The sequence below is a fragment of the Trichormus sp. NMC-1 genome, assembly GCF_001858025.1.
Taxonomy (GTDB): Bacteria; Cyanobacteriota; Cyanobacteriia; order Cyanobacteriales; family Nostocaceae; genus Anabaena.
This window is the reverse complement of record NZ_LZQD01000003.1, coordinates 95,931-153,601: the sequence shown is the minus strand read 5'-3', so window position 1 is coordinate 153,601 and position 57,671 is coordinate 95,931. Positions and strand designations below refer to the sequence as shown.

Genomic DNA, 57,671 nt, shown 5'->3' with positions numbered 1-57,671 from the left:
TAATCTTGACTCAATACTTTTTCGGAACGATTGATCAAAATGCCTTGACGACAAACAGCACCAATTGTCCATTCGGGATGCTGCAAAAGAATGTGATCAATTGTTGCTTGCAGTTCAGTAAGGTCGATTTGATTAAAAGTAATAATTGGTATTCTGGCATCAATGCTAGATTGAAAAAAGGTTGCCAAAATATGAGCAGGGACATCAACACTACTACCCAATGCTGGGTTAAGGTGCATCAAAATTCCTGGTGCAGAATTAATTTCTAGAATAGCAAAGTTGCCAGATTTCCAAGATTCGGAAAGATTTTTAGCAATGATATCAATACCCAGACAAGTGAGCCGAAAATGTTGGGCGATATCTTGCGCCAAGATAATATTGTCATGGTGAATTGGGTTTGTAGCATTAATGCTCATTCCCCCAGCAGAGAGATTCGCCACTTTACGCAGATAAACAGTGCGATCGCTCTTAACAATACTATCTAATTCCAATCCCTGTTCCTGTAAATACAATTCCATCGCTTCATCAAGCTGGATCTTACTCATGGGAGAGGTTGGTGTATCCCTCCTTTCCTGTTTACGATTTTCTCGTCTGATTAATTCTTTAATGGTTGAGTGTCCATCACCCACAACCGATGCTGGCCGACGTTCTATAGCGGCGACAAATTTACCATCAACGCACAGTAACCGAAAATCCGTTCCTGATATGCTTTTCTCGACAATAATCCTAGTTGGCTGTTCATCTGGAATCGCTAACAACGCTCTATTATAAGCAGATTCCAACTCTCTAACATTCTGCACCTCAGCAGTAACACCAATTCCTTTGTGACCTACCACAGGCTTAACTGCAACGGGATAGCCAATATCTTTCGCTACCGCTACAGCTTCTTTTTCGGAGTTGACTATATCACCTTTGGGAACAGGGAAACCCAAGTTTTGTAAAAAGTCTTTACAGTCATCTTTGCGGGTACTGAATTCTGAATCAAGATGGCTATCACAGTCAAAAGTCGTTGCAACTCCCCGCACCTGTTTTTTACCAAAGCCATATTGCATTAGTCCTTCTTCCCACAAATAGAAAGTAGGAATACCCTGTTGGTATGCAGTTCGCAATAAAGCATAAACTGTGGGACCCCCATAGACAGATGCACGAAATGTATTTTGCAAGCTTACTAATCTTTCATCGATTGAGAATTCCTCACCTTGAGTAATAGTTTCCAACCAATCCCAAACTAAGTAAACTACTGATTTAGTTGTCCGTTCATGCAGTGATTGAATGCTAATTCTGTCAAAATTTGGATATTGCTTGATGCTCCAAAGATGGAAGTGCAAACCCATGTCTAATTTACCCACTTCCGAGACGACATGAGCAAATAAATCAGCGTAGGAATTATAGGTTTGCTCTGCTAAGTGGGGATAGCGTGGGCGAAGATCACTGGAGGTATCGCTAATAATTGAAACATACTCCTCAATTGCTAGGGGCTGTCGATATTCAGTCAAAGAAAAATCAAAAACTAGCGCCCCTGTATCTAAATAAGGATTTGGTCCAATATAATACCTTAAATTGAAAATATCGAAAACATCACTTCTTCTAGCATTGATGCGAATGACATCGGTGCTTTGCTGTTGAACCATTGATTATTAACCTTTGGCTAAATACCCTGAATCTGATTTCTGATATCAATTCACTTCATTAAAGCTACAAATAAATCTCCGCCTCAGAGCGTCTGTCTATTTGTATAAAACTTAAAGTGAAACGGTAAATAATTTGGACTAACTGACTTGAAAATAAGACCCCACCCCTAACCCCTCCCCGCAAGCGATGAGGGGAATAAGAAGTTTTTCATGTGTCCTGGTGTACGCAGTTCATGATGGCTACTTATGTTTAGCCAAACTGATTAAGTATTAAGTCCGAATTGCAATAACTCAGCATATCCCAATGATCTAAAAATTGCTCCTATCTCAGGACATAACTTTGACTGAATTACTAATTCGCCTTCAACGTCTTTTGTTTTGGATAAAATGAATAAAAAATCTAACCTAGGAAAGGTGCAATATGTTCGCCAAATATATATAACTCTAAAAGGGTGTTCAGGGTAAAGTCAAGCATGAATAACACACAAGCTAGTCTGAGAGATGAAGTTCGGCAACTTGCAGAGGAAGCATTTCACAACAAGTTGATTTCAGGATATGGAGATGGACCGGATCTGGACGAGTACCAAATTGTCTACCAAGGCAAACCCAGGCATATCTCACTTGCACAAGCACGTCTTTTCTTAATTGACTTACTGTATAGGAGTCGAGGTTGAATAAGCTGTTGTGATTATAGTTTGCACATTGATGGAGCAAGGAAGGAGATTTGCAGGTTTTGCCTAAAATGATGATGCAATTTGCAGGCGTGACAAATGAAAACTTGCCAGTCAAATTGTCAAAGCTAAGTAGTAAGACTGAAAAAAAGTTAGTAGTAAGGGCTTTAGCCCTATCAAACCTAGCAATAGAGAGATAAATCACTCACTACGACAAAAATTTTATCTGACATTTAATTCTGTCTACTTACTTACAATTTTAATTAAATTGAATTAAAAATTGAGAACTCATCTGGCATAGAAATAATAGAATCCACCAACCATTTTGCAGAACGGAAAATTGCTATTGATTTATTAACGGTTCTGACTAACAACTAAATACATTCTTACGGCTTTGCAATCTATCAAATGGATGATTTCTTACTTGTAATGTCATGTTTTAGTGAAAATAAATAACAAAAACTAGGAGCCATCATGACTGACATTCATAGCAAAAGGCAGCTAGTAATTATTGGCGGAGCCGAAGAAAAAGATGGAGATACCCCAATCTTGCGTGAGTTTGTGCGCCGTTCTGGTGGGACAAAGGCACACATAGTAATTATGACGGCAGCAACAGAACTACCACGAGAAGCCGGAGAAAATTATATTAGAGTTTTTGAGCGTCTCGGAGCCGAACAGGTTCGCATTATTGATACAGAAACTCGTGAGGATGCATCTTCATCTACAGCATTAGAAGCGATTAATAAGGCCACAGGTGTATTTTTTACAGGCGGAGATCAAGCTCGCATCACCAGTATTCTCAAAGACACAGAAATTGATGCAGCGATTCACAAACGTTACTCTGAAGGCATAGTCATAGGCGGAACCAGTGCAGGTGCTGCTGTCATGCCAGATCAAATGATAGTCGAAGGTGATTCCCAGACTAATGCCCGGATTGAAGTGGTGGAAATGGGGCCTGGTCTTGGTTTTTTACCTGGCGTAGTGATTGATCAGCATTTTTCTCAGCGCGGACGCTTAGGACGCTTAATTTCTGCTTTAGTGCAACAGCCTGTGGCCTTGGGATTTGGCATTGATGAAAATACAGCTATGGTAGTAACTGATAGCCAGATTGAAGTTATTGGCGCAGGTGCAGTCACGATTGTAGATGAATCAGAGGCTACATATAATAATCTGGATCAAATTTTGAAGGATGAGCCTTTGGCAATTGTCGGCGCGAAGCTACATATTTTGCCACATGGATACAAATTTGACCTAAAAACACGTCAACCTATCATAGATAATCCCTCGGCGGCAAATTTGCCTGTACCAGTGGCTACAACCGGCAGCTAACTTTTCAGGAAATTATAGTTTTCGTAGATCACAAATTATCTGTTTAGGGAACTCCAAAAAATAAATTATCCAAGTTCTGCAATCAAAACGACCCTCCTGCCTCTTCGTTGACAAGGCGACAATGCTAATTCGCCGCACAGCTTAGAGGTTGTGATATCATGGGAGACTGCTGAAGACATTAGAAAAAATAGAAATTGAATTAATCATGGCTCTGACGCAACAGCGCAAACAAGAACTAATTTCTGGCTTCCAAGTTCACGAAACCGATACTGGTTCAGCCGATGTCCAAATCGCTATGTTAACTGACCGCATTAACCGCCTCAGTGAACACCTCCAAGCTAATAAAAAAGACCATTCTTCCCGTCGGGGTTTATTAAAGATGATTGGTCAGCGTAAGCGCCTTCTATCTTATATCCAGAAGGACAGCCGCGAAAAGTATCAAGCATTGATTGGTCGCCTCGGTATTCGTGGTTAGGAACTACCGCTTATGCCTGGTGAAGAATCGGAACGCAGTCGTTTACCCTTTGAGCCAAACAAAAAGCGCCAAAAACCCGCTAAAACTACCGCTAAAACTACTCCAAAAACTGCCCCTAAAACTAACAGTCAACCCATAGTCAAGTCACAGGAATCTAGTAAACAGCTGCAAAAGCCCCAAACCTTCACTAAAGAAGAAATGGCGATTCCTGAAGTCGTTAGCCAAAGGATGATTCGCCGAGTGGCCGCTTTTTGCGGTATACCCACGGCATTGGGGATTATCACCTTGGTTGCCAGCTATCTGCTGATCACATTTGCTGATATCCAACTTCCTCCTATTGCCGTGTTATTGGTGAACATGGGATTATTTGGTTTAGGGGTGCTGGGAATAACCTATGGTGTTCTTTCCGCTTCTTGGGATGAAGAAAGACCTGGAACTTTACTAGGATTGGGTGAGTTGGGTATTAATTGGGGACGGATGACCGAAGTTTGGCGCGAAACTCGAAACAAGAACGTCTGATCATTAGCGCTCAGGTATTTACATAACTGTAATATTGGGTAGATTTTTAAGCTTGAATGTTGAAGTTGAAATTTTATCTCTTCAACATCAATTTTCAAAAAATTATAATTTTTTATTTATACCCAATATTCAGAAAAAGTACTGGGCGCTACATTTTTTTTGATATTTGATCTGTTAATTAATAAGTATTAAATCCTAGGTAAGGTGATAGCTTTTTTCAGATGAAGCTGTATAGAATCAGATTTCCTGGACGCTAACCGCAGAGGTAGACACCTGTAAGGTGGCTTCTTAAATAGAATAATTCTTTGCAACCTCACGTTAAATCGCTATTACACCACGATCTGTTTAAGATCAGAAACAATAAAAGTTACTCACATAAACAGGAATTTTAACATGATTGTTGTGATGAAAGTGGGTTCCCCACAGGAAGAGATAGACCGTCTAAGCGAGGAACTCAGTAGCTGGGGATTAACACCAGAAAAAATCATTGGACAACATAAAGTAGTAATTGGTCTAGTCGGTGAAACAGCTAACTTAGACCCCTTACAAATTCAGGAAGCCAGTCCCTGGATTGAGCAAGTGTTGCGGGTGGAAGTACCATACAAACGAGTTAGCCGCCAATTCCGTCACGGACAAGCTTCTGAGGTAGTGGTTAATACTCCTGATGGATCTGTTGTGTTTAGCGAACATCATCCATTGGTAGTTGTCGCTGGGCCTTGTTCGGTGGAAAATGAGGAAATGATTGTCGAGACAGCGCGGCGTGTAAAAGCTGCTGGGGCTAAGTTTCTCCGTGGTGGTGCATACAAACCCCGGACTTCACCTTACGCTTTTCAAGGTCATGGTGAAAGTGCTTTGGAATTGTTGGCGAAAGCGCGGGAAGTGAGTGGACTCGGCATTATTACCGAAGTCATGGATACAGAAGACTTGGAGAAAATAGGGGAAGTTGCGGATGTGATTCAAGTCGGGGCGAGAAATATGCAAAATTTCTCCATGCTGAAAAAAGTGGGAGCGCAACCGAAACCAGTTCTTTTAAAACGAGGTATGGCGGCGACGATTGAAGATTGGTTAATGGCGGCTGAGTATATTTTGGCTGCGGGTAATCCTAATGTGATTTTGTGTGAACGGGGAATTAGAACTTTTGACCGTCAGTATACGCGCAATACTTTGGATTTGTCAGTTGTGCCTGTGTTGCGAAAACTGACCCATTTACCGATTATGATTGATCCTAGTCATGGTGTCGGTTGGTCTGAGTTTGTACCTTCTATGGCGATGGCTGCGATCGCAGCTGGTACCGATTCGCTGATGATAGAAGTTCATCCCAACCCCGCCAAAGCTTTATCAGATGGACCCCAATCTTTAACACCAGACCGTTTTGATAAGTTGATGCCAGAATTAGCAGTTCTAGCTAAAGTAATGGGGCGCTGGCAACAACCGGCAGTAGTAGCAGGTGACAGGTGACAGGTGACAGGTGACAGGTGACAGGGAAGAAGAAAAAGATAAATATTCTTCCCCATCTCCGCGTCCCCGTGTCTCACCATCTCCGCGTCAGTCCTAATTATAAGTCTTTAACCGGACACGATATTACCTTCTTCTGTTACCAAATCCTGAAGAACGGCGACTTGAAGAACGTCCACCACTACCAAAGCCACTACCAGAATTGCGTCGAGTAGAGCTAGAGTTACCAGAAGGACGGAGGGTACTGCCACCAAAACCAGAACCAGTAGCTCTACCTGTATTTGTGCGGGGTGTCGAGCGAACTTGACTAGATGGTCTTCTAATGTTTCCTGTAGTGCGGAAAGCGGTGCGATTTCTCACGGCTGCGGGTGGCTCATTGTAGCGAGTACGGTAGCTGGAAACTGCTTGGTCATAGCTAGAACCATATCCACCATAGCCCCTCATAATTCCACCTGACTGATAAACAGGGGGTACATAGTACTGAGGTCTAAATAATAGACTACCAATGGCTTGACCTGCCACGTTACCAGCCAAAGAAGCGGCAAAAGGTGTCCAGAAGTTAGATTCTTGACGAACAACAACTGTTTCTTTTTGTCCTGTTTGGGGATTAGTTTGTGTTTCAGTAACGTTATGAACGTACTCAATTTTAAAATCTTCTGTTAGGTATAAAGCTGGCTGTCCATTTTCTACCTTCAAGTAAGTTTTTTTACCCTCTTTGATTTCTTCATCTGTCAATCGTGCCATTTGTAACTTTTCGGTAGCAAATGTGGGCGGCTGACTATTGAGTAAAAACAGCGTATACTCCCCATTTCCATCGTTGTAGGTGGCTTGCTGTACTGGATACTGTCCATCATTTATCTTTGTGGGGGTAGCAGTTTGGCTCACATTTTTAGTGGAAGATGTAGTTTCGTTTCCACCACAGGCGACAGTTGTCAAGCACAAACTCAAGGCTAGAAAAATGACTGTAAATTTACGTGCTATGGTCATGATCATTGTGTGATTTTCCTAAAGTGATCGATGCGGGTAGTGATTATAGACTAACCAATAAATTACAAAGGAATCAATTCCGGAAAATACTGCAATAACTGATCATTAGTCAGTTCGTCACCTAACTGGGCTGGTGAAAAATGCACTTGGATAGCTCGGAGTTTATGTTTGTAGTGCAAATTAATTAAAGCTTTAAAGCCTTCCTTCAGCGCCTGGATATTAGAAAGATCTGCTTCTAATTCTGGTACTTCTCCTTCATAGGCGGCTGTCAGCATGACTACTACGTTGTCGGTGACAGGGATAGATAAAGGTTCATCGAAACGGGAAGCTGTACTAAAATCTGGTTCACTGAGATATCTTTGGGCGGAGTCGGTAAATAATTCATTGACATAATCTCCCGCTTCGCCTTCACTCCAAAATACATCGCCTTCATTAGCGGCTGAAGTCCAATAGTCATCATATTGAAGTAGGCTTTGGCAGATTGAGACTAATTCTTCTCCCAAAACTTCCAAATCGCCATCAGCATCAATAGCTTCCCGTGCGGCACGATTTAATATTCCCAAAATTGGTGCTACTTCGCCCCCGCCTAAATGTAGGAATAGACGACAGACGACATAGCGTGTTTTACCCATCATCCGATTAAAGCCATCGCGCATTGTTTGACTCCCAAAATGTATGTATTATTGATACTAAATTCATAAATCCATCCTACACATCAATCATTGGGTCTGTGCGTCTCTATCTCTCCCTGTTTGCTTATTTGTTCCATTCTTTTTCCAAATACAGCAGATTGCAGAAATTATAAAGTTTCCCCCAAAAATTAGGTATCAAGGGGGTTTTACTCCTGTAGAGACGTTCCGGTAGAACGTCTCTACTAGCCAATAAAATAAAATCCTTGCACAAAATCTAAGGTCATCTTGAGTGAAGGCTTAATATATTCTGATTCAAGGGATATATCATCAACAGAACTACTACTCATAGGACGATTCATCAATCGTTTACCAAAGTTAGGATGATCATAAATAGTTAAAGATTGAGCGTTAGAATTTGTTAATATTGTTTGGGTTGGTGCTTTAAAAAATCTTAATTTCGCCGCTACTTCTAGATTTTTTTTCGTCTGTTTAATTGTTTTCGATTTATTCAGAGCTTCTTCAACTAAAAAGATTATTTTTTTGACAAGTTGTGGTGATTTGAAACTTTGGTTAGTCATCGTTTCTTTACGAATCATCTCTACCATTGTGTAAATATTTTTTTGGGTAGCGGCGGCATCTTTAAAGGGAAGAATAGCCATAAAAGCTGTTGGTAATAAAGCTTCATCGCTATTGACTCGAAAGGTAAAAATAGTTCTACGGCTTCCGTTTTCTACACTGGGGATTTGTATCAGTCCTGCATATTCTTGAGCAATTTGGTAATAAGTCCCAGCGAGAACAAAGTTGGCTTCGTGTTCTAAAGGTAAGTCAACAATAATGCGAATTGTTGGCGGAGTAGCATTAAAAAAGTCTCGGACTTCTTCCTCATTAAAATTTTGGATAATGGTGCGATCGCCTGTAGGAGAAAGATCAACCCAGTCGCATTTGACACCTTCTATTTTTAAACCAAAACGAGGAGTGGCGTAAAGTTTTGTTCCCGTTAATGTGGCTCCAGTTAAGTCAGCACCCATCCATTCAACTTTAATTAATTTTGTCTGAGTTAAGTTAGCGTGGACTAAACTGGCATTGGTTAAATTGGCATTGCTCAAATCTGCCCCAGTTAAGTTGGCTCCACTCAATTTTGCTCCACTTAAATCAGCCCAAATCAGATTTGCTCCTCTTAAATCAGCCCAACGAAGGTTTGCCCCGCTTAAGTCTGCTCCACTAAGATTTGCCATGCAAAGTTGGGATTGTCTCAACTCGCTGTCACGCAAATTTGCCCCACTGAGATCGGAAGAAGTCAAATCAGTACCGTTTAAATTAGCCATTTCTAAGTTGGCTTCCCGCAAACAAGAGCCTCTTAAATTGGCTTCGCTCAAGTTAGCGTGACGGAGATTGGCCTGACGCAGTGTAGCTTCTCGTAAATCGGCACTGTTGAGGTTCGCTTCACTCATGTCAGCGCGAGTGAAATCAGTGCGAATTAACTCAGCACGAACTAAGGAAGCGTGACGCAGTTGAGTGCGACTAAAATCTGCTCTAATCAAATTAGCGACATTGAGACTGGAGTTGTTAAGAATAGCTCCAGCCAGATTTGCGCCACTGAGCCTAGCTACATTCAGCTTGGCATAACTCAAATTAGCTTCGGAGAGGTTTATTCCACTGAGATTAGCTACGCTCAGATTAGCTTGGCTGAGATTGACACCATTAAGTTTAGTGCCGCTCAAGTTGACTTCCGCTAGTTCAGCGCCACTAAAATCTAAGACTCCCGTTGCATATTTTTCTAGTAATTCCTCTATAGTCATGAACCTACCTCTCAAATGCCAACTTTAATAAGTTGGTAAAGTTATGCAGAGAATATGTAAAAGTTTAGTTGTCAATTGCAAAAATGAAAATTGGTATTTTAGGACTGGGACTCATAGGCGGCTCTCTGGGTTTTGATTTACAGTCACAAGGACATCATCTTTTAGGAGTTAGCCGTCGTGAATCAACCTGTCAAAAAGCTGTTGACTTGGGCAGTGTCAATGAAGCCTCAGTTGACTTGAGCTTGTTGGCATCAGCCGATGTTGTATTTATTTGCACCCCTATAGGACTTATTGTGCCTCAAGTTGAACAGTTAATTTCTCATCTGCCTGTGACTACTATTGTGACTGATGTCGGTTCAGTAAAAACACCAATTGTAGAAGCTATTGCCCCCATGTGGAAAAATTTTATTGGTGGTCATCCAATGGCGGGAAATACAGATGCAGGTATAGAAGCTGCACAGCGAAATTTGTTTGTTAATCGTCCCTATGTACTGACACCAATAGAGACAACACCAAGTAGTGCCATTACAGTGTTAGAGGAAATTGTGCGATCGCTTGGTTCTATTATCTACCATTGTCAGCCTGAAAAACACGACCGTGCCGTTAGTTGGATTTCTCATTTACCTGTGATGGTTAGTGCCTCCTTGATAGCTGCTTGTTTGAGTGAAACAGACCTAGAAATTGCCCACCTTGCCCAAAATCTTGCTAGTTCAGGTTTTCGAGATACCAGCCGCGTTGGTGGTGGAAATCCAGAATTAGGGGTGATGATGGCACAATATAATCGTCAAGCCTTGCTACATTCATTACATCAGTATCGTCAAAACCTCGACGAATTTATTTACCTGATTGAACAAGAAAAGTGGGAACAGCTAAACGAACAAATGAAGTTAAATCAGCAGACTCGACCTAAGTTTGTTAAAGATTAATAATATAGCGTTTTTTCGTCAGTTGAGGTACAAAAAAACGTATACCCAGATCTCCGACTTCTTTGAGAAGTCGGGGATCTATCTCGTTTGCGTTTTATGTTTAATTATGTTGACTTACTTATCATGTTCGCTTAATTACTTTATTAAAAAACTCCCCGCGTCCCCCCTGCACCGCGCGGTTCCCTAACTATCAGTCTTTAACCGAACACGATATCAGTGGGGATTAAAACAGCTAATCTCGCCACAAAGCAATACCACCTAATAACCCGGTGATATTGGGAATGAGTTTCACGTTTAAGGGCAAATTCATATTCACTCGCACCGCTTCACCACCGCCCATGTAAAGACAATCATAGTTAAACAGACTTTGCAAAGATGCGATCGCTTTTTGTAAGCGCCGATTCCATTTTTTCTCGCCAATTTTTTCTAACGCTGCACGTCCTAACTGTTCTTCATAAGTCTTCCCTTGACGAAAGGGATGATGTCCCATTTCCATATTTGGCACTAACTTACCATCAACAAATAAAGCGGAACCAAAACCAGTCCCCAGGGTAATCACCAATTCCACGCCTTTACCTGCAATTGCACCTAGTCCTTGCATATCTGCATCATTAATTACTTTCACGGGTTTATTTAGTCGTCCAGATAATGCTGTTGCTAAATCAAACCCAATCCAATTGTTATCTAGGTTAGCGGCTGTTTCCGTGACTCCACAACGCACAACACCGGGAAAACCAACGGAAACTCGATGATACTCACCTTGAGATGAGGCTAACATAGCAATGGCATTAATTACTACTTCTGGTGTCGCGGGTTGGGGTGTTTCTAACCTTCCCCTTTCTGTTAATGGTTTACCTGTAATATCCAAAACCATGACTTTGACACCACTACCACCAATATCCACCGACAGGGTGCGAATTGATCCGTTATCTTCAAGCATAATTTTTTTATCTCCTGCTGCAACTTCTTTGGTTATTATGCGCTGCTAAATTCTCGTCAGCAGCAGATTTTTTGAGAGTCTTCAGCTTTGCTTGCAGTTATAAATCTCTATCGCCACCCTAATCTAGATTTGCTAGTGTAGGATTAGGGCGAAGATTGCTAATACTGGCTCCCTATTATTAAGATTCCTTTCAGAGAAAGCATTATGACGGCGTTTGAATCTAACAGCCTGCGTTCTTATAGCCAAGAAGAGGTGCAGCAAATTCTGCAATTAGCGATCGCTCGTCAAACTGACGATCTTGATCAAGAATTTTCATATCAGCAAATTATAGAAATTGCTGCTGAGTTACAAATATCACCTGATTTAGTAAAAATTGCCGAGCAGGACTGGTTAGGAAAAAAAAGTGAAGTCCAGCAGCGCCAAGCTTTTGAGATTTACCGCTGGGGTAAATTCAAAAAACGTCTTGGTAATTATACCATTGTTAATTGTTTTTTGCTGCTGATGGACTTGATTGGGGGGAATACTCTTTCCTGGTCACTTTATATTTTACTATTTTGCGGTTTAGCCATAGGTCTGGATATCTGGAATACTTTTCAAACTAAAGGTGAAGAATACGAAGTTGCTTTCCAAAAGTGGAATCGTAAGCATCAAATCAAACAGACTATCAATACAGTCTTGAATAAGTGGTTTAAAGCATGGCAAGCTTAAAATAATTCGTAATTCGTAATTCGTAATTCCTAATTAAGTTTTGTGAGGGGATTTAAACCCACGGTACTCGGTTAATTTAATACATAAATTTAGTAACCTATTTGACAAATAAACAGAGATAATCTGTGATTAGATAAAGATATATAGGACTCCTATTTTATTTTTGATAGCTTGCGTGGCGTAGCCATACAAAACTCCGTACACCTAAATTCCCTATTCCCTATTCCCTGCCTACACAAGTAAATTCCGAAACCAAACCGGATTTCTATATTTACCGAATAGGTAATTGCCGATTTGATAGCAAAATATACATCAAATCATAGTGGCATTTTGACCAGTTTTTAATTTTTGAATATTATATAATCAGAAAATAATCAGAAAATAAATAATTAATTATATAGCTCTAGTAATTTTCCCATATTCAGGAAAACAGAGTAGAAGTACAGATTATTTATCATGCATTCACGCATCTCAGATCATGATTTGCTGCTTAAATCCAGATTGTTCAAATCCCCAAAATCCAGAGGGAAATCAGCTTTGTCAAACTTGTAAAACTCCCCTAGTACCACTTTTGAGAAATCGCTTCCGTGTGATGCGAGTGCTTTCAGATGAAGGGGGATTTGGTAGAACCTATCTATCAGAAGATACAGATAAATTAAATGACTACTGTGTAATTAAGCAATTAGCACCAAAATTCCAAGGAACTTGGTCACAAAAGAAAGCAATGGAGTTGTTTAGTGAAGAAGCAAAGCGACTTCGTGAACTAGGGGAACATCCACAAATTCCTACTTTATTAGCTTACTTTGAGCAAGATAACTGTTTGTATTTGGTACAGCAATTTATTGATGGACATAATTTATTAAAAGAGTTGGAGTTAAGAAAAACTTATAGAGATTGGGATATTCAATCTATTTTGCTGGATTTATTACCGATTATCCAGTTTATTCACGAGCGAGGAGTGATTCATCGAGATATCAAGCCAGAAAATATTATTCGCAGGAAAAGTGATGGCAGATTAATTTTAATTGATTTTGGTTCTTCTAAACAATTAACAGCCAAAGTTCAAAAAAAACATGGGACTTCAATTGGTTCACATGGTTATTCTTCCATTGAACAAATTAGAGATGGGAAAGCTTATCCCGCTAGTGATTTATATAGTTTAGGTGCTACTTGCTTTCATTTATTAACGGGAATTTCGCCTTTTCAATTGTGGATGGAACATGGATACAGTTGGGTAAAAACTTGGCAGAATTATTTGCGAACTCCGGTGAGTAATGAACTAGCTCAAGTTATAGATAAACTTTTACAAATAGAACTTAAGCATCGCTACCAATCAGCTAATGAAGTGATCAAAGACTTTAGTAAACAGTATACACATCTATTACCACCAGCTAGTAATTCATTTGTCAACTTACCAAAAAATCATTCCACTACTTATCCCAAAAAATATATTTTGATCAGAAATGTACTTTTGATAACTGGGGTAATTTTATCTTTGGGGTTAGGTGAATCTGGTTATAGACATTTTCGCCAGTTAAAAACTGGTCTTTCCTCTAGTTTCAGTCCACCACCAATTAGTACAGTTAAGAGTGATGCTATTGTCCATCAGTCTCAAGAGGAATCTTTGGGGAAAATGTCTTTGGTGAAAACTCTCCCAGGTGAGAAAGATTTGGTTTTGTCTGTGGCGATTAGTCTAGATGGTAAGATTATTGCTAGTAGTGGTGATTGCACAAAGCCCTGCGCCGAAAAAAATAGTATAATTAATTTATGGGATATTACCACAGATCAGGAAATTACAGCCCTGAAAGGACATACAAAAAAGGTAAATGTGGTAGCTATTAGCCCAGATGGTAAAAGTCTAATTAGTGGTAGTGATGATTCCACAATTAAAGTTTGGAATTTAAGCAGTAAAAAACTAATTCATACGTTAATAAGTCATGCTGACGCAGTTCATGCTTTGGCGATTAGCGCTGATGGAAAAACTTTAGTGAGTGCTAGTGATGACAAAACAATTAAAGTTTGGAATTTAGCAGAGGGAAAGCTAATTCATACTTTTAAAGGTCATTCTTACTGGGTGCGAACTGTGGCTATGAGTCCTAATGGTGTCACTTTAGCTAGTGGTAGTTTTGACAAGACTATTAAACTCTGGAATATTGCTAAAGAAAAGCCAATTCGTACAATTACACCAAATTTACAAACGGTGACTACTGTCGCTTTTAGTCCTAATGGTAAAATTCTAGCAAGTGTTAGCCGCGATAGCTACGCTCACCCCAAGTATCGTAAAATTAAATTGTGGAATATCGAAACTGGGAAGGAAATTCCCACTTTGATTGGACAAGAGAATAATGTGACTACTATTGCTTTTAGCCCAGATGGTAAGATTTTAGCCGGTGCTAACCGCGATAGTACAATTAAATTATGGGATGTGTCCACAGGTATGGAAATTAGCACCTTACAGGGAGATACTAGTACAGTCACATCTCTGGCTTTTAGTGGTGATGGTAAGACTTTGGTTAGTGGTGGGGAAGATAGGAAAATTAAAATTTGGCGGTTGTCTCAATAGACTGATATTCCTGATTTTTTAGAGAATTCAGAGATATTTTTGGAGTTTAAGGGCGATCGCTTTCCCAATCATTAATCACTTTTTGTAAATACCACTCTTCCGACATCCCCGGATACACATTTTTCTTTTGCTGAATCAGTCTTTGGGCGATTTCCCAATATCCCCCCACTAGACGTAACAGTTTTTGACGTAGTAGATTATAGGTGGTTTTGTTTATTCCTTGGACAGATGACTGGATTTTTTGCAGGCTATCTAATACTTGTTGATAATTTTCCCAGTCTTCTTGTTCACAAAATATACTGGCTGCTTTTTGATAATCTGCGATCGCTTTTGACATTTCTTCTAAAAAGGTGTAAACAAGTCCACGATTGTAGTAAGCTTGTGGATTATGGGGATTAATTTGTAAGGCTTGGGCGTAGTTTTGAATAGCAGCCAGATAGTTACCCATTGACCGATAGACATTACCTCTAGCAACATAGACTAAACCATTTTCTGGTTCTATCTTGATTGCTTGGTTAAAATCCAATAACGCCCCTTGATGATCTCCTAACTGCGAACGAGCCTTTCCCCGGTTGCGATAGACAATAGCATCTTGAAAATTTAGTTGTAGTGCTTGATTAAAATCTGCGATCGCTTCTCGATAATTTCCCATTTTACAACGCACTACCCCACGACAGCAATAAGCTTGTGCATCTTGGGAATCAGCTTTTAAAATCCAATTTAAATCAGCAATTGCTTCTCCTGTGTCTCCTTTTTCCGCCTTATCTAATAATTGCGTGAAATAATCTTGAGTAGATATGACAGGAGTCGGTTTAGAACTGGGTGGATTTACGGTAGTTTCTTTTTTAGGTTGTATTTGTTTAATCTTCTCCAAACAGAGACGACAATTTTCTGCATCCTTTTGTTCTAAATATAATTCTGCGGCTTTTTTAAAATTAGCGATTCCTACGGAGCGCTTCGCTATCGCATCTTGAATATATCCTTGTTTGCGTCGCACTATTCCCCGCAAATCATAACCAGCAGCAAAATTAAGATTCAGCTGAATCACTTTTTCTGCATCTTCTAAACAACCAGGTAAATTTTTCAGCGCCAACCTAGCTAAAGCACGACAATAATAAGCTTGGACACTTTTGTTATCCAGTTTAATAGCTTCGGTATAATCAGAAACAGCTTGGAGAATTGCACCTGAATCATAATATGCTAAACCCCGTTTTACGTAAGCGGCGCTAAAATAAGGATCAGCCTGTATAGCTTGGTTAAATTCTGCAATCGCACCAGCATAATCTTTTTGTTGAGCTTTTTCTAATCCCCGATTGTAAAATTCCTCATTCATAATCTTTTATTCTTAATAAGACTTTTATAGCATTTCCTAATCACATGAGATACATCATAGCCCCCTCATCGCTTGCGGGGAGGGGGTTGGGGGTGGGGTGATAAACGCTATATAACCATCCTCTATATAATAACGTTAATCAATTTTGGATTTTCAGAGGTTGTTTGAAAAGTCGTCAAGTTTACCAGAGTAATTTAATAGCATATAGCAATCCTTACGGAGGTTGTGAACATCGTGTAGATTGGGTTAGACGCAGTAAATACATGATATCAAAGCCTCTCCTCCCAAGGGGGGAGAGGTTTGGAGAGGGGTTATTCTATCAATTTTACAACTTTTTCAACATCCTCCAGAAAAATACTCAATCTACAATTAAACTAGGAGAAGTCAGCACAAAAACATCCCTAGTTCCTGTAGTTGGATGTTGAGGTTTAATGGGAGTAGTAAAGTGAAAAAATTCATGATCATTAACTAACAGCAGTTCTCCTGGTTGGAGAATTTTGTTAAAAACTGGTTTCTCTTTTTTAGCATTATACAAATGCGTTTCTCCACCTTGAATATTGTCTCTACCTACAGCAAATATGCCAATAAAATCAGTACCATCTTGATGGATACCTTCCGGGGCTGGATTTCCTAAATGTCCAGGAGAACAAGTAGTTCTAATTTGATGAACACCAATTTCTGCTTCCGGGTGGAGTTGACAAGAATCACAAAATGCTAAAACAACCTTCTTAAAAATATCCAGTTCTACCAACCCATCATCTAATTCTGCAAACTCTCTTTTGATATCACCCAATAAAGGATTATATTCTCCACTTTGGAATAAATGTCCATGAGGAAGTTTAATCAACTTATCCCCTGAAACTATCAGTCTTGATAACCTTCTGAAGCGATATTCTCCCTTAATGTAAGGATCAATTGGTAAATTATGAAAAAATGGCTGTAAATCTTCAGTATTAATTGAATTTACTTTTCTGAGAGTGAACAGAAAAGCATATTCTAATTCCGTCGCACGTGAGACTTCTTGCATAGGATATTTCTCCTTGCATTTTTTAACCCTCCCAGTTTTTTTACATAGGAGGTATGTGATCTCTATTATATGCCACTATAATTTAAATATCGTAAATTTAACTACAAAAGTTACCATTTTGTGATATTAATAAGACAATTTACTTCGCGTCTACTTCTTAGATATCCTCTAAGAGGATGTTTTAAAAGTATTTTTGGTAACATCAAAAGTCTCAGAACCTAACCCCCAACCCCTTCCCTACCAGGGAAGGGGAGTAAGAATCAAAGCCTCTCTCCCTGTGGGGGAGAGGTTTGGAGAGGGGTTTAGAGTATAATTTGCAACTTTTCAAACATCCTCTAAGAATAAATATTTACTTATTACAATGACTGATTGGCTTTATCGCTATCCAACACTATATTCTGGTATTTTGCTCAAACGCTACAAGCGTTTTTTTGCTGATGTTCAACTAGCTTCAGGGGAATTAGTAACAGCACACTGTCCTAATACAGGGCCAATGACTGGAGTCTCAACTATTGGTAGTGCAGTACAGCTTTCTAAAAGTGATAATCCTAATCGCAAATTAGCTTATACATTAGAGTTGATTCAAGTACAAGATATAGAACCGACTTGGGTAGGTGTGAATACAGCTTTACCAAATCGAGTCGTAAAATTAGCTTTAGAAAAACATCTTTTCCCAGAATTAGGTGACTATAGCCAAGTTAAAGGTGAAGTGGTTTATGGCCAAGATAAAAAAAGCCGTATAGATTTTTTCTTAACAGGAAGTGATGAACAAGTTCCGATTTATTTAGAAGTGAAAAATACAACTTGGACACAAGGTAATTTAGCACTGTTTCCCGACACAGAAACCACAAGAGGACAAAAGCATTTACGGGAATTAATGGCACTTTTACCTCAAAACAGGGGAGTGATGCTGTATTTTATCAATCGGGGTGATTGTCCAGAATTTGCCCCTGGTGATAGTACAGATCCTATATATGGTAAGTTGTTACGGGAAGCTATCAACCTAGGTTTAGAAGTCTTACCCTGTCGTTTTGACGTTTCTCCAGAAGGTATTCGTTATTTGGGTTTAGCAAAACTAAAAATTTAATCTCACTTCAATGCAGGGGAAACGCATCTAATTTAATTTGACAAAATGCAACTTATATGAATACAAAAAAAGGGTAACACTAGTAAGTTGGTATCAATTCAATAAACACATATGAAAAAATTTGATGGTAAATTTCGTTTATAGGAGAATCAATAAAATGGGGTGAAGTGGTATTCTCTTTTTAATTCAAAGAGAAAAAACCCGAAAATGAAGCTATCACCAAAAATCACAATAGTAGATCACTTTAAAGATTTAGAAGATAAAAGAGTTGAACGGACAAAAAGGCATAAATTAATTGATATAGGTAATTTATATAAAAATGTAGAAGAAATCTTCAAAGAGGCTATAGCTAAAGAAATGAATTAATAGGTTGCTAAATAGGGTTTAAATGTTGATATCCAGTATAAGTATATCGTTTGAATTCAAAAGATATAATCAAATATATAGTAATCCTTTCTGATTTGTGAACACTAAAAGATTCAGATCCCCGACTTCTGAGAGAAGTCGGGGATCTTGTTTACAACTAATTTAGGACGGCTATATAAGCTGTAGCGACAAAAAATAAAGCCCACATTCTTGACATTGACATTAATGTCAAGGTTTAAGGTGAGATTAGTTATCTCAAGACAAATCTCATGCTCTACCCCCAACGGTTTCAACAATTCACGACAGAACACGCTGACGCTGTTGCCGCAATGCTTTGTGGTTTCCTGCTATTTCTCGGCTGGTTTGCTTTACATCTCAACTGGTTGGGTTTGGCATTGCTACTGTTACCTGCGGCTTATGTCATTGGTGGCTATGAAAGCGCCCGTGAGGGGCTAACTACTCTTTTGAAAGAAAAAGAACTAGATGTAGATTTGCTGATGATAGTGGCGGCTCTAGGGGCTGCTAGTTTGGGATTATGGAAACAGGAGTATCATCTAATTATTGATGGCGCGATTTTAATTCTCATTTTTGCTATTAGTGGCGCGTTGGAAGGTTACGCTATGCGTCGCACAGAACGCAGTATCCGCAGTTTGATGAGTTTAACAGCAGATACAGCGCGGGTTCTGCGTCAAGGAACTGAAGAAATGGTTTCTATCTCGGAGTTACGGGTAGGAGATGAAATAGTTGTGAAACCGGGGGAAATAATTCCTACTGATGGGGTGATTTTATCTGGTTACAGTACTTTAAATCAAGCGGCTATTACGGGGGAATCTTTACCTGTAGAAAAGACGGTGGGAGAGGAAGTTTTTGCAGGTAGTCTCAACGGTTATGGGGCGTTACAGTTGCAAGTACACAAACCTGCGGAAAGTAGTTTAATTCAACGGGTAATTAAGTTAGTTGAACAAGCGCAAACAGAAGCACCTCCTTCTCAAGAGTTTATCGAAAAATTTGAACGGGGCTATGCGCGGTTTATTGTGATTGCGGGGATATTATTAGCAATTTTACCGCCGTTTATTTGGGGTTGGGATTGGGAAACTACGATTTATCGGGCTTTAACTTTTTTGGTGGTAGCTTCTCCCTGTGCTTTAATGGCGGCGATAATGCCTACTTTACTATCTGGAATTGCTAATGGTGCAAGAAGGGGGATTTTGTTTAAAAATGGCTCTCAATTGGAGATGATGGGGAAAGTTAGAGCGATCGCATTTGATAAAACTGGTACTCTAACTACAGGATTGGTAAAAGTCTCTCAGGTAATTGCATCTGAGGAATTTACTCACAATGATGTATTAACAGCAGCAGCATCTGTAGAATCGGCTTCTGAACATCCCATTGCTAAGGCAATTATTCAAGCTGCGGCTGAGTTAAAATGGGAACGGGCAATTGAGGCGCAAGCTATCCCAGGACAGGGTATTATTGGTATAGTAGATGAACAGAAGATCATTGTCGGAAATGGGGCTTTTATTAAAAAGTATGTGACTTATTTGCCCGCAGGTTTGCAAAAAACGGCGCAAGGTTGGGAAGATGAAGGTAAAACTGTGGTTTGGGTAGCTAGGGAAAATTCCCAATCAGGAATCACCAATTGTTTGGGTATAATTGCGATCGCAGATGAAGTCAGAGAAGAAGCAGCTGCAACTATTCACCAGTTGCGGAAGTTGGGAATTGAAGAAATTGTCATGTTAACTGGAGATAATCACAGAACCGCCCAAACTGTGGCTAAGTTGGTGGGAATTGATCGAGTGTATGCAGCGCTTTTGCCAGAAGATAAACTAGATGTAATTCGTAGTCTCCAGAAACATTACCAGACTGTGGCTATGGTGGGGGATGGTATTAATGATGCACCTGCGTTAGCGCAAGCTTCTGTCGGTATTGCAATGGGTGTGGCTGGTAGTGATGTGGCTTTGGAAACCGCAGATATAGTATTGATGGCGGATAATTTAGAAAAGATTGCGGTGGCGATGAAATTGGGCAAGCGATCGCACTCTATAATCAAACAAAATATCACTGTAGCTTTGGGTTTTATTGTTTTACTCTTGATTGGTAACTTTTTCGGGAATATTAACCTCCCTATGGGTGTTATCGGCCATGAAGGTTCGACGGTATTAGTGACTTTGAGTGGTTTAAGATTGTTGAAAAAGTGAATACATGAATAGCTATTGCATTAAGATTATTAGGGGTTTATTCACTTAAAAAGGCGGTTAGAAACCGCAACTAAACAGGCTAAACCCACGATTTTGAAAAAGTTAATTTTTAAACCTTTTCGAGTATAGTATTACATCCGCTTAATTACTTGTCAAGAACCGGCATTGCTGAATTTAAATATGAAACTTTGCGTCTAACGCACTTTTGTGCTTCGCTGCGCTGGGGCGCGAAACCCATTGGACATCTCCGGTAAATATTGTAGAGACGTTCCATGGAACGTCTCTACAATATTTACCGGAGATGTCCAATGGGTTTCGCGCCCCAGCGCAGCGAAGCACAAAAGTGCGTTAGACGCAAAGTTTCATATTTAAATTCAGCAATGCCGGTTCTTGACAAGTAATTAAGCGGATGTAATACTATACTCGAAAAGGTTTAAAAATTAACTTTTTCAAAATCGTGGGTTTAGCCTGTTTAGTTGCGGTTTCTAACCGCCTTTTTAAGTGAATAAACCCCTAATAATCTTAATGCAATAGAAAACTACACTTTGTTATCAGGTGCAAAAATCATAAATATGTTTAATAACTCTTTACTCTATAAAACAACCACAGTTGTCTTTATTGATTCCTCCGTTTCCGACTACCAAACCCTACAGACAGGAGTTGTTGAGGGAGTAAAAACAATCATTATTTCCCCAAATAAAGACGCAATCGAGGAAATTACAGAATTTTTACAACAACATCCCCAAATTACCAATATTCACATCGTTTCTCACGGTTCTCCTGGATGTTTGTATTTAGGAAATGGTCAACTGAATTTAGACAACATCAATAAATATGCTGAATTATTGCAGTGTTGGCAAAGCAAAAGTATCTTACTTTATGGTTGTAACGTCGCTGCGGGGGATGCTGGAGAAGAATTTGTTAGAAAATTACATGAGATTACCAACGCAACCATTAGCGCGTCAGCAACAAAAACAGGAAATGCAGCATTAGGGGGAAATTGGGAGTTAGAAGTTAATATTCCCACAGATGTAGAGACGTTCCATGGAACGTCTCTACCTTATTTGTCGGATATTGTTTTTGATGCAGACACCCTCAACACCTATCAGGGAGTATTTGCACCCACATTAGTCGGTAGTTATGATACGAATGGCTATGCTTTAGATGTGGAAATAGTCGGCAACTACGCTTATGTTGCTGATGCTAATTCAGGACTCTCTATCATCAACATCAGCAACCCATCTGCACCCACCCTCGTCGGCAATTATGATACTTCCTATGCTATGGATGTGGAAATAGTAGGCAACTACGCTTATGTTGCAGATGGTGATTCAGGACTTTCTATCATCAATATCAGTAACCCAGCCGCACCCACCCTCGTCGGCAATTATGATACGAATGACTATGCTTATGATGTGCAAGTAGTAGGCAAATACGCTTATGTTGCAGATGGTGATTCAGGACTTTCTATCATCAATATCAGTAACCCAGCCGCACCCACCCTCGTCGGCAATTATGATACGAATGGCTATGCTGAGGATGCGGTAATAGTAGGCAAATACGCTTATGTGGCTGATTATTATTCAGGACTGCAAATCATCAATATCAGCAATCCAGCCGCACCCACCCTCGTCGGCAATTATGATACGAATGGCTATGCTGAGGATGTGCAAGTAGTAGGCAACTACGCTTATGTTGCAGATGGTGATTCAGGACTCTCTATCATCAACATCAGCAACCCAGCCGCACCCACTCTCGTCGGCAATTATGATACGAATGGCTATGCTTATGATGTGGTAATAGTAGGCAACTACGCTTATGTGGCTGATTTCGATAAAGGACTCTCTATCATCAACATCAGCAACCCAGCCACACCCACTCTCGTCGGCAATTATGATACGAATCACTATGCTAATGATGTGCAAGTAGTAGGCAACTACGCTTATCTGGCTGATGCTGGAGGTGGCTTAAAGATTATTGATGTGAGTGAATTTACTAACCCAATCACAAACCAAGCACCAACTAATCTCACCCTATCTAACAGCAGCATTGCCGAAAATCAACCTATTAGTACAGTAGTTGGCAACTTCACCACCACTGACCCAAATACTGGTAATACTTTCACCTATAGCTTAGTTAGTGGTACAGGTGCAACTAATAACAGTTTATTTACCATCAGTGGTACTCAAATCAAAACCAAAGCTAGTTTTAACTTTGAAAGCAAAAATAGTTATAGCATTCGAGTTCGTACCACAGACCAAGGTGGATTATTTTACGACAAACAACTCACTATCATTATTAACAACATTGCAGAAAACCCCATTACAGGGACAGCAGCTAACAATATTCTCAATGGTACAGCCAATGCAGATCGGATTGACGGCTTAGATGGAAGTGATACACTCTACGGTTTAGCCGGCAATGATGATTTATATGGTGGTAATGGTAATGATACCCTCAACGGTGGTACAGGTGCAGATGCCTTAATTGGTGGTTTGGGTAATGATTCTTACTATGTTGATAACGTAGGAGATATCGTCACCGAAGCTGCTAATGCAGGAACTGATACTGTTTTCAGCACTGTAACTTACACATTAGCTAATAATGTAGAAAGACTGACTTTACAAGGTACTTCTGCAATTAATGGTACTGGTAACACCTTAAATAATGTCCTTAAAAATTACCGTCAACTTAGGACATTCCCCAAACCTCGATACTAATCACTTACCTCAATTAATAGTTGTCAGCCCTGGAGTACCTTGGGATATTCCTATTTTAGCCAAAGCGCGATCGCTAGGAATTGAAACTATTGGCGAAATGGAACTGGCTTGGCGACATTTGCAAAATATTCCTTGGGTAGGAATTACCGGTACAAACGGTAAAACCACCACCACAGCCTTAACTGCTGCCATTTTTCAAGCCGCAGGATTCAACGCCCCAGCCTGTGGTAACATCGCTGGTAATGATTCTTACTATGTTGATAATATAGGAGATATCATCACTGAAGCTGCTAATGCAGGAACTGATACTGTTTTCAGCACTGTAACTTACACATTAGCTAATAATGTAGAAAGACTGACTTTAAAAGGTACTTCTGCAATTAAGGGTACAGGGAATACCTTAAATAATGTCCTCACAGGTAACACAGCAGCTAACATTCTTGATGGTAAAACAGGTGCAGATACCATGATTGGTGGTGCTGGTAATGATTCTTACTATGTTGATAATATAGGAGATATCATCACTGAAGCGGCTAATGCAGGAACTGATACTGTTTTCAGCACTGTAACTTACACATTAGCCAACAATTTAGAAAACCTGACTTTACAAGGAACTGCTGCAATTAATGGTACAGGTAACACCTTAAATAATGTCCTTACAGGAAACGCAGCAGCTAATACTTTGACTGGTGGTGCAGGTGTCGATACTCTGAATGGTAATGCTGGTGCAGATACTTTAATTGGTGGTCTTGGTAACGATATCCTGTCTTTAGGTTTAAACGATAATGCTGTGGATATCGTTAAGTATGCTTTGAATGATGGTGCAGATACCATTACTCAGTTTGTGCGTGGTGTCGGTGGTGATAAATTCCAGTTCACAGGAATTGCTAATATTGATGTGGTGACATCAGGTAGTAATACTCTCCTACGCATTGGTGATGGCACAATTGGTAATTCTGGCTTTGGAACTGGTCAGTTATTAGCTACTTTATCCGGTACATCTGGGTTTAATAGTGCTAATTTCAATGTTAATCTGTTTGGTGCTAATTTCTTGTTTAGTTAATTAGTGGTTGATGATTTTGGTGGGTTAGCGAAAGCGTAACCCACCCTACAATCCTGATTCTGACAGATGATGTAAATGTCAACCGTCTGGATTATACAGAAATTCACATCATTTCGATTTTTAGGTTTTAGTACAAATAAAATTCCGCCACATCTGTTCTACAACCCATACTTCAGCCTAATGACAAGGTAAACTGGTGGAATTGACTGACGAAATTAAGTGACTTATGCCTGCATTTTTATTAGAAGTTGGTACAGAAGAACTACCTGCAAGTTTTCTGCGTAATGCCATCATACAATGGCGATCGCGCATTCCCCAAAGTCTGGAAGCAAATAGTCTGACTCCAGAAGCGGTTGAGGTTTATGGTACTCCCCGACGTTTAGCAGTTTTAATCACCGGTTTACCGTCTCAACAACCCGACAAGGAAGAAGAAATCAAGGGACCACCCGCACAAGCAGCTTTTAAAGATGGTAAACCCACACCAGCAGCAATTGGTTTCGCTAAAAAACAAGGTGTGGAAATCACAGCTTTAGAAATTCGTCCCACAGAGAAAGGGGATTTTGTCTTTGTTCAGAAAAAGACTGCTGGCCGTCCTGTTGCGGAAATTTTAACAGAATTGGTTCCCCAGTGGGTTTGGAATTTGGAAGGAAAGCGGTTAATGCGTTGGGGAAGCGGAGATGAAAGATTTTCTCGCCCCATTCGTTGGTTAGTAGCTTTGTTAGATGGGGATGTTTTGCCGTTAGAATTAAAGAATGGCGAAAAGACTGTGAAGAGTAATAGAATCTCTCAAGCACACCGCGTTTTACATCCCGAACCTGTCAGCATTTCCCACCCTACAGAATATGTAAATACTCTCCGTTCTGCTTTTGTGACTGTCATTCCTGAAGAACGGGAAAAAATCATCACCCAAAAAGTCCAAGCCGCAGCCCAAACAGCAGGTGGACATACAGTTTTTTACCCAGATTTATTAGCAGAAATCATCAATCTTGTTGAATATCCTTCCGCAGTTATCGGTAAATTTGAACCAGAATTTTTGCAATTACCAACTGAAGTAATTACAGAAGTCATGGTTACGCACCAACGTTATTTTCCCATCTTCAAAAATGACGATAATAATGAATTGTTGCCGAATTTCATCACAATTTCTAACGGTGATCCAACCAAATCAGATATTATTGCTGTCGGGAATGAAAGAGTAATTCGAGCGCGTTTAGCAGATGGCAGATTTTTCTATGAAGCTGATTTAGCTAAACCTTTAGAAAGCTATTTACCCCAATTAGAAAAAGTCACTTTCCAAGAAGAGTTAGGTTCTGTCCGTGCCAAAGTAGATAGAATCGTAAATATTGCTGGACAAATCAGCAACCAATTACAATTAGATGCAGCAACAAGCGAGAATATTCACAAAGCTGCATTATTATGTAAAGCAGATTTAGTCACGCAAATGGTGTATGAGTTCCCAGAATTGCAAGGAATTATGGGAGAAAAATACGCCTTAGCAAGTGGGGAAAATAGCGAAGTTGCAAAAGCAATTTTTGAGCATTATTTACCCACAGGTGCAGGTGATATCTTACCCGCAACTCTCACAGGTCAAGTTGTCAGTTTAGCCGACAAATTAGATACTTTAGTGAGTATCTTTGGTTTAGGTTTAATTCCCACCGGTTCATCTGATCCATTTGCTTTACGTCGTGCGGCTAATTCCATAGTCAAAATTACTTGGTTTGCGAATTTGCAAATTAATTTAGTGGTTTTAATTGAGCAAATAGCCACAAATTTTGCCACCACTTTTCACAAAGATGCAAAATCCTTAATTTCCAACTTGCAAGAATTTTTCTTACAACGTATCCGCACCTTATTACAAGAAGAAAAACAGCTAGATTATGATTTGGTAAATGCTGTTTTGGGAGAAAATGACCCAGAATACACAGAACGTGCTTTACAGGATTTATTAGATGTACGCGATCGCGCTCTCTATTTACAACAAATCCGCAAAGACGGTACATTAGATAAAATCTACGAAACCGTTAACCGTTCTACCCGTCTCGCAGCACAGGGAGATTTAGACTTTCAGCAACTAGAACCACAATCCCTTGTGAAACCAGAACTCTTCCAAAAGTCTTCTGAATCTGCATTCTATAACGCTTTAGTTGAGTTAGTACCCGAAACTCAAGCAGCCCAAAAAACCCGCAATTATCAACTGTTAATAGCCGCACTGGAAAAAATCGCTCCCACCGTCAGTACCTTCTTTGATGGTGAAGATAGCGTTTTAGTCATGGACTCAGATGCAAACATCAAGGGAAATCGGTTAAATTTGCTGGGATTACTGCGAAATCATGCCCGTGTTTTAGCTGATTTTGGGGCGATTGTGAAAAATCTGTAGCATAAAGCAACAAAAACTGGTGTAATTTTTACCAATTCGGGTTAAAATAAAGTAGCTTAACCAGGGATGCTACACAGTCAGTCTATGCCAGAAGCTTGCATTATTGGATTGGGAAAGTCCGGGGTTGCTGCGGCAAGATTGTTGAAACAGGAAGGCTGGGAGGTAGAAATCAGCGATACGAACACCTCCCCAACCCTTCTCAAACAACAACAAGAACTAGCCGCTGAAAAAATTACCGTCAACTTAGGACATTCCCCAAACCTCGATACTAATCACTTACCTCAATTAATAGTTGTCAGCCCTGGAGTACCTTGGGATATTCCTATTTTAGCCAAAGCGCGATCGCTAGGAATTGAAACTATTGGCGAAATGGAACTGGCTTGGCGACATTTGCAAAATATTCCTTGGGTAGGAATTACCGGTACAAACGGTAAAACCACCACCACAGCCTTAACTGCTGCCATTTTTCAAGCCGCAGGATTCAACGCCCCAGCCTGTGGTAACATCGGCTATGCTGCTTGTGAAGTAGCTTTAGCTGTAGAAAAACCAGATTGGATAATTGGTGAACTTAGCAGTTATCAAATCGAGTCTTCCGTCACCCTGTCTCCCCGCATTGGAATTTGGACAACTTTCACACCAGATCATCTTGCGCGTCACAAAACTTTAGAAAATTACTACAATATCAAAGCCAAGCTATTAAATAATTCTCAATTAAAAATATTCAATGGGGATGATGCCTATTTGAGTAAAATAGGTTTAAGTCAGTGGCAAGATGCTTATTGGACAACTGTCAAAGGTAAAGATTTTTTAATTGGTGAAAAAGGCTTTTATCTTGAAGATGGTTGGGTAATAGAAAAGTTAAACTCCACATCAGCACCCAAACAAATTGTGGAAGTATCCGCTTTACGAATGGTAGGAGAACATAACCAACAAAATCTTCTCATGTCAGTAGCAGCCGCCAGATTAGCAAACATTGATATTGAAGCAATATCTCATGCAATTCGAGAATTTCCCGGTGTTCCCCATCGTTTAGAACATATCTGTACCTGGGAAGGAATTGACTTTATTAATGATAGCAAAGCCACTAACTATGATGCGGCTGAAGTTGGTTTAGCATCTGTGAAAAGTCCAGCCATACTCATTGCAGGTGGTGAAGCTAAACCCGGAGATGATACAGGTTGGTTAGCAAAAATTCAAGCTAAAGCCGCTGCTGTTTTACTTATTGGTAATGCTGCACCTGCATTCGCTCAACGTCTGCAAGAAATAGGATATCATAACTACGAGATTGTGGAAACAATGGCAAATGCAGTTTCCAAATCAGCAGAATTAGCCAAACAACATCAAGCATCTGTAGTGTTATTATCTCCTGCTTGTGCGAGTTTTGACCAATATCCTAATTTTGAAGTGCGGGGCGATGATTTCCGTCAATTGTGTCTGAAAACTCCTATTTAATTTGTAACCAAATCATCAAAGCCAAGAATCGATAAGATTACAAAAACACTAGATTTGTAAAGGTTTAGCAGTGCTACAGAATCAAAGGATTAAACCATTTTGAGTATAGATGAATTAATCTCATTGATAATCAGATTCGATCACTTGTATTTGCGTTTATCTGCGTTTATCTGCGTTTAATAATTTATTACTGATTAATTGCTGAGACTTTTGTAAAATTTCTAAGTAGCCATCAGAATCAATAATTAATTTTTACCAGAAACCTGTTTACTAAATTTGAGAATTCAGCCTTAAGGAGGATGCTCGAATTACTTAAAAACGGTAAATTAGATAGTATATTTTACCCTGAGTGAAGTCTGGGCTTGGTTTCCCTTCCAAGCCTTTTTTGTTTATTTATTTTTCACCGAATCCTTTCGTCAACCCCAGCACATCACGAGGAAGTTCCTTCACTAGCCGAAATGGAAACAGTGAAGTTGAAGAAATTTGAGCATAATCTGGAGTCAGGAAAACTGCATAATTGCTGGCTTCAGGAGTTAACTGTGCAGCCATTGCTAAAGTTAAAGCTTTCAAATATTTGCGAATATCTGCAGATTTTTCACCCACTACTTCCCGATTAGAAAAAGATGAATTAGTGTTTCCCTGATTATTCTTAATCAGACTAGCATCCATCACACTCAGATGAGTACCACCAACTGCACCAACCAACCATTTAGGAGATGGAACTTTCGCAAAACTGATAATCTGTTCGCTTAAAGGTGGGGTAACATCATCGGCTGAACTTGTTAACATTAAAGTTGGTACTTGTACCTTTGTTAAACCCGTTTCACCAAACACTAAAGAAGTAGCAGGATTAAGAGCTACTATCTGTTTAATTCTGTCATCTCGTAATTGATAGCTATTTTCCGGTAATCCTTTAGCTACACACAAAAAACTTTGTAGCAAAGCCAATTTAGCCGATTGCTGATCACAGCTTTTTTTGAGACTGTCAATTTGGAACTCACCTCCAGCCAATGCTAAAGCTGTAGTACCACCAAAAGAATAACCGACAACCATAGTTTTATTAGTTGCTAATTTCCCTTTTAATGGGTTATCAGCCGTTTGATTTAGCTTTTCTAATTCATCTAAAACAAAGCTAATATCTTTTGGTCGATCTACAAATTCTTGAGGTTGAAGCAACGGAGTTTTATTTTTGACTGCTAAGTCCCTGCTTGTCTGATTACTACCAGAATGTTCTACAGCTGCGACTACATAACCATGAGAAGCCAGATGTTCAGCTAAATAACGCAAATCTGTACGATTTGTACCAAAACCATGAGAAAAGACAATTACAGGTTTGTCAGTATTTGTAGCAGTTGACCAATAAACATCTAAGGGAATATTACGTTGTCGCTTTTGATCATTCAGATTTAAGTTGAGGACTTGTACTTGGGCGTTTCCTGGTTGTGTAGGATCAACAGAGTAAGAAACTTGTACTTTTGTGGGGTCAATTCGGGGAGTCATAGCCAGCATCAACTGCTGAGTCCGCCAAAAAGCCATATTTAAACTCTGCGCTACTGTCAACGCTTGCGGTATACTAATTTCTAGGCGTTTACTGGGATAAGCCTCAATAAAATTGAGTACAGATAGACCTTGGGACGAACTAGCACCTAAAATTAAACCTGATCTGATTGCTTGAACTCCAGCTTTATCCTCGCGGACTATCGCCTTAGAGATGTCATTAAGAATGGTGTTACCAAGTTGAGTATTGAGTAACTGATTGAGAGTGACGACATTCACAGGTACTCTCATTTGTAAGCCGCGCACCAGGAAACTGCGTTGTTGTTCGGTTAATCTTTTGGTGTAAGTCCCTAAACTAGCAGGTAATTCTCCAGTTTCCGCAGTCTTTTTTAAATCAGAAAGAGAAACAGATTCTTCCAAAGCACCATACCGCACTACAACCGTATCTGCCGCTTGTGCAGAAGTGTTTACTCCCAATAGTTGCGTGATTGTGATGCCTACGGCAACGGCTTTGCCCAACTTGCAAACAACTCTTGCAACTGGCTTGAGATTGTCCCAGCTTTTTTCTGTTAACATCTTGAATTGCACCTCAACTTAAGGAATTGTACCTGGTTTTAGTGTGTTTGACTAGTATTATTATCAATTAAAAGTTACAATAAATAATCCTACCTCATTAACCAAATTTATTTAAAATTAATGTTAATAGCCACAAATATTGCCTGAATTGTCGTCTAATTTAAATACGACAATAATATATAGGAATCATAAATAATATTTGATAGCTTGCGTGGCGTAGCCATAAAATTTTAAGTAGTGTAGTAGGGCTATGCCCACCCTACGTAAAATTTCAAAAATCAAATAGGAGTCCTATAGAAATTTAAATCTCATGCCCACAAAATTATCTTGACTGTATGCGCCGCTCTTTGACTTATGGTTTAATTATCCTGTTTTCTATCATCATTATTATTATTTGGTGGCCTGTAAATGATTCTAATTGCAGTCTCGTAGATGTGCTGAAATTAAAAAACAGAAAATTTCAAGTCCAAGCCAGTCAGGTTATTGTTAAACCTTGGCATGGTGAACATAATATATATGGGATATTTATGGTTCCTGATGAATATAAAGAAACTCCATTTTTTATGTTAACAGTTCCAGGTAATCGCCAATACTGTTCTCGTCCTTTTGGCTATAGCCAAAGTTATGATGATGTTGTTGCCAAACCAGGAACCCATTTAATTAGGCACTATATGAGAAGTCGCATTGCTATAAAAATGATTTTTCAAGGTTTATATTCTCAGCTGAATAATCCCCAAAACTGGACTTTGACATTTCCTAAACCCAAGGTTAATTAAGTCGCTGGTGGAGTTGTCAAAACACCCGTTGTTTCTAACAAAGTAGTAGCAGCGTTGACAATAATTTGCGCCGAACCTGTGAAAAAAGAGCGATCGATATTTTTGGGTAAATCACTCGGTTGGTGGTAATTAGGACTACGCAGATTCGCAGTATCTGTCACCAATACAGCACCTACACCTTGATACCAAAATGGTGCATGATCACTACGTAAAGTATCCGGTGTCAACACACCTTTGAAAGGTATAGGTAATGTCAGTACTGCTGGTAGATTTTGATTAGTGTTGCTAAAAGCATTCAATAAAGGTAGATGTTCCATATCACCTACTACTGCTAAAAAATCGCCTTTATCGCTAGGTGGAGTTACAGGTAATCCAGTCGGATATTTTTGACATCCCGCAGTGTAACAAGCATAACCTAGCATATCCATGACAATTACACCCCGTAGATTTGATATACGTGCTTTTTGCTTGACAAAAGCTTGACTACCTAAAAGTCCTGCTTCTTCTTTGTCAAAAAAAGCTAACTGCAATGTTCTAGATGTGGGATAGTCAGCGAAAAGTCTGGCAACTTCTAATACCACAGCTACACCAGTGGCGTTATCATCTGCACCAGGAGAAAATTCAACGCTATCATAATGGGCAGCGATGAGAATTGCACCAGCAGCTTTGTCAGTTCCCTGTCGTTGGGCAAAAATATTTACACCTGTAGGAAATTTTTCTATTTGGGGTTTCCAGCCGAATTTCCTTAATTTAGTTGTAATATAAGTGCGAGTATTAAATCTCTCTTTTGTTGTAAATCGCTGAAAATTCAACTTTTGAATATGTGCCAAAAGCTGATCAGCAGACACCAATAGAGTATTAGTATTGTTATTCTGCGGTTCTGGCTGAAGTTGGGGCTTTTCTAAGGGAGTATTTTCAACAATAGGTAAAAGTTCAGGTTGCTGGAAAGCACCGCTAATGTCCATCACAGCTATTGCAACCAACATCACTAACATTAGCCAAAGCCATTTTTTCATCATTAATTACTCTTATAGCAGGGAACAGGGAACAGGGAACAGGTTAAAAGTTCACCAATCAACATCACAGCAACCTTAAATATCTTACTTGACTGCGGACTATACTCCACAGTTTAAGATACCTGTAGAAATAGCAAAATTTGATTTTCTAAAAGGTAACGATGAGTAAAACTGTTTTGATTACAGGTGCTTCCAGCGGCATTGGTGAAGCAACAGCCAAGTATTTCCTCCAGAAAGGCTGGAATGTTTCAGCAACGATGAGATCGCTCAATAAGGCTGATAATTGGGCAGAAGAAAAGAACGTGATCTGTCCCCATCTTGATCTCACCAAACCGGAAACCATAGCCTCTGCTACCCGCGAAACATTAGAGCATTTTGGGCAGATTGATGTTTTGGTCAATAATGCTGGATATGCGCTCATGGGACCATTGGAAGGTGTGACACCTGAGCAGTTAGAGCATCAGTTTCAAACTAATTTTTTCGGGCTTGTATCCACTATCCAAAATGTTATTCCAGTTTTGCGCCGGCAAGGAAAAGGCACAATCATCAATGTTTCTTCAATTGGCGGTCGTCTCGCTTTTCCGCTTACTTCCTCTTATCACGCCACTAAATGGGCTGTAGACGGACTTTCTGAGTCTCTAAGCTATGAACTACGTCCCTTTGGGATTCAGGTAAAAATTATTGAACCAGGTGGCATCAAAACTAACTTTTTTAATCGCGGCACAATTTGGGCTACCCATCCTGACTATGCACCAATGATCAATCATTTACAGCAGTTCACAAAGAAGATTAATGACTATTTAGCAGAACCAGAAGGGGTGGCAAAAACAATTTATCGGGCAGCAACTGATCAATCAGGAAGACTCCGTTACTCTCCTTACGGTGAGGCTTATTTCTTCCTACACGCCATACTTCCAGATAAATTATGGCGGTCTTTAGTTGGTAAGATAATGCTGGGGAAAAGCTATTAAATTCGTTCTGTCCTGATTAAAAGCACTTTAACAAATTTTCGGTCAAACGCTACAGTACGGCGGAATTTTAAAAGCAGATTACACAAACTTTTCAAAACTTTTCAGGAATTGTTGATGGTCTGCTTATTTGCGCCTTGCTGTACTAGTTTGACAGCTTGTCCTTTGACAAAATGACAAATTTAACGTAAAGTTCGCCTCTAGTAAAGTTCTGACTTAAGCTTCAGAACTCATAACTCAGGACTTTATTTATGTTGTTAGATTTGCTGTTGATGACAATCCTGGGCTTCCTGGGGAGTTTTGGACATTGCTTTGGGATGTGTGGCCCCCTAGCAGTTGCATTTTCCCTTTCGCATCAACAGGAAACTCTGGGTTGGCAACAGCAATTAAAATTTCATACCCTGCTAAACTTAGGGCGAATGTTGAGTTATGCTCTGGTTGGCGCTGGTATTGGCGCACTAGGTTCAGTATTAGTCGAAAGCGGGCAATTAGCAGGTATTGGTAGCGATTTCCGCCGTTGGATAGCAATAATTACTGGCATGATGCTGATCTGGTTTGGGTTAGGACAAGTAAAACCAGACTTAATACCGCGTATTCCCCTACTACACCCGATATTACAAAGTAGTTTACATAACCGACTGAGTGCAGGTATGGTGAAACTTTCCTTACACAGTAGATGGTGGACCCCAGCACTACTAGGGATAACTTGGGGTTTAATGCCTTGCGGTTTTTTATACGCTGCTCAAATTAAAGCCGCCGCAACTGGTAATTTATGGCATGGTGCAATTACCATGTTAGCTTTTGGTTTGGGAACTCTACCAACGATGTTGGGAGTAGGTGTTTCCACTTCCTTAATGAGTAAAGATCGGCGGAGTCAGTTGTTTCGCTTGGGTGGTTGGGTAACACTGATTATTGGCGCAATTACCCTGTTGCGGACTGGTGACACAATGGTAGACTACAGCGGACACGCCGCCTTGATTTGCCTAATTCTGGCGCTAATTGCTCGTCCTATTAGTAGCTGCTGGGCATCACCTCTGCGCTACCGTCGCGCTTTAGGAGTAGCTGCTTTTATTCTCTCTGGGGTGCATACCACCCACATGATAGAACACTCCCTACAATGGAATTTTGCCGCTTTCGGGTTTTTGCCTTGGGAATTTCAATGGGGTATGAGTGCAGGTGCTGTGGCATTGATGTTAATGACTCCTGCGGCTTTTACAAGTTTTGATCAAATTCAGAAGTATTTAGGTAAGTATTGGCGGCAAATTCATCTTTTAAGCGTTCCAGCTTTACTGTTGAGTACCATTCATGCAGTTTTGATTGGTTCTCATTATCTAGGTTCTTTAAAATTGAGTTGGGAAAATAAATTAGCGACTGTATTACTGGGAATCATCACTCTTGGGGTGTTATTAGTCCGTTGTCGCTGTTTTTGGTCAAAATTAAGTATAGAAAAGTTGTATGTCCCTCCAAACAAGTCGCGGTAAACTCAGTGTTTCAACTACACCCAGGTGGAGAAAGACAAATTATGTCTTATCACTATTTTTCCTAGTTATATTATTAACATCAGTTCCTCTTGCTTCTGCCCATAAGGTGCAAATTGCAGCCGATGTTGGTGGTACTCTCCACATTGAACCGAATGATAACCCCCGTGCAGGTGAACCCACTCAAGCTTGGTTTGCTCTCACCCGCAAAGGTGGTAAGGTATTACCGCTCAAAGACTGTAATTGTCAGTTGGCTATTTATGCCGAACCTTATACACCAGGAGAACCGGCACTGCTTGAGCCTGTCTTGAAACCTGTGCAGGCTGAACGTTATCAAGGCATACCAGGTGCAGAAATTACTTTTCCCAAACAAGGGGCTTATGAACTCAAACTGACTGGTAAACCTGCCACCGAAGGGAGTTTTCGACCTTTTGATTTAAAGTTTCAAATCACCGTGGCGGCAGGTAAGGCTGTAGAGACACCACAATCTGTAGAAAATATTACTAATCAACAGCAAGGTGGGGCAATAGGATTCATACAGCCTATAATTGTGATAGCAATTATACTGCTATCTATAGGTATTGTATTTTTCATGGTGCAAGGGCTGAGGAGATAGTAATTCGTAATTCGTAAACAGGGAACAGGGAACAGGGAACAGGGAATTCTTAATTTTCCTCGCGTCTCCGTGTCCCCCATCTCCGCGTCTCACCTGCTCCCTGTCACCTACTTATGCCGTTGTTGATGCCATTGCCAGGCATGGGCGACAATATCTTTAATATCTGGATACTGAGGTTTCCAGCCTAAGACTTTTTTGGCTTTCTCGCTTGTGCCGATGAGAACGGGAGAATCCCCAGGACGGCGATCGCACTCTTGAACAGGTATAATCTTTCCTGTTACTTCTTGTGCAGCGGCAATCACTTCTCGAACCGAGAAGCCGTTACCATTACCCAAATTGAAAACTTCACTTTCACCATCTTCGAGTAAATATTCCAAACCCAAAATATGAGCATCTGCTAAATCACTGACGTGAATATAATCCCGAATAGCAGTTCCATCAGAAGTAGAATAATCGATACCGAAAATCGAGATAGATTCTTGTTTGCCTAATGCTGTCATCAATACCAAAGGAATCAAATGAGATTCTGGATTATGATCCTCACCTAATAATCCATTGGGATCAGCACCAGCAGCATTAAAGTAGCGGAAACGCACCGATTTTAAGCCGTAAGCCACATCAAAATCCGAAAGAATCTGCTCTACCATCAACTTGGTAGTTCCATAGGGATTAATGGGATTTTGGGGATGCTCCTCAGTCAGCGGGATAAATTTGGGGACTCCGTAGGTGGCGCAAGTCGAGGAGAAAACAAATTTCTTAATAGAGGCTGCCAGCATCGCTTCTAACAGCGTTAAAGTACCAACAACGTTATTGCGATAATATTTAGCAGGATTGGTCACAGATTCGCCCACATATGTATAGGCTGAAAAGTGCATAACTGCCGCCACATCATGGGTTTTAAATAAATGATCTAACAGGGGGCGATCTTCTATATCACCTTCTATCAATTCTACCTGTAAAACTTTTTCCACTAAATCACGATGTCCATACACCAGATTATCGAGGATTACCACCTGATAACCTGCCTGTACCAAAGCCAGTACTGCATGAGAACCAATATAACCCGCTCCCCCAGTTACCAAAATGGTGGGCTTTCCTGCCTGCATAGTTTTTCCTTTATCTTGATAACGATTTGACTACTACTACTCAATTAATTTAGTTTACTGGTGCTATGTTGCTCTTCTGGAAAATCCTAAGATATAGACGCAGTGTCAAAAAATTGAACTAAAATCACTACGACGGTAGTCTGTAGGTGTGAGGGATGAAGTATGAAGTATTTTATAAGTCGGCTAATGGTGAAATTACAGTTTGACGATAAAATAAGTCCACTCCCCGCATCCTTTAGGCTTGCCACACCAGAAAATTAGAGAGTTAATCTATGTTTCAATTACTAAGCCGGGTATTGTTGTGGCTACTAATTGGTGTTGTCGCCTTTTCTTTATTCCAAAGATTTTATCCAACAGTAAGCTTTGTTGGAAGATTCGCTTTGGTGATTGTATTGGTCGTTTTAGCTTTGGCATTTCTTAATCCTAGTGAACCAGCAGTGGCTTCCTTATGGCGGTTCATATCGTTTCCACTCAAGCCTCTAGGAGCGTCAGTTTTAATGTTGATGATTGCTGCCCAAAAGATCAAAGGAGGTGGGATAGACAAACCAGGTGGGTTGTTATTGGGTTGGGCGCTGACGATTTTGCTATTGTCAAGTACACCAGCTATTGCTTACTTCTTAGTCAGATCCCCAGTAGCGGCTGGGCTGTCTCCATCTGCAACATTAGTAGCTTTGAGTCCTACAAGCAGTACTTTGAACATCTCAGATATCAGAGGGGATAGCATCTTACCTGTGGGAGATATTAATCGGACAACCATGGCCTTCAATGCTCTAAATATGGAAATACCATCGTATCTACTACAAAATCCTCAAGCCATCAGTACCAGAGGCTTACGAGTAGAAGATTTCGTACCTAATGCAGAAACACTGCAACTCACAACCCAAGTTTGGGAAAGTTATCTCAATCAGATTTATGTTTTCTTACGCGGGCGCTCTTAACAAGGTGGAAAACCTGATTATAAACAGGCCACTCTGCTACCTCTAAGTAGCTGGCCTGATTTAATAGTCACTCGATTTTGGATTTACGTTAGCGAAGCGTACGCAGCGCAGCGAGTATTTTGGATTTTGGATTGACTCCACTCTCAAGTGTAGAGCTTGAAAATTTTGGATTTGGGATTTACGTTAGCGAAGTGTACGCAGCGCAGCGAGTATTTTGCCGTCAGTAGAGGACGGGGAACCCATACCAAATTTTTTTTAATCTAAAATCTAAAATCTAAAATCTAAAATTCCTGGTCAGTTTGACTTGATAAATAGACGCATAAACAAGGGGACATAGAGACACGGGGACGCAAAGATGTAAACAAGCAAAGAAATATTTTTATGCGTCCTAGTGTACCCAGTTGATGATGGCTATGTAGTTTAGTCATCGATTAGAGTAGGTGAAGACTGGCTGCGGCAGTAACGACAATACAAGAAAACCATAGCCAGTTATTCCAGGATGATAAAGTAGCAAAATTGCGTGAATGGCACAATCTCGACGGCTTGAGAAACTCGGTACTTATCTGCGTCCCTATTGGCGAGAGACGACATTAGGCATTATTGCTTTATTGTTTGTGAATGGTCTAGGCGTTTATATCCCTTTGCTGATTCGCTCTGGGGTAGACAAACTTTCTACTACCTTTAGTTTGGATCAAATAATAAATTATGTAATTACAATCATCTTGCTGAGTTCAGCGATGTTGCTGATGCGTATGGCCTCCCGCATTTGGATATTTGGCGTAGGACGACAGGTAGAATTTGCACTGAAACAGCGGATTTTTGAACATTTACTGAAATTGGAGCCGGCTTATTTTGCCAATAATACTCCTGGAGATTTAATTAGTCGCGCTACTAGTGATGTAGAAAATATCAGGAGGTTGTTGGGTTTTGCGGTATTGAGTTTGGCAAATACTCTGTTTGCTTACGCTCTAACGCTGCCAGTGATGCTGTCTATTAGTGTGGATCTGACATTAGCTTCCTTGGCAGTCTATCCGTTTATGTTTCTGTTAGTACATCTGTTTAGCGATCGCTTGCGCCAACAACAATCAGCCGTGCAGGAAAAACTCTCGGATATGAGTGAACTTATCCAAGAGGACATTAGCGGCATTTCTTTGATTAAAATCTACGCCCAAGAAGAAAATGAGCGTCAAGCTTTTAACCAGAAAAATCAGCAGCTATTGGCAGCTAATCTGAAATTGGCACAAAGCCGAAATACTCTGTTTCCGCTGATTGGTGGTTTAGCTAATCTCAGTTCTCTGATCATCATCTGCTTGGGAACAATGCGGATATCTTCTGGAACTCTTGCGGTGGGTGATTTTTTGGCGCTGCTGATTTATGTAGAGCGTCTAGTTTTCCCAACAGCTTTGTTAGGTTTCACAATCACTGCTTACCAACGAGGTGAAGTCAGTATAGATCGCTTGGAATCTATTCTCAGCGTTACCTCAAAAATTCAAGATCCAGTAGATGCTATACATATCAGCGCCGACAACGTAAAAGGAAGACTGACAGCTAAAAACCTCACTTATACTTATCCTGGTGCTGCTACTCCAGCTTTAGATCATGTCAATTTTACTATTGCTGCGGGGGAAGTGGTGGCTATTGTTGGCGCTATCGGTTCGGGTAAATCAACGTTGGCTAATGCTTTACCACATTTGTTAGATATTGAAGCGGGGCAGTTGTTTTTGGATGGGATAGATATTACAAAAATAGCTATAAATGATTTACGAGGTGCGATCGCCTATGTTCCTCAAGATAGCTTTTTATTTAGCACCACCATTAAAAATAATATCCGTTATGGTGATCCGCTCAGTGAACAAGAAAGTGTAGAAGCAGTTGCCCGTCTTGCCCAAATCGAGGCAGAAATTGCTACTTTTCCGCAGCAGTATGAAACTATTGTGGGTGAACGAGGAATTACTCTTTCTGGGGGACAGAGACAACGTACAGCCCTAGCTAGGGCTATGCTGATTGATGCCCCGGTATTAATTTTAGATGATGCTCTCTCTAGTGTTGATAATCAAACAGCCACAAAAATTCTGAAAAATCTCGACCGTGGCACTCACAGGAAAACAGTAATTTTCATTACCCATCAACTTTCCGCTGCTGCCACATCTGACCGAATTTTTGTGATGAACAAGGGCAAAATTGTCCAAATAGGTAATCACTCAGAACTGATAGAACAACCAGGGCTGTACAGAACTTTGTGGAGCCAGTATCAAGTCGAGGAATTACTTCGATGAGCTATTCACTCTTAGGGACTTCCAAATCAAAAAATACCCTATCGCTTTTAAGGCAGGGAGAGAAAAAATTGATTGTTTGGAGTTCCCTAAGAGCCATTCTGCCCTAATTTGAACTTAACAAAAATATATATAGTCGGTATATATAGCCAGTGTCATCTAGTGTCATATATATTTATGACGGCGTTAGTTTTTTTTGAGATTGAAGTAGTATAAATTACAGAAAAGACTAATTTGACCTATTAATGATAATGTTCAAAATTGCACTAATAGCACCTTCTAATTCAGGGGAATTACCCGCATCTAGACATTACAGGCATATGGGAGCGATCGCGGCTTTAGTTCTCATCAGTGTACTAAGTTCATCAGGTGGCTCACCAGTTCAGCACACTATTTCTAACTGCTGGGAAGGATTAATTTGGGGCATAGCTGATCCAGTTATTGGCTTAGATCGGTTAGCTGGCATAGTTGCCATTGGTTTACTAGCTGCCCGATTTGGACGTGGTGCTTGGATAGGTATATCTTTTGTGATGGCTGCCTTGTGTGGACAAATAATTCATCTGTACCAAATAGATTTACTAGGAGCAGAAATTGCGATCGCCATGTTCACTATCGCTTGTGGCATCATTTTAGTCCGGCACATTCAACTTAGTGGGTTAATTATTGCCATACTGAGCGCTGCTGCTGGTTTATTTCAGGGGTATGCTGATGGTGAATCAATCATTGGTGCCGGAATAGTAACTGTAATTGCCTATGTTACTGGTGTGATTTTAACTCAAAGTGTAATTTTTCTCTGTACTAAAGAAATTGGTGCAATTATCGGTGGTAGAGAAATACAGCAAATCTTACCCAGCAAAATTCGCTTGGCTGGTTTAGCTTTTTGTGGCATCGGTATTGTGTTTTTAGGTAAATCATTCATCTAATCACATAAGTTGCTAGTGCAAAAAGGCAAAAGCAGCTATGCTAGAGCCAAAAGGGGAAAAAGCAAGTTGTATCAGCTTTTTAACCTTTTTTCACTGGATAGTTATTTTCGCCTTGCGATACTAGCAACTAGGATAAATGAGATTAAATAACATTAATCCCATGTTTGAATAATTACGCAATTAGTACGTTAGTTTAACAGACATGACCCTTCTCAAAATACAGCAAAAATCACTGTAAGTTACAGTGATTTTCGGGTAAATGAACCACATTTTTTGGTTTCACGCTCCAGACGCACAGGCGCAAAGAGGAATCAAGATTGTAGTCTAAATACATGAAAACTGCTGTAAATAGTTTTTCGGAATGCATACCAGTATGAGAATCATTGAGATTTTTTTGATACTGGAAATCGCTATTTAGCTTTGTATCACTGATTCTGAAATTATTGCATGAATACTAACAATATTACTATGATGATTTCTCAAAATTGGGGCGGACAGGAAATGATTTCAGCAGGAGTCGAAACTAAGATAAGTCGATTAGAATCTATTGTTGAGCAAATAGGGGAAGCAGTACTATCTACGACTGAAACAATTGAACGTCTAGCACAAAGAGTTGATGCTCTAAGTGTGCAAGTTGAAGCACAAGGAAAACAGGTACAGCAGCAGGGGTTTCAAATTTTCGCTTTGTGTGATGCTGTCCAAAGTCTAGCTGAAGCTCAACAAGATTCACTACAAGAACTCAGTCAATTGACACAAACAGTAGACAAAATTGTATCTTTGCTTCAAAGTTCAGATCAATAAACTTGAAGTTTCACGTCAAACCCTTAATTGAGTTATCGCAATATTTCCAGAAAAGCATACATCTACGTCACTACCAGGAGTACGATCTCGTTTACCATATTCCCCTACATAGTAAAAATCATCACCTTCGATCCGATAATTGACGGGCAAAGGCTTGGTGCATGGTTGACAAAACACTACTTCAGGATCTGTTTCTCCCGCCAGGAGATGAGGTAAATTGACGTTCCAAAAGCTACCAGGTTCTAAAGGACGTTGGAGTAAATCCGCCAAAATTGCTGATGTCCATTTAGCAGCTAAATCCCAATTGTAATTTAGCTTGCCTTTGCGATATTGAGAAATCGCAATTCCCGGAATACCGTGCATTGCCGCTTCTCTGACAGCAGCTACAGTACCGGAAATATAAGCATCCACTCCCAAATTACCACCAGCATTAATACCTGAAAGAATAAACTTGATATTTTTACAAATTTGTGTAGTTGCAATTCTCACACAATCGGCAGGAGTACCAGAGATAGCGTACTCAAACTCAGAACGGCGTTGTAGTTTAATAGGCACAGTTGTTGTCACTTGATGTCCACAACCAGATTGATGTTCTTGTGGTGCAGCGATAATCACATTTTTCCCATTTACCGCTTTCAGTAAGGCTTGAATACCTGGTGCATCGATGCCGTCGTCGTTAGTTAAGATGATTGTCATTATTTTTAAGTTACTTTTAACACCAACAGCGGAGAATTATCCCCTGATCAGATGCTTTTGACATAGGTTCTGTAGTATTTTGATTGCAAGAGTGTCTTAGTAGGATTCATTTCATGAAACAGCTACTCAAGCAATTATTTAGTAGTCACACATATCTTATCCGTCTCATTTTACCCTTAATGGTGATGCTGATGGCGGCTTCTCAGTTTGCTATGCCAGCTTTTGCTACAGGTGTGTATCAAATACCGAACTTGGCACCAGACACCTGGATTGTAGATCAAGGTGAAGTTATTAGTCGTTTCAATGAAGGTCAAATTAGCAGCGCTTTCAAAGAATTGGCACAGGAAACTGGTAACGAAGCCAGAATTGTTACTGTTCACCGACTTGACTATGGGGAAACACCAGAAAGTTTTGCTAAAGGACTATTTGAAAAATGGTTTCCCACAGCAGAAGATCAAGCTAATCAAACTTTATTGGTGATTGATACTGTCACTAATCGTGCCGCTATTGTCAGCGGTGATCAAGTCAAGTCTACACTGACAGATGAGATCGCTGATAGTGTGGCTGAGGATACATTGGGTGTGCCATTACGTAATGGGAATAAATATAATCAGGCATTTATTGACGTGCGCGATCGCTTAGTCGCTGTCATTTCCGGTAAACCTGATCCTGGTCCACCAGAGATAGTAGAAACTATACAAGTAGAAGGTACATTTGGAAAAACCGAAGGAACCGAAAAAGATAATGCGATCGCTTGGATAGTGGGATTGTTAATTGCTGCCACTGTCATTCCCATGGCCACTTACTATATCTATCTAGCCGTTCAACCATCAAATGAGGCATAGGTGATTGGGGATAGGGATTGTATAAAATATCTTACCCATCCCTATTCCTAGAGTTGGATAGTTATTTTGAAAATTGAGATGGATAATTTCATATATAATTATTCACTCCCCCCTAAAAAATAGTCAAAATCCTTGATTTATCCTGGATATAAGGGGGATAATTTAAATATGGTTTTAAACCCATAGTCCGAAACCCTGATTCTGCGGGCGTTCTCAAAAAATAGCAAGGGTATTGTTATTTACTTTAGATTATGGTAAATTCTCTATGTGTTTATTATTTAATAAAAATTGTGTGTTATGACGATTCCAGCTTAATTGACACATGACTGGAATTCTATAGTTTGTCCATCCTGCTCACATCATCCCATATGTTTCCTGTTGGCAACAACTATAAATTATGAAAAAATCTTCTGTTTATCAGCGATTGAGTCTCAATACTGTACTTGCTTTAGCAACCGTGACTTTAAGTTTGTCCATCGGTAGCGTTAATGCTTTTGCTCAAGAAAAACCTACCATCTCAGTACCAGACTTCAAAAATGAAAATAACTGGTGGTGGTGGAAGAGCGATACATCTAGACAGTTGGCAGATGTCCTGAGCAATGAATTAACCTCAACGGGAAAATTCACCGTTGTTGAGCGACAAAAGTTAGAAGCCGTCATTTCAGAACAAGAGCTTGCTGAACTTGGGTTAGTTCGCAACGGAACCGGTGCAAAGAAGGGACAACTTACTGGGGCCAAATATATTATTTTGGGCAAAGTAACTTCTTTTGAGGAAGGAGTTGATACTGAAGGTAGTGGAGTAGGGGTGGGAGGCATTCGCCTAGGTCCTTTTAGTTTTGGTGGTGGCACACGTAAGAACAAGGAAAAAGCTTATGTCGCTATTGACCTGCGTGTTGTGGATTCTACCAGTGGGGAAGTAGTTTATACCCGTACTATTGAAGGACGTGCTACTAGTGAATCGCAGAGCAATGCAGGGAGTGTGAGTATCAGTGGTATAAACATTGGAGGTGATAATCAGAAGACTAGTAAAGCCCCTGTTGGTAAAGCGATTCGAGCCGGGTTGATCGAAATAACGAATTATCTAAGCTGTGTGATGGTTGATAAAGGTAGCTGTATAGCTGAGTTTGAAAAGAAAGAACAGCTTCGCCGTGAGAATACTCAAAAAGTTTTAGACTTAGAATAAATAGCGTCAAGTCGCTTCTCTCCAATTAAAAAAAGGTCATCAGTATGTAAATAGCAGCTATTTTGAAGATGTTGGCATAACTGGGACGCAGGAGGCAGTGAAAAGTAATCAGTAACCAGATATAACTGATAACTGATTACTTTGCCTAATCCTGAATATACTCTTGCCCTGTCACTAAAGCAACTTCAGCGCGGACAAATTCTCTACCCAAATAAGCCGCATGGTCTAGTAAAGTAAGAGGACAGGGTTGAGTTTCTTCAAAAATCTTCACACACAGTTCTTTTGCAGTCCTGCCACTAAATACAGTTGTGTGGGTTCTTTCTACCTTTCCCCGTGCCGGAATTACCTGACCTGTTTGTGGATCTACAGCTAAACCGCGATCATCAATTACATTTGTGAAATGCTTGGCGTAAATTAACTGTTCATTCCGGTCTATGTAAATAATGAAATAGCCACTAGGATCAAGGTCAATATGACGTTGAGAAAGTTTATTATCAATTGCGGTCAAATTTTCAAGTAGCAAATTCATAAGCATTCTCAAAAGAAAAATTATTTCGACAGTCTTTTTAGATTACATCTCAAAGGTATTTATTGCTGAGGTGAGATTTTTCCTAAGCATCACCTTTACTAAAAGGCAACTCTGCATTAATCGCCTCCATTTCCTGTTGTTCCATTTCATTAACTTCCCGAATATAGGGACGCAAAATTTGTCCTAAACGATTGTTGTAAAAGCGATGGAGACTGTAATTCGGTTTGGCTGGAAACCCGCGCCGTTTCTTGTGTCTTCCGCCCGCACCAGGGTCAAAAGTTTGGATACCGTGAGCGATCGCCCACTCAATCGGTTTATAATAGCAAGCATCAAAATGTAAGCAATCTATTTCTTGAAAACTACCCCAATAACGCCCATACAGTCTGTCATCCTTAAATAGACAAAAGGACATTCCCACAGGTTGGCGATCATCCTCTTCATTGTAAGCAGCAAAAAACACTACCCGATGGCGATAACTATGGTATAGCTGCTCAAAAAACCGCTTTGTCAGATACTTGCTACCCCACCAACCAAACTTATCGCAGGTATCAGCATAAAATTCGTACATCAAGGGAAACAGAGACTTAGGAATTGCTTCACCAGTCAATGCTTCAAGTCTTAAACCTGCTTTTTCAACAGCTTTGCGTTCCCGTTTAATATTGCGTCTTTGATTAGCATTGAATACTGTCAAGTAATCATCAAAAGTTTGAAATTCCGCGTTTTCCCAAATGTAACTATGGTGTAACCAAGGCGTAAAACCTTGTCTTTCCAACACAGCCCGCCATTGAGGATCAACATAGAGAAAATGACAGCCGGAAATACCATGCTTGATGCAGAAAGAATCAATCTCATGCAACATCATCGCCGTGATTTCTTCCTCATCTTCCCCAGCAGCAATTAAGAAGCGATAGCCTTCAGCCGGAGTAAAAGGAGACATTCCCAACATTTTTGGATAATATTCTACCCCAATGCGAGAAGCTAACTCTGCCCACTGATGATCAAAGACAAATTCGCCTTGACTATGCCCTTTTAAATAAAGTGGGGCAGCAGCAATTAATATTCTATCTCGCCACAACGTTAAGTGATTTGGCAACCAACCTGCGTTCGCTGTAGCACTGTGGGAGGTTTCCATATTATTCAGCCACTCCCACTCCAAGAACGGGGTTTTGAGTGGCATCGCTAAAGCATCCCAGGCTTCTTGGGTAACTTCAGCAATTTTGTTAGTCCAAACGACAGAATAGTTCGGTTTAAGTGGTTTTACCATCGTGTGGGTTTTAATCTTTAAAAAGTTAGCAAAAGCTTTCATTAGCGTAATCTATAGAAGCTTGTCGTTGCAGCCGATAGCGCCAAAATACTTCCTGTTCAATTGTATTAACTTCTAGAAGTTGCAACATTAACCAGCATTTAACTGGTTTTTGAAAGAATTTAATATCCGGATTGAGGCAGCCAGAACTCGAAATCACTATATGAACGGGCTGAGGAGTTCTATTTTATTTTGTTCTCTGTTGCAGTTGTGTTGAATCCAATCCTGTAAGTATTGTACTTTAGGGATGAAGCGTAACAGCAACGAATAAAACGGCATGAGAGGCAGCAATTTGTTTTTTTAGGTAGGTTTGTATCAGTCCCAGAGGCCAACAGTGCGATCGCTATCTGCTTTCTTGCCATCTACACTCATGTCTATAACCATTGTGGTATGAGGACGATACTTTACCATTGGATTGGTTTGATAGTTTTGAACTTTTCTTGTGAATGAGTTGATTGTAGAAAAGCCTTGCGAACAGAACAATGCTGATTAATTTCATCCTTAGATAGATATGCAAAACCAGCCCCTATTACATATACTGTCTAATAGTTTTGGTATCTCTAGTGTCTTTTTACCCAATAACAGTTTGATATTTTTAACAAGTTACAATATATTTCTAATAATTTTATAAAATGTCTCATTTAGCTAGTCTAATTGCATATCGGTGTTATTGTGGTTTGCAGATGCGAAGTGAGACACTCGATGGCTAAGTTCCGTCAATCGTCCTTTCGACGAATTTTAGTAACAAGAATTCTGCTGGTGTTTGTTCCGGTGTTATTAGTCGGGGAAATGGTTGCTCTGAATAAGGCACGCTCAAGTCTTTTGACAACTGCTCGGCAAAACTTAACAGAGAGTGCTATCAATAAAGGTGAAAAAATTACTGATACGATTGCTGTACTGAAAACTAATTTGCTGAGTGCTAGTCAAACTACAGTCATGAAATCGGGTTACTCAACCCAAGTTCAAACCTTTCTGAATCAAATATCACAACAACTACCAAACCACGTTGATTGTATTCAATTAAAAAATCTCCAAACAGGTAACATCATTGCTAGTAGCTGCGGTGATAAAGCAATTTCAGAATTAAGATTATCTTTTCCCACTGATGAAGTGCAAATCCAAGCTATATTACCACCCAAAGCCGGAACAACAGGCAAAAAAAACACACACAATCAGCTGCAATTGCTATTATCAGCCCCAGTTTATAATCGTCGCGGAAATTTAGCTTATGCCTTAATTCTTCAGACGACATTACACCAAAAAACTACAAATAAACCTGGCTCACTTACCGGCTCTCTGATAGTTATTGCTGAAAATGGTGCTATTTTAGCTCATCCTTTGGCAGAAAGAGTGGGAACTAATATTAAGAATTACTCAGATGCTGAACAACTAAAAAGCTTAATTAAAAATGCAGTTGCAGGAAGGAATGATTCAATAAATTTTAATTTTATAGAAAGCGAACAATTAGTTGCCGGCTATACAGCTATTCCTGATCCCATTACCCCAAAGCAGCAAAAAAAATGGGTCATTTTAGCTGTAACAAGTGTAAAAAATGCACTGTTTAGTTTAGATGAAATCAAACTTATCCTGATTGTTTTGACTGTCGGTTTAATTGGTGCAAGTTTGTTGGCATCATTATATTTAGCTCCTTATCTAGCAGGCCCTGTAGAAGAACTCAGAGACTATGCTTTAAATATTCACAGTCACCACGCTGCACAACCAATTCCTCGTAACTTTGAAATTCGGGAATTTAATCAACTGGCACAAGCACTCGATCAAATGGTTGAACGACTTAAAGCATGGGCAGAAGAACTAGAAATAGCCTGGAAAGAAGCCAAATCAGCTAACAAAGTTAAAAGTCAGTTTTTAGCTACGACTTCCCATGAATTAAGAAACCCACTAAATATTATTATTAACTGCGTTCGCTTAGTTAGAGATGGAATGTGTGATGACCGAGAAGAAGAATTAGAATTTCTCCAGCGAGCGGATGAAACAGCAATTCACTTGTTAGGAATTATTAATGATTTACTCGATATTTCCAAAATTGAAGCAGGTAAACTCTCCGTAGTAATAGCTCCTCTAGAATTGCGTCAACTACTGCTAGAAGTTATTAATTTACAATCAGTAAATGTCCAACATAAGGGACTGCAATTGAAATGTGAATTAGGTAATGAAGCGATACCAATTAAGGCAGATGAAGTAAAACTTAAACAAGTTCTCATTAATATCATTGGTAACGCTACGAAATTCACCGATACTGGGAGCATCACCATTAGCACAGATATTCAGCACAGTCATGGTAAATATCATGTGATAGTCTCAGTCAAAGATACAGGAATAGGTATTGATCCTGGACAGCAGCATAAACTATTTCGCCCCTTTGTGATGGTGGATGGTACAACCACACGCAAATTTGAAGGTACTGGACTGGGATTAGCAATTTCTCGAAACTTAATCGAACTCATGGGAGGAACTATTACCCTTGAGAGTTTGGGTTTGCACCAAGGGACGACGGTAAAAATTATATTACCTTTGATTAATACATCTGTATTATCTAACACAGGGAAAAAAGGGGATTTAAGGAATAGTGAACATACTTCTACTAATGAAGTAAAAGCAATCAGTTATCCTAGCTTGCACCCAGATCAAACTTTGGAAATTTACGATTCTTCACCAGCAGATATAAAGGAAGAACAAGTAGATACAGGTGAGATCAATCGAATTTCACAACAAGGTGAAAAAGTCGCAAAGCTTTAATATTTCTCTTTGTATAGCCGTGGATAGGGTGGTTAGGACATCAATGTGATAATGAAACTTTCACTACAAGTTTTACTCCTGTACAGACGTTTCGGCGAAACGTCTCTACTGACTCCTGCTATAATTCAGTTTTATTTTCAGGTTGATATGAATTCTCACATCTTGCACCTTGTCAATCAGGTTACAGAAGACCCAAAAAATTAAAAAATTAAGGATTAGTGATGGTGATAGATTTACCCCCTTGCTGGAGAGATGTAGTCAAAGCGGTGAGAATTTCTACTAATTCTCTACCTACCCAACCAGAGGAAACTAAGGAAGGGGTATTCTGGAGGATAGAAACAACAAAGCGATCGCACACTTTTTGTAATGGTTCACCCTTTTCGATTTCCAGCACTTCTTGGCTTTGATTCATCGGCATGAATTGATTCCCATCTTTGGCAAATTCCCCATGTATCAGGGTTAAAGGTGATGCGGAGGACATTTCGTCAAAAATCAAGCTACCCTTGCTACCGACGATTCCTAAGCGTCTTTGTTTATCAGGATTTAGCCAACAAAGATGAATATATGCTTGAAATTTATCTGGATAAGTCAGCGTTACCCAAACTAAATCAGCTAAACCTTGGTTTTCGGTTGCGGTTCCCTCAATTTCCCTATTTTCCTGTAGCCATACCGTACCTGTTGCTTGCACTTTCACAGGTAATTCACCTAACCAAGTGTTAAAGATAGCGATATCGTGAATAGCTAAATCCCACAATGCATCAACATCTTGCCGAACGGGTCCCAAATGGGTGCGGGTAGCATAGCCATAACGTAAAGCACCTAATTGACCAGATTGAACAACAGTTTGACCTCGTTCTACGGCTGGATGAAATAAATAGGTGTGGTCAACCATGAGTATCAATTGCTGATAATCGGCTAATTGGCAAAGTTCCCGGCATTCTTCGGGATTCAGAGTTAAGGGTTTTTCTGCCAAAACATGATATCCCTGCTGGAGAGCATCTTTAATTAAGGCATAGTGAGTGGTAGCAGGAGTTGCGATCGCTACTGCATTCACTCCTAGAATTTGCTTGACAACTTGCCAATCAGTTGTTAATAATACATTTTCATCTAAATTGAACTGTTGTTGGACTGCTGTCAATCTTGCTGGATGGTTGTCTACTACAGCCACTACAGACACTTGAGGATGTGCTAAAAAATTTCGCAATAAATGTACTCCCCAACGTCCTACCCCGATGATCGCAAGTTTAATATTAGTCATCCGATTTTGGATTTTGGATTTTGGATTTTGGATTCACCCCTCTGATAAATCCGGGGGCTTGTACCATTAAGGAATTATTAGTCATTTGTCATTTGCTCCCTTAGCAATTACCTCTTCAGTAACTGCTACATAAGCTACTTTAGCGGCTGCCTGTTCAGCTGCTTTAATAGAGCGTCCCTTGCCTTGTCCTAAAATTTTTTCATTTAACCAAACTTCAGCAGTAAAACGCTCTTGAGTGCCGTGGGGTTGATTCACCTCCACTACTCGATACTCTGGTAAAACTTTAAATTGTGCCTGAGTCCATTCTTGGAGAGCCGCTTTATAGTTGAGTCGAGCCGGATCAAGACGAATTTCTGTAGTCAGTTCTTGGAAGTGGGGATCTAACCAAGGACGAATCAGATTGAGATTGTGAGTACTGAGATAAAGCGCTCCCAGGACTGCTTCAAAAGCATCTGCAAGTCTTGATTCTTGACCAACATGATCAGCGGTAGCACTACCAGCGACGAGTAAGTATAATTCTAAACCATATCCTCTTGCTAATTGGGCAAGAATGCGATCGCTCACCAAAACGGAACGAATAGCCGCAAAATCCCCCACAGAGCAATCAGGATAATGTTCCCATAACATCACAGCCGCAACCAGCCGTACCACCGCATCACCGACAAACTCGAGTTGTTCATAATTTGCCGACTCAGAAACAGTCGCATGAGTTAGTGCCAAATCAAGTAAAGGCCACTTTATCGGTGCATCTTTTGACAAACCCAGCTTCTGGACTAAACTTTCAAGTTGCCGTTGACGGCGGGGATAAACGAGGGACATTCAGTAAGTGTGGAAAAAGGGCTAATAACTCCTAACTTAGCATTAAATATAGAGTATAAATACACGACAGGTAGCAGCAGGGCAAACTTTCCCAATTTTACAGCTTTGGAACGCTATTAATGCCTAATATTTATGCTAGAAGTTTATTCTCTAGCAATTCACCGAAATTATGATCCGGATAAAGTTTTTGTAGGAGTTTAGCATTGCTAAACCCCTAGCTATTTAGGTTAAAAATTAATTACTTTTTTTCACTCTTTTCTTTTTCTCTGGTTTTAGTAAAGGTGCATTTAAAGCTTCATATAGACTAAACAAAAATTCAATCCGATTTAATTCATTGACAAATGGCTGCGGACGATAACACAAATCTACAGCTTTATCTAAATTTTGATGGGCTTTTACTAAATCTGGCGGCATAGTTCGCGGATCATACAAGTCAGCTAAACTACTATCAGGATATTTTGATCTTGTATCTAAAACTGCTTGCGCGGCTATTTCTACTTTCTGTTTTTGTTTATCATTTACATTTTCAGGAAATGGATAATTATTATAAACAATTGTACTTGAATAGCTGTAATCACTTTTTAATCTCCCACAGACAGACTTCACCCATGTAATATGCATTTCCGAAGTCAGAATACCAAAAAGATATAGAGTAGCATTAGGGATAAGCTGAATTTTATTACTTGCAATAATACTAGAATCTAAAAAACCGATTGGGATATACTTCCTTCTTTCAGATGAAACTTCAGGAACTGCAAGATAATTTGTATCTGGTTGTCGAATTTCAGTAAAAACATAAGGTGTTTGGGCTGAAGCTTGCGTTGGCAGTTTCGTACTTGCCATCCTCATCTGTTTAACTTTTTCAATTCTTTCTAAAACATGAGGCATTAATTTTAATTCGTTGGGTTGTATATTTATTAACCATAAACACCAGCGTTTTATACCATTAATAAACTCTTGTGAGCCTAAAAACTGCCTAATAAATTTCTCTGAATTTGGTTCTTCTTGTAAGATAATCAGCTTTTCTTCATCAGAGAGCAATAAATTTCCACCATCAGTAGGCTTACTGCCATATATCATTTCAGGTACACTACAAATTGGCTTACTTCTCTTCAAAATAATTAAATCATTTCCTGCTGCTAAATATGGATTAATATTTTTAACTTTTCGTTCTGTTGGTTCACCTTTAATATCTACATAATCAAAAATTCTTTTATTTTCAATATTCTGTAAACCAAAACCAATAATTACACAATGTACAGCAGCATTTCCTTTTGCCTCATTTCTCCAACTAAAAGTACGATGAGCAAAATGTATTTTTATTTTATAATTGCTGTAAAGCTCTTGCCAAAGAATACCAACCTGTTCACCCTGGGAAATAGAATTTGTACTAACAAAAGCACAACGAATATTTGTATTTTGAATAAACTGAGCAGCTTTGATATACCACGCAGTGACATAATCCAACAAACCTGCACTTTTCAGGCTGCCAAAAACAATTTGCATATCAGCTTTTTGTTGTGCATCTTGGTAAGTTTTTCCTACAAATGGCGGATTTCCTAAAATGAAATTTAACTTTTCTTTCGCTACAACTTTATCCCAATCAATTTGTAAAGAGTTCCCATGAACAATTTTAGCGGATTTAGTTAATGGAAGTCTGACAAAATATTGTCCAAATTCATTACTAACCTTGATATTCATTTGATGGTCAATTAACCACATTGCTACCTCAGCAACACGCACCGCAAACTCATCATATTCAATCCCTGCAAACTGGTCTACGTCAACTTGAATAAAAATTCTAACATCAATAAAACCTTCTTCTTTTTTATACAATTCACGCAAAATTTTAATTTCTAAATCTCGCAATTCTCGATAAGTAATAATCAGGAAATTACCGCAACCACAAGCAGGATCTAAAAAATGTAGATCAGCTATTTTTTGATGTAATTCTTGAAGTTTGCCCCGACTGCCTTTTACTCTTTCAAACTCCGTATATAAATCATCTAAAAAAAGAGGCTTAATCAACTTTTGAATATTCTTTTCAGACGTATAATGTGCGCCAAGATTCCGCCGTTCCTTTGGATTCATCACCGCTTGAAACATCGAACCAAAAATAGCAGGTGAAATCTTACCCCAATCTAAGGCACAAGCTTTTAACAACATTTCGCGCATTTCGCTATCAAAAGCAGCAGGTTGTAAAACTTCTTCAAATAACTTGCCATTTACATAAGGGAACTGAGCTAAATTGGTATCTAAATTTTTTAATCTTTTTTCAGGATGTGTATTTAATATATGAAAGATAGAAGCAATGTGCATCGCTAAATCACTACCATCGGATTTAGTATGTAAATCAATATATTCCCAAAAAATACCTTTATCAAAAATGCCAGTATCATCAGCAAATAAACAAAAAAGCAACCGCACTAAATAAACTTCTAAATCATGACCTGTATAGCCAACTGCTTCTAATAAATCGTGCAGCTTACCCATTAATTCAGCCGCTTCAATATTTACAGGATCTTCATCTTTGTAAGTGCGCTTTTCATATCCAGCAATAAAACCGAATAAATGCACCTGATTGAAAAAATCTTTAAGTTCAAACTCTGCGGTAATATCATTATCTAAATCGTAAAGTCTAAACCTTTGAAAATCTGAGACTAAAATATATTTTGGTAATTCGTGTTCTTTTAATCCAGGGAAATAATCTTTTGCCTGTTGCATGGCTTTATCTAAACTTTTTCCTCTGGATTTATGCTCTACTAAAATTACACCCTTCCAAAGTAAATCAATAAAACCTTGTTTATTATCAGCTTTTTTAACAGACTGTTCAAATGTTGCAACCCGTCGCCGAGAAATACCAAAAACATTAAAAAAGCCATCCCAAAATGACTTTCCTTCGGCATCTTCTGAAGTTTCATATTCCCATTCTTGGGAAAAAGCAATTGCTCGGCTTTTGATTTCGTTCCAACTTAATGGCATAGCAGATTATTTTGAAGTAAAAAAAAGTGGTTTTCAGTGATCATAAATTAACATGACAAGGGCGGTTATAAACCGCGTCTACACAGCTACAACCCGCATGATGCGAGGGTTTGAAATTTTTGATTTTTCATTAGTCCACGCAGGTGGACTTAGTTTGTGTAGCGGTGATTTCTAATCGCTGAAACTAAAAAACGAACTATGGAAAATAAAAAATCCATAATTCGTTTAAAGAAGAGAGTCGGTAGTAAGCCGGGTTCTGTTCTCTTTCGAGGGCAGTTATCTATCTGGGATGCCTGTTACCAGACACCTCTAGCGGCTCTTGTTTAACGGAACTGGTAAAAGACCAACCATAGTTCCTCTGGCCTTGCTCCCAACCGGGGTTTACCGAGCCAGCACCTCTCGATGCTGCTGGTGCGCTCTTACCGCACCTTTGCACCCTTACCAACCAATTTAAAATTGATGGGCGGTATCTTTCTGTGGCACTATCCTCACGATCGCTCGCACTGGACGTTATCCAGCAAGTTTGGTCTTTCGGAAGCCCGGACTTTCCTCAAACCAGTGTTGATAACTGATCTGCAACTGCCTACGCCTACTCTCTTCTTTATCCAGTGTACGCTTTGATCGCCATCTGTGTCTGGATCGGAATTACTTCTTTTTATTCCAAGGTAAAGCGTAAGTCCAGGATAGCTTGGTGATGGTAAAGGGACAATTGATAATTGACACTGGAGGAACATTAATACCAGGAGCAATACCGACTCTCATTTCCGAAATCCGCAGCACGAGTTGTAATGAAAATTCCAAATCTTTTTTGCCATCTATGAAGTCTTTGTATAACTGCTTTTGCTTATCATTCTTTTTTATAGCAGCAACATTAATTAAAGGCGATGCTGGTTTATAAATACCTAATTCTTTATCTCTTTGAAAAACATCTTCTGCGGTGACATTTTCCGAAATAGTTTTCTTAGGAGCAATGATAGTAGGAACTTGGGGTATGGCTAAATCACGTGTTAAATCTGGGGATTTGCGAATCACTCGACGGGATTGCTGAGTATGCTCAACCACAAAAGAACTATTATCCCAGTCAACGTATATGGCAATACTTTCTGATTTATTTTCAATACTCATTGATAACTCTTTCAGATCAGTTTCTATCTTATCTAAACCATAATTACTTGTTTTAAAAGAAATACCCACTGTATCTTGCAAATTTTGTTCTTTTAATTGTTTATCGACAATATCCTTCTGAAAATTTAGCATCACCATATCGTCGATAGATTCAATCATGCGATTGAATGTGTAATATACCCCCAGGATATAAATTGTCAAAACAATGAGATTTTGGTCGCCGCTTGGTACTGCCATAAATGTGCTGTTCAACTCTTAGATTAATTTATTGATTATAAATTTTTTTTGTTGGCATTTTTAATCATGCTTAATATCTACTGAATTATTTAGCCAACCACGTCGCCAAAAAAAGAATATTAATAGACCAGCAATCATTGCCATAAATGCCAAGCATAATGGATAACCCCAATACCAATTGAGTTCAGGCATATTATATGGTGATTTTTCAGTATTAAAATTCATGCCATATATTCCAGCCACAAAAGTTAGGGGAATAAAAATTGAGGAAACCACCGTTAGCAGTTTCATAATTTCATTCATTTTGTTGCTGACTGCGGAAAGATAGACATCCATTAATCCAGATGTCAGTTCTCGGTAAGTTTCCACCATATCCATCACTTGCACCGTATGATCATAACAGTCTCGCAAATAAATTCGCACTTCATCAGTAATTAGTTCACTACCATCTCTAATTAAAGAATTAATTGCATCCCGTTGCGGCCAGATTGCACGACGCAATTGCAGTAATTCTCGTCTAATTTGATAGATTTTTCGTAATGTTTGTGGAGTAGGTTTAACAATTACTTCCTGCTCCAATTCTTCAATTTGCTCTCCATAAAGTTCTAATACGGGAAAAAAGCCATCAATAATGGCATCTAATAAAGAATAAGCTAAATAATCGGCTCCTTGTTTGCGAATAATACCTCTATTTTTCTCAATTCGCACCCTTACTCCTTCCAGACAATCATGTTCTGCTTCCTCCTGAACTGTGAGCAAATAATATTTTCCTAATACTAAACTGACTTGTTCACTATAAAAACCATAGCCTTTTTCCTTCGGTACTACCATGCGAGCAATAATCAGCAATTGGTCTTCATAATCCTCAATTTTGGGACGCTCTGTCATATTGACCACATCTTCTAAAACTAGAGGATGTAAATCAAAAACTTTCCCCAATCTTTCTAAGACATCTCGATTACCTAAGCCTTGTACATCTACCCAAGAAACAGATTCTGTATCCAAGTAATTAAGGCAATCTTCAGGGTTAGTAATTTGTTCACGGATAAAGTTAGTTTGGTTATAGTCAATTATAAAAATCATGGGCTGTTCAGCATTTTCATCAATGATGATTGTGCCTGGCAGAGTTCCTGGTTGATGATAATATTCTTTCTCATGTCTTTTAGTAATAAATTTAGAAGTACGGTGAATTTTTCTAATCATGCATTTTTACCTAATAGTCATTTATCAAAGGTTTTTGTAGGGTGGGTAAAGCCCTTGCGGGCATGGCTAAGTGCAAAGCACACGCTGTGCGAACGCTAGAGCGCAGCGTAACCCACCATTATCCCCTAAATTTATGGTGGGTTACCGACTAGCGTCCTAACCTACCCTACGATTTTTGGGTAATTTATTTTTTGGTGTTCCCTAAGTCAAGAGCTTCTAAAAGTGGCAATGTCTAAATCTACATTACAAAACTTAATTATGAATTACGAATTATTTTAATTGACCTTGAGCAAAACCGCTTTTTACAATTCTCGTGAGAAGTCAGCAGTATTACAGCCGACATAATAGCATTTATAAGTTTCTGCAAAATTTCTGAATCGCATAAAAAACAGTTTGCCTTTTTGTCAAGACAAACTGTAGAAAAAATTAAAAATTAATTATTTGGGGAAGTGGTGATTAGAACATACCCATGCCGCCCATGCCGCCCATGCCGCCCATACCGCCCATACCGCCCATACCGCCCATACCGCCCATGCCACCCATGCCACCATCAGGAGCAGCGGCAGCTTGTTTTTCAGGCTTCTCGACGATAATTGCTTCGGTAGTTAAGACCATCCCAGCAATAGAAGCGGCGTTTTGTAAAGCTGAACGGACAACTTTGGCAGGATCGATGATCCCGGCGGCAATTAAATCTTCAAATTCGTCTGTAGCAGCGTTGTAGCCGATGTTAATATCAGTTTCCCGCACTTTAGCAACAATCACGGAACCTTCAACACCTGCATTGTCAGCGATTTGGCGTAAAGGAGCTTCTAGCGCTCTTTCGATAATTTCAGCGCCAATCTTTTCTTCTGCATCGAGGCTGTTTTTAATTGCTTCTATCTTAGAAGCCAGGTAAATCAGGGTAGTACCACCACCGGGGACAATACCTTCTTCAACCGCAGCTTTGGTGGCGTTAAGTGCGTCTTCAATCCGCAGTTTGCGGTCTTTGAGTTCGGTTTCTGTGGCTGCACCCACCTTGATAACTGCCACACCACCAGCTAATTTGGCGATGCGTTCTTGCAATTTTTCTGTGTCGTAGTCAGAATCAGTTTCTTCTAACTGCTGGCGAATTTGAGCAATCCGCTTTTGGATTTCTGGTTTGGTGGTGCTACCTGCGACAATAGTGGTATTTTCTTTGTCAATGGTAATTTTTTGAGCAGTACCCAACATTTCCAAAGTAGCGGTATCTAAACTTAAACCGATTTCTTCAGAAATCATCTGTCCATCTGTGAGAATGGCGATATCCTGTAATAAAGCTTTGCGGCGTTCACCAAATCCAGGGGCTTTAATTGCTGCAACCGTCAGTACACCCCGTGCTTTATTGACGACTAAAGTTGCCAAAGCGTCTCCATCGACATCTTCGGCAATGATCAGCAAAGGTTGACCTGCACGGGCAACTTTTTCTAATACAGGTACTAAATCCTGAATGCTGCTGATTTTTTTGTCGGTGATCAAAATGCGGGCGTTTT

Annotated in this window: 45 protein-coding genes and 1 other RNA gene (2 of these 46 cut by a window edge); 26 read left to right on the top strand and 20 right to left on the bottom strand. The window is 39.7% G+C overall.

The genetic code is table 11. The annotated features are described in order from the left end of the window. Positions 1-1,631 carry the 5' portion of an acetate--CoA ligase family protein gene (locus A9Y75_RS12035; protein WP_071189804.1) on the bottom strand. Its footprint begins 301 nt before the window's first position, so only the first 1,631 of its 1,932 coding nucleotides appear in the window; the start codon lies at positions 1,629-1,631; the stop codon falls past the left edge of the window. A gap of 473 nt (positions 1,632-2,104) precedes the next feature. Between A9Y75_RS12035 and A9Y75_RS12030 the strand changes: the two genes are divergently transcribed. From A9Y75_RS12030 to aroF, 5 genes are all read left to right on the top strand, one after another. Continuing rightward, on the top strand, positions 2,105-2,305 hold the full coding sequence (locus A9Y75_RS12030; protein WP_071189803.1) for a hypothetical protein: 201 nt from the start codon (positions 2,105-2,107) through the stop codon (positions 2,303-2,305). Between the two features lie 471 nt (positions 2,306-2,776). Beyond that, a complete protein-coding gene (locus A9Y75_RS12025) occupies positions 2,777-3,631 on the top strand; it encodes a cyanophycinase (protein ID WP_071189802.1) in 855 nt (284 codons plus the stop codon). A gap of 205 nt (positions 3,632-3,836) precedes the next feature. Continuing rightward, on the top strand, positions 3,837-4,106 hold the full coding sequence (gene rpsO, locus A9Y75_RS12020; protein WP_071189801.1) for a 30S ribosomal protein S15: 270 nt from the start codon (positions 3,837-3,839) through the stop codon (positions 4,104-4,106). A gap of 12 nt (positions 4,107-4,118) precedes the next feature. After that, positions 4,119-4,625, top strand: coding sequence for a PAM68 family protein (locus A9Y75_RS12015; RefSeq protein ID WP_071189800.1), 507 nt, complete (start codon positions 4,119-4,121; stop codon positions 4,623-4,625). A 393-nt stretch (positions 4,626-5,018) separates the two neighbouring features. Beyond that, on the top strand, positions 5,019-6,083 hold the full coding sequence (gene aroF, locus A9Y75_RS12010) for a 3-deoxy-7-phosphoheptulonate synthase (protein WP_071189799.1): 1,065 nt from the start codon (positions 5,019-5,021) through the stop codon (positions 6,081-6,083). 123 nt (positions 6,084-6,206) lie between these two features. On the opposite strand, the gene A9Y75_RS12005 is transcribed toward aroF, so the two are convergent. The 3 genes from A9Y75_RS12005 to A9Y75_RS11995 form a co-directional block, all read right to left on the bottom strand. After that, on the bottom strand, positions 6,207-7,073 hold the full coding sequence (locus tag A9Y75_RS12005; protein WP_071189798.1) for a hypothetical protein: 867 nt from the start codon (positions 7,071-7,073) through the stop codon (positions 6,207-6,209). Positions 7,074-7,129: 56 nt separating this feature from the next. After that, positions 7,130-7,723 carry a DUF1517 domain-containing protein gene (locus A9Y75_RS12000; RefSeq protein WP_071189797.1) on the bottom strand — a complete coding sequence of 198 codons (594 nt, stop codon included), beginning with the start codon at positions 7,721-7,723 and terminating at the stop codon, positions 7,130-7,132. A 218-nt stretch (positions 7,724-7,941) separates the two neighbouring features. Further along, positions 7,942-9,498 (bottom strand): pentapeptide repeat-containing protein, encoded by a 1,557-nt coding sequence (locus A9Y75_RS11995; protein WP_071189796.1) that lies wholly within the window; start codon positions 9,496-9,498, stop codon positions 7,942-7,944. 83 nt (positions 9,499-9,581) lie between these two features. On the opposite strand from A9Y75_RS11995, the gene A9Y75_RS11990 reads away from it, so the two are divergent. Continuing rightward, entirely contained in the window at positions 9,582-10,424 is an 843-nt protein-coding gene (locus tag A9Y75_RS11990) for a prephenate/arogenate dehydrogenase (RefSeq protein WP_071189795.1), read from the top strand. Between the two features lie 232 nt (positions 10,425-10,656). Here the strand turns inward: A9Y75_RS11990 and A9Y75_RS11985 are convergent, their stop codons facing one another. Continuing rightward, positions 10,657-11,364 (bottom strand): ROK family protein, encoded by a 708-nt coding sequence (locus A9Y75_RS11985; protein WP_071189794.1) that lies wholly within the window; start codon positions 11,362-11,364, stop codon positions 10,657-10,659. 204 nt (positions 11,365-11,568) lie between these two features. On the opposite strand from A9Y75_RS11985, the gene A9Y75_RS11980 reads away from it, so the two are divergent. Together A9Y75_RS11980 and A9Y75_RS11975 are read left to right on the top strand one after the other, a co-directional pair. After that, positions 11,569-12,072, top strand: a complete 504-nt coding sequence (locus A9Y75_RS11980; RefSeq protein ID WP_071189793.1) for a 2TM domain-containing protein — start codon at positions 11,569-11,571, stop codon at positions 12,070-12,072. Positions 12,073-12,550: 478 nt separating this feature from the next. Continuing rightward, positions 12,551-14,635 carry a serine/threonine-protein kinase gene (locus tag A9Y75_RS11975; protein ID WP_071189792.1) on the top strand — a complete coding sequence of 695 codons (2,085 nt, stop codon included), beginning with the start codon at positions 12,551-12,553 and terminating at the stop codon, positions 14,633-14,635. A gap of 46 nt (positions 14,636-14,681) precedes the next feature. Here the strand turns inward: A9Y75_RS11975 and A9Y75_RS11970 are convergent, their stop codons facing one another. Both A9Y75_RS11970 and A9Y75_RS11965 read right to left on the bottom strand, forming a co-directional pair. Beyond that, on the bottom strand, positions 14,682-15,968 hold the full coding sequence (locus A9Y75_RS11970) for a tetratricopeptide repeat protein (RefSeq protein ID WP_071189791.1): 1,287 nt from the start codon (positions 15,966-15,968) through the stop codon (positions 14,682-14,684). Positions 15,969-16,326: 358 nt separating this feature from the next. Beyond that, positions 16,327-16,995 carry a 2OG-Fe dioxygenase family protein gene (locus A9Y75_RS11965; RefSeq protein ID WP_071189790.1) on the bottom strand — a complete coding sequence of 223 codons (669 nt, stop codon included), beginning with the start codon at positions 16,993-16,995 and terminating at the stop codon, positions 16,327-16,329. A 361-nt stretch (positions 16,996-17,356) separates the two neighbouring features. Here A9Y75_RS11965 and sfsA point away from each other — a divergent pair, with 361 nt between their 5' ends. The 7 genes from sfsA to murD all read left to right on the top strand — a co-directional run bounded on the left by sfsA (position 17,357) and on the right by murD (position 28,258). Continuing rightward, positions 17,357-18,082 carry a DNA/RNA nuclease SfsA gene (sfsA, locus tag A9Y75_RS11960; RefSeq protein WP_071189789.1) on the top strand — a complete coding sequence of 242 codons (726 nt, stop codon included), beginning with the start codon at positions 17,357-17,359 and terminating at the stop codon, positions 18,080-18,082. Between the two features lie 207 nt (positions 18,083-18,289). Continuing rightward, positions 18,290-18,448 carry a hypothetical protein gene (locus tag A9Y75_RS30150; protein ID WP_177176163.1) on the top strand — a complete coding sequence of 53 codons (159 nt, stop codon included), beginning with the start codon at positions 18,290-18,292 and terminating at the stop codon, positions 18,446-18,448. Positions 18,449-18,717: 269 nt separating this feature from the next. Then, positions 18,718-20,646, top strand: a complete 1,929-nt coding sequence (locus tag A9Y75_RS11950) for a heavy metal translocating P-type ATPase (RefSeq protein ID WP_071189787.1) — start codon at positions 18,718-18,720, stop codon at positions 20,644-20,646. Between the two features lie 572 nt (positions 20,647-21,218). Continuing rightward, on the top strand, positions 21,219-23,366 hold the full coding sequence (locus A9Y75_RS26420) for a DUF4347 domain-containing protein (protein ID WP_275519449.1): 2,148 nt from the start codon (positions 21,219-21,221) through the stop codon (positions 23,364-23,366). Then, on the top strand, positions 23,314-24,429 hold the full coding sequence (locus A9Y75_RS11940) for a calcium-binding protein (RefSeq protein ID WP_071189786.1): 1,116 nt from the start codon (positions 23,314-23,316) through the stop codon (positions 24,427-24,429). Before A9Y75_RS26420 ends, A9Y75_RS11940 begins: the two co-directional genes overlap by 53 nt. 226 nt (positions 24,430-24,655) lie before the next feature. Next, positions 24,656-26,806 carry a glycine--tRNA ligase subunit beta gene (gene glyS, locus A9Y75_RS11935; RefSeq protein ID WP_071189785.1) on the top strand — a complete coding sequence of 717 codons (2,151 nt, stop codon included), beginning with the start codon at positions 24,656-24,658 and terminating at the stop codon, positions 26,804-26,806. A gap of 84 nt (positions 26,807-26,890) precedes the next feature. Continuing rightward, positions 26,891-28,258, top strand: coding sequence for a UDP-N-acetylmuramoyl-L-alanine--D-glutamate ligase (gene murD / locus A9Y75_RS11930; protein ID WP_071189784.1), 1,368 nt, complete (start codon positions 26,891-26,893; stop codon positions 28,256-28,258). Positions 28,259-28,651: 393 nt separating this feature from the next. On the opposite strand, the gene A9Y75_RS11925 is transcribed toward murD, so the two are convergent. Further along, entirely contained in the window at positions 28,652-30,331 is a 1,680-nt protein-coding gene (locus A9Y75_RS11925) for an alpha/beta hydrolase (RefSeq protein WP_071189783.1), read from the bottom strand. A gap of 335 nt (positions 30,332-30,666) precedes the next feature. Between A9Y75_RS11925 and A9Y75_RS11920 the strand changes: the two genes are divergently transcribed. After that, a complete protein-coding gene (locus tag A9Y75_RS11920) occupies positions 30,667-31,107 on the top strand; it encodes a hypothetical protein (protein WP_071189782.1) in 441 nt (146 codons plus the stop codon). Here the strand turns inward: A9Y75_RS11920 and A9Y75_RS11915 are convergent. Next, complete coding sequence (locus tag A9Y75_RS11915; RefSeq protein WP_071189781.1) at positions 31,104-32,123, bottom strand: M20/M25/M40 family metallo-hydrolase; 1,020 nt, start codon at positions 32,121-32,123, stop codon at positions 31,104-31,106. The genes A9Y75_RS11920 and A9Y75_RS11915 overlap by 4 nt on opposite strands. Positions 32,124-32,284: 161 nt before the next feature. Here A9Y75_RS11915 and A9Y75_RS11910 point away from each other — a divergent pair, with 161 nt between their 5' ends. The 3 genes from A9Y75_RS11910 to A9Y75_RS11900 all read left to right on the top strand — a co-directional run bounded on the left by A9Y75_RS11910 (position 32,285) and on the right by A9Y75_RS11900 (position 35,185). Next, the gene (locus A9Y75_RS11910; protein ID WP_071189780.1) at positions 32,285-33,094 is read left to right on the top strand and encodes an SDR family oxidoreductase; all 810 of its coding nucleotides are present in this window, start codon (positions 32,285-32,287) and stop codon (positions 33,092-33,094) included. Positions 33,095-33,345: 251 nt separating this feature from the next. Then, complete coding sequence (locus A9Y75_RS11905) at positions 33,346-34,572, top strand: sulfite exporter TauE/SafE family protein (RefSeq protein WP_071190128.1); 1,227 nt, start codon at positions 33,346-33,348, stop codon at positions 34,570-34,572. After that, entirely contained in the window at positions 34,547-35,185 is a 639-nt protein-coding gene (locus tag A9Y75_RS11900; protein ID WP_071189779.1) for a hypothetical protein, read from the top strand. The genes A9Y75_RS11905 and A9Y75_RS11900 overlap by 26 nt, the downstream gene beginning before the upstream one ends. Positions 35,186-35,292: 107 nt before the next feature. Here A9Y75_RS11900 and galE read toward each other — a convergent pair whose 3' ends face one another. After that, the gene (gene galE / locus A9Y75_RS11895) at positions 35,293-36,291 is read right to left on the bottom strand and encodes a UDP-glucose 4-epimerase GalE (RefSeq protein ID WP_071189778.1); all 999 of its coding nucleotides are present in this window, start codon (positions 36,289-36,291) and stop codon (positions 35,293-35,295) included. Positions 36,292-36,563: 272 nt separating this feature from the next. Here galE and A9Y75_RS11890 point away from each other — a divergent pair, with 272 nt between their 5' ends. The 4 genes from A9Y75_RS11890 to A9Y75_RS11875 all read left to right on the top strand — a co-directional run bounded on the left by A9Y75_RS11890 (position 36,564) and on the right by A9Y75_RS11875 (position 41,226). Next, complete coding sequence (locus A9Y75_RS11890; protein WP_071189777.1) at positions 36,564-37,229, top strand: hypothetical protein; 666 nt, start codon at positions 36,564-36,566, stop codon at positions 37,227-37,229. 524 nt (positions 37,230-37,753) lie between these two features. Then, positions 37,754-39,505 (top strand): ABC transporter ATP-binding protein, encoded by a 1,752-nt coding sequence (locus tag A9Y75_RS11885; RefSeq protein WP_071189776.1) that lies wholly within the window; start codon positions 37,754-37,756, stop codon positions 39,503-39,505. A gap of 248 nt (positions 39,506-39,753) precedes the next feature. Further along, positions 39,754-40,425, top strand: a complete 672-nt coding sequence (locus A9Y75_RS11880; RefSeq protein ID WP_071189775.1) for a HupE/UreJ family protein — start codon at positions 39,754-39,756, stop codon at positions 40,423-40,425. A 447-nt stretch (positions 40,426-40,872) separates the two neighbouring features. Next, the gene (locus A9Y75_RS11875) at positions 40,873-41,226 is read left to right on the top strand and encodes a hypothetical protein (RefSeq protein ID WP_071189774.1); all 354 of its coding nucleotides are present in this window, start codon (positions 40,873-40,875) and stop codon (positions 41,224-41,226) included. Between the two features lie 15 nt (positions 41,227-41,241). Here the strand turns inward: A9Y75_RS11875 and surE are convergent, their stop codons facing one another. Then, positions 41,242-41,922, bottom strand: coding sequence for a 5'/3'-nucleotidase SurE (gene surE / locus A9Y75_RS11870; RefSeq protein ID WP_071189773.1), 681 nt, complete (start codon positions 41,920-41,922; stop codon positions 41,242-41,244). A 113-nt stretch (positions 41,923-42,035) separates the two neighbouring features. On the opposite strand from surE, the gene A9Y75_RS11865 reads away from it, so the two are divergent. Then, on the top strand, positions 42,036-42,767 hold the full coding sequence (locus A9Y75_RS11865) for a TPM domain-containing protein (RefSeq protein WP_071189772.1): 732 nt from the start codon (positions 42,036-42,038) through the stop codon (positions 42,765-42,767). Positions 42,768-43,164: 397 nt separating this feature from the next. Continuing rightward, on the top strand, positions 43,165-43,950 hold the full coding sequence (locus A9Y75_RS11860) for a CsgG/HfaB family protein (protein ID WP_071189771.1): 786 nt from the start codon (positions 43,165-43,167) through the stop codon (positions 43,948-43,950). 145 nt (positions 43,951-44,095) lie between these two features. Here the strand turns inward: A9Y75_RS11860 and A9Y75_RS11855 are convergent, their stop codons facing one another. Next, on the bottom strand, positions 44,096-44,479 hold the full coding sequence (locus A9Y75_RS11855; RefSeq protein WP_071189770.1) for a DUF4346 domain-containing protein: 384 nt from the start codon (positions 44,477-44,479) through the stop codon (positions 44,096-44,098). Between the two features lie 82 nt (positions 44,480-44,561). Next, on the bottom strand, positions 44,562-45,743 hold the full coding sequence (locus A9Y75_RS11850) for a GNAT family N-acetyltransferase (protein ID WP_071190127.1): 1,182 nt from the start codon (positions 45,741-45,743) through the stop codon (positions 44,562-44,564). A gap of 741 nt (positions 45,744-46,484) precedes the next feature. Here A9Y75_RS11850 and A9Y75_RS11845 point away from each other — a divergent pair. Continuing rightward, the gene (locus A9Y75_RS11845; protein ID WP_071189769.1) at positions 46,485-48,539 is read left to right on the top strand and encodes an ATP-binding protein; all 2,055 of its coding nucleotides are present in this window, start codon (positions 46,485-46,487) and stop codon (positions 48,537-48,539) included. A 208-nt stretch (positions 48,540-48,747) separates the two neighbouring features. Here the strand turns inward: A9Y75_RS11845 and A9Y75_RS11840 are convergent, their stop codons facing one another. The 7 genes from A9Y75_RS11840 to groL form a co-directional block, all read right to left on the bottom strand. Then, positions 48,748-49,797: a Gfo/Idh/MocA family oxidoreductase gene (locus A9Y75_RS11840; RefSeq protein ID WP_177176165.1), complete on the bottom strand. Its 1,050-nt coding sequence runs from the start codon at positions 49,795-49,797 to the stop codon at positions 48,748-48,750. Between the two features lie 81 nt (positions 49,798-49,878). Continuing rightward, on the bottom strand, positions 49,879-50,616 hold the full coding sequence (gene rnc, locus A9Y75_RS11835; RefSeq protein ID WP_071189768.1) for a ribonuclease III: 738 nt from the start codon (positions 50,614-50,616) through the stop codon (positions 49,879-49,881). Between the two features lie 234 nt (positions 50,617-50,850). Beyond that, positions 50,851-53,598 (bottom strand): DNA methyltransferase, encoded by a 2,748-nt coding sequence (locus A9Y75_RS11830; RefSeq protein ID WP_071189767.1) that lies wholly within the window; start codon positions 53,596-53,598, stop codon positions 50,851-50,853. A gap of 229 nt (positions 53,599-53,827) precedes the next feature. Beyond that, positions 53,828-54,195, bottom strand: an RNA gene (rnpB, locus tag A9Y75_RS11825) — RNase P RNA component class A. A 48-nt stretch (positions 54,196-54,243) separates the two neighbouring features. Beyond that, positions 54,244-54,960, bottom strand: a complete 717-nt coding sequence (locus A9Y75_RS11820) for a hypothetical protein (RefSeq protein WP_071189766.1) — start codon at positions 54,958-54,960, stop codon at positions 54,244-54,246. A 60-nt stretch (positions 54,961-55,020) separates the two neighbouring features. Beyond that, positions 55,021-56,163 (bottom strand): magnesium/cobalt transporter CorA, encoded by a 1,143-nt coding sequence (corA, locus tag A9Y75_RS11815; protein ID WP_071189765.1) that lies wholly within the window; start codon positions 56,161-56,163, stop codon positions 55,021-55,023. A 456-nt stretch (positions 56,164-56,619) separates the two neighbouring features. Next, on the bottom strand, positions 56,620-57,671 hold the 3' portion of the coding sequence (groL, locus tag A9Y75_RS11810; RefSeq protein ID WP_071190125.1) for a chaperonin GroEL. Its footprint extends 640 nt past the window's final position; only the last 1,052 of its 1,692 coding nucleotides appear in the window; its start codon lies beyond the right edge, outside the window; it ends in the stop codon at positions 56,620-56,622.

Excerpts from the sequence above, each read along its gene's own strand:
- A9Y75_RS11830 (WP_071189767.1), bottom strand. The coding sequence starts at position 53,598 with ATGCCATTAAGTTGGAACGAAATCAAAAGCCGAGCAATTGCTTTTTCC.
- A9Y75_RS11855 (WP_071189770.1), bottom strand. The coding sequence starts at position 44,479 with ATGAATTTGCTACTTGAAAATTTGACCGCAATTGATAATAAACTTTCT.
- A9Y75_RS11850 (WP_071190127.1), bottom strand. The coding sequence starts at position 45,743 with ATGGTAAAACCACTTAAACCGAACTATTCTGTCGTTTGGACTAACAAA.
- A9Y75_RS11950 (WP_071189787.1), top strand. The coding sequence starts at position 18,718 with ATGCTCTACCCCCAACGGTTTCAACAATTCACGACAGAACACGCTGAC.
- A9Y75_RS11995 (WP_071189796.1), bottom strand. The coding sequence starts at position 9,498 with ATGACTATAGAGGAATTACTAGAAAAATATGCAACGGGAGTCTTAGAT.
- A9Y75_RS11860 (WP_071189771.1), top strand. The coding sequence starts at position 43,165 with ATGAAAAAATCTTCTGTTTATCAGCGATTGAGTCTCAATACTGTACTT.
- A9Y75_RS12025 (WP_071189802.1), top strand. The coding sequence starts at position 2,777 with ATGACTGACATTCATAGCAAAAGGCAGCTAGTAATTATTGGCGGAGCC.
- A9Y75_RS26420 (WP_275519449.1), top strand. The coding sequence starts at position 21,219 with ATGTTTAATAACTCTTTACTCTATAAAACAACCACAGTTGTCTTTATT.
- A9Y75_RS11910 (WP_071189780.1), top strand. The coding sequence starts at position 32,285 with ATGAGTAAAACTGTTTTGATTACAGGTGCTTCCAGCGGCATTGGTGAA.
- A9Y75_RS11940 (WP_071189786.1), top strand. The coding sequence starts at position 23,314 with ATGTCCTTAAAAATTACCGTCAACTTAGGACATTCCCCAAACCTCGAT.
- A9Y75_RS11980 (WP_071189793.1), top strand. The coding sequence starts at position 11,569 with ATGACGGCGTTTGAATCTAACAGCCTGCGTTCTTATAGCCAAGAAGAG.
- A9Y75_RS11865 (WP_071189772.1), top strand. The coding sequence starts at position 42,036 with ATGAAACAGCTACTCAAGCAATTATTTAGTAGTCACACATATCTTATC.
- A9Y75_RS11925 (WP_071189783.1), bottom strand. The coding sequence starts at position 30,331 with ATGTTAACAGAAAAAAGCTGGGACAATCTCAAGCCAGTTGCAAGAGTT.
- galE (WP_071189778.1), bottom strand. The coding sequence starts at position 36,291 with ATGCAGGCAGGAAAGCCCACCATTTTGGTAACTGGGGGAGCGGGTTAT.
- A9Y75_RS11970 (WP_071189791.1), bottom strand. The coding sequence starts at position 15,968 with ATGAATGAGGAATTTTACAATCGGGGATTAGAAAAAGCTCAACAAAAA.
- A9Y75_RS11820 (WP_071189766.1), bottom strand. The coding sequence starts at position 54,960 with ATGGCAGTACCAAGCGGCGACCAAAATCTCATTGTTTTGACAATTTAT.
- A9Y75_RS11985 (WP_071189794.1), bottom strand. The coding sequence starts at position 11,364 with ATGCTTGAAGATAACGGATCAATTCGCACCCTGTCGGTGGATATTGGT.
- A9Y75_RS11885 (WP_071189776.1), top strand. The coding sequence starts at position 37,754 with ATGGCACAATCTCGACGGCTTGAGAAACTCGGTACTTATCTGCGTCCC.
- rpsO (WP_071189801.1), top strand. The coding sequence starts at position 3,837 with ATGGCTCTGACGCAACAGCGCAAACAAGAACTAATTTCTGGCTTCCAA.
- A9Y75_RS11915 (WP_071189781.1), bottom strand. The coding sequence starts at position 32,123 with ATGAAAAAATGGCTTTGGCTAATGTTAGTGATGTTGGTTGCAATAGCT.
- A9Y75_RS11880 (WP_071189775.1), top strand. The coding sequence starts at position 39,754 with ATGTTCAAAATTGCACTAATAGCACCTTCTAATTCAGGGGAATTACCC.
- A9Y75_RS30150 (WP_177176163.1), top strand. The coding sequence starts at position 18,290 with ATGAAGCTATCACCAAAAATCACAATAGTAGATCACTTTAAAGATTTA.
- aroF (WP_071189799.1), top strand. The coding sequence starts at position 5,019 with ATGATTGTTGTGATGAAAGTGGGTTCCCCACAGGAAGAGATAGACCGT.
- rnc (WP_071189768.1), bottom strand. The coding sequence starts at position 50,616 with ATGTCCCTCGTTTATCCCCGCCGTCAACGGCAACTTGAAAGTTTAGTC.
- corA (WP_071189765.1), bottom strand. The coding sequence starts at position 56,163 with ATGATTAGAAAAATTCACCGTACTTCTAAATTTATTACTAAAAGACAT.
- murD (WP_071189784.1), top strand. The coding sequence starts at position 26,891 with ATGCCAGAAGCTTGCATTATTGGATTGGGAAAGTCCGGGGTTGCTGCG.
- A9Y75_RS11965 (WP_071189790.1), bottom strand. The coding sequence starts at position 16,995 with ATGCAAGAAGTCTCACGTGCGACGGAATTAGAATATGCTTTTCTGTTC.
- A9Y75_RS12005 (WP_071189798.1), bottom strand. The coding sequence starts at position 7,073 with ATGATCATGACCATAGCACGTAAATTTACAGTCATTTTTCTAGCCTTG.
- surE (WP_071189773.1), bottom strand. The coding sequence starts at position 41,922 with ATGACAATCATCTTAACTAACGACGACGGCATCGATGCACCAGGTATT.
- sfsA (WP_071189789.1), top strand. The coding sequence starts at position 17,357 with ATGACTGATTGGCTTTATCGCTATCCAACACTATATTCTGGTATTTTG.
- A9Y75_RS11990 (WP_071189795.1), top strand. The coding sequence starts at position 9,582 with ATGAAAATTGGTATTTTAGGACTGGGACTCATAGGCGGCTCTCTGGGT.
- A9Y75_RS11875 (WP_071189774.1), top strand. The coding sequence starts at position 40,873 with ATGAATACTAACAATATTACTATGATGATTTCTCAAAATTGGGGCGGA.
- A9Y75_RS11975 (WP_071189792.1), top strand. The coding sequence starts at position 12,551 with ATGATTTGCTGCTTAAATCCAGATTGTTCAAATCCCCAAAATCCAGAG.
- A9Y75_RS11900 (WP_071189779.1), top strand. The coding sequence starts at position 34,547 with ATGTCCCTCCAAACAAGTCGCGGTAAACTCAGTGTTTCAACTACACCC.
- A9Y75_RS11920 (WP_071189782.1), top strand. The coding sequence starts at position 30,667 with ATGCGCCGCTCTTTGACTTATGGTTTAATTATCCTGTTTTCTATCATC.
- A9Y75_RS11845 (WP_071189769.1), top strand. The coding sequence starts at position 46,485 with ATGGCTAAGTTCCGTCAATCGTCCTTTCGACGAATTTTAGTAACAAGA.
- A9Y75_RS12030 (WP_071189803.1), top strand. The coding sequence starts at position 2,105 with ATGAATAACACACAAGCTAGTCTGAGAGATGAAGTTCGGCAACTTGCA.
- A9Y75_RS12000 (WP_071189797.1), bottom strand. The coding sequence starts at position 7,723 with ATGCGCGATGGCTTTAATCGGATGATGGGTAAAACACGCTATGTCGTC.
- glyS (WP_071189785.1), top strand. The coding sequence starts at position 24,656 with ATGCCTGCATTTTTATTAGAAGTTGGTACAGAAGAACTACCTGCAAGT.
- A9Y75_RS11840 (WP_177176165.1), bottom strand. The coding sequence starts at position 49,797 with ATGACTAATATTAAACTTGCGATCATCGGGGTAGGACGTTGGGGAGTA.
- A9Y75_RS12015 (WP_071189800.1), top strand. The coding sequence starts at position 4,119 with ATGCCTGGTGAAGAATCGGAACGCAGTCGTTTACCCTTTGAGCCAAAC.
- A9Y75_RS11890 (WP_071189777.1), top strand. The coding sequence starts at position 36,564 with ATGTTTCAATTACTAAGCCGGGTATTGTTGTGGCTACTAATTGGTGTT.